General features: G+C 71.5%; 54 protein-coding genes (2 of these 54 only partly in view). 16 read left to right on the plus strand and 38 right to left on the minus strand.

Translation table 11 applies throughout. From position 1 onward, the window contains the following. On the plus strand, positions 1-418 hold the 3' portion of the coding sequence (locus PUW82_RS01180) for a transglutaminase family protein (protein WP_274220515.1). The gene continues 467 nt to the left of window position 1, outside the view; 418 of the gene's 885 nt are visible here — the last part of the coding sequence; its start codon lies off the left edge, out of view; the stop codon is at positions 416-418. A 58-nt stretch (positions 419-476) separates the two neighbouring features. Here the strand turns inward: PUW82_RS01180 and PUW82_RS01185 are convergent, their stop codons facing one another. Next, the gene (locus PUW82_RS01185) at positions 477-3,002 is read right to left on the minus strand and encodes an ATP-dependent Clp protease ATP-binding subunit (RefSeq protein WP_274220516.1); all 2,526 of its coding nucleotides are present in this window, start codon (positions 3,000-3,002) and stop codon (positions 477-479) included. Positions 3,003-3,176: 174 nt separating this feature from the next. Here PUW82_RS01185 and PUW82_RS01190 point away from each other — a divergent pair, with 174 nt between their 5' ends. The 3 genes from PUW82_RS01190 to PUW82_RS01200 are packed head-to-tail and all read left to right on the plus strand — an operon-like array spanning position 3,177 to position 4,871. Then, positions 3,177-3,839, plus strand: a complete 663-nt coding sequence (locus PUW82_RS01190) for a hypothetical protein (RefSeq protein ID WP_274220517.1) — start codon at positions 3,177-3,179, stop codon at positions 3,837-3,839. Beyond that, positions 3,836-4,066, plus strand: coding sequence for a helix-turn-helix domain-containing protein (locus PUW82_RS01195; RefSeq protein ID WP_274220518.1), 231 nt, complete (start codon positions 3,836-3,838; stop codon positions 4,064-4,066). The genes PUW82_RS01190 and PUW82_RS01195 overlap by 4 nt, the downstream gene beginning before the upstream one ends. 13 nt (positions 4,067-4,079) lie before the next feature. Further along, positions 4,080-4,871 (plus strand): hypothetical protein, encoded by a 792-nt coding sequence (locus PUW82_RS01200; RefSeq protein ID WP_274220519.1) that lies wholly within the window; start codon positions 4,080-4,082, stop codon positions 4,869-4,871. Here PUW82_RS01200 and PUW82_RS01205 read toward each other — a convergent pair. Beyond that, positions 4,858-5,727: an SDR family oxidoreductase gene (locus PUW82_RS01205; RefSeq protein WP_274220520.1), complete on the minus strand. Its 870-nt coding sequence runs from the start codon at positions 5,725-5,727 to the stop codon at positions 4,858-4,860. The two genes, PUW82_RS01200 and PUW82_RS01205, sit on opposite strands and share 14 nt — an antisense overlap. Before the next feature lie 109 nt (positions 5,728-5,836). Then, the gene (locus PUW82_RS01210; protein ID WP_274220521.1) at positions 5,837-6,592 is read right to left on the minus strand and encodes a DeoR/GlpR family DNA-binding transcription regulator; all 756 of its coding nucleotides are present in this window, start codon (positions 6,590-6,592) and stop codon (positions 5,837-5,839) included. 46 nt (positions 6,593-6,638) lie between these two features. Here PUW82_RS01210 and PUW82_RS01215 point away from each other — a divergent pair, with 46 nt between their 5' ends. Further along, positions 6,639-7,034 (plus strand): TIR domain-containing protein, encoded by a 396-nt coding sequence (locus PUW82_RS01215; protein ID WP_274220522.1) that lies wholly within the window; start codon positions 6,639-6,641, stop codon positions 7,032-7,034. A gap of 47 nt (positions 7,035-7,081) precedes the next feature. Next, positions 7,082-7,588 (plus strand): septum formation family protein, encoded by a 507-nt coding sequence (locus PUW82_RS01220; RefSeq protein WP_274220523.1) that lies wholly within the window; start codon positions 7,082-7,084, stop codon positions 7,586-7,588. Between the two features lie 70 nt (positions 7,589-7,658). Here the strand turns inward: PUW82_RS01220 and PUW82_RS01225 are convergent, their stop codons facing one another. From PUW82_RS01225 to PUW82_RS01315, 19 genes are all read right to left on the minus strand, one after another. Next, positions 7,659-8,057: a VOC family protein gene (locus PUW82_RS01225; protein WP_274220524.1), complete on the minus strand. Its 399-nt coding sequence runs from the start codon at positions 8,055-8,057 to the stop codon at positions 7,659-7,661. Positions 8,058-8,134: 77 nt separating this feature from the next. After that, positions 8,135-8,581, minus strand: coding sequence for a hypothetical protein (locus PUW82_RS01230; RefSeq protein WP_274220525.1), 447 nt, complete (start codon positions 8,579-8,581; stop codon positions 8,135-8,137). 220 nt (positions 8,582-8,801) lie between these two features. Beyond that, positions 8,802-10,274: an aldehyde dehydrogenase (NADP(+)) gene (locus tag PUW82_RS01235; protein ID WP_274220526.1), complete on the minus strand. Its 1,473-nt coding sequence runs from the start codon at positions 10,272-10,274 to the stop codon at positions 8,802-8,804. After that, positions 10,271-11,824 (minus strand): FAD-dependent oxidoreductase, encoded by a 1,554-nt coding sequence (locus tag PUW82_RS01240; RefSeq protein ID WP_274220527.1) that lies wholly within the window; start codon positions 11,822-11,824, stop codon positions 10,271-10,273. Before PUW82_RS01240 ends, PUW82_RS01235 begins: the two co-directional genes overlap by 4 nt. Further along, positions 11,821-12,132: a (2Fe-2S)-binding protein gene (locus PUW82_RS01245; protein ID WP_274220528.1), complete on the minus strand. Its 312-nt coding sequence runs from the start codon at positions 12,130-12,132 to the stop codon at positions 11,821-11,823. Before PUW82_RS01245 ends, PUW82_RS01240 begins: the two co-directional genes overlap by 4 nt. Beyond that, the gene (locus tag PUW82_RS01250) at positions 12,129-13,295 is read right to left on the minus strand and encodes an NAD(P)/FAD-dependent oxidoreductase (protein ID WP_274220529.1); all 1,167 of its coding nucleotides are present in this window, start codon (positions 13,293-13,295) and stop codon (positions 12,129-12,131) included. The genes PUW82_RS01245 and PUW82_RS01250 overlap by 4 nt, the downstream gene beginning before the upstream one ends. Then, a complete protein-coding gene (locus tag PUW82_RS01255) occupies positions 13,292-13,999 on the minus strand; it encodes a GntR family transcriptional regulator (protein WP_274220530.1) in 708 nt (235 codons plus the stop codon). Before PUW82_RS01255 ends, PUW82_RS01250 begins: the two co-directional genes overlap by 4 nt. After that, positions 13,996-14,964: an ornithine cyclodeaminase family protein gene (locus tag PUW82_RS01260; protein WP_274220531.1), complete on the minus strand. Its 969-nt coding sequence runs from the start codon at positions 14,962-14,964 to the stop codon at positions 13,996-13,998. Before PUW82_RS01260 ends, PUW82_RS01255 begins: the two co-directional genes overlap by 4 nt. Further along, on the minus strand, positions 14,961-15,962 hold the full coding sequence (locus tag PUW82_RS01265; protein ID WP_274220532.1) for a proline racemase family protein: 1,002 nt from the start codon (positions 15,960-15,962) through the stop codon (positions 14,961-14,963). The genes PUW82_RS01260 and PUW82_RS01265 overlap by 4 nt, the downstream gene beginning before the upstream one ends. Before the next feature lie 43 nt (positions 15,963-16,005). Beyond that, entirely contained in the window at positions 16,006-16,908 is a 903-nt protein-coding gene (locus tag PUW82_RS01270; protein ID WP_274220533.1) for a dihydrodipicolinate synthase family protein, read from the minus strand. Further along, positions 16,905-19,658, minus strand: a complete 2,754-nt coding sequence (locus PUW82_RS01275) for a beta-L-arabinofuranosidase domain-containing protein (RefSeq protein WP_274220534.1) — start codon at positions 19,656-19,658, stop codon at positions 16,905-16,907. Before PUW82_RS01275 ends, PUW82_RS01270 begins: the two co-directional genes overlap by 4 nt. Next, positions 19,655-21,097 (minus strand): aminopeptidase P family protein, encoded by a 1,443-nt coding sequence (locus PUW82_RS01280; protein ID WP_274220535.1) that lies wholly within the window; start codon positions 21,095-21,097, stop codon positions 19,655-19,657. Before PUW82_RS01280 ends, PUW82_RS01275 begins: the two co-directional genes overlap by 4 nt. After that, on the minus strand, positions 21,094-22,383 hold the full coding sequence (locus PUW82_RS01285) for an alpha/beta fold hydrolase (RefSeq protein ID WP_274220536.1): 1,290 nt from the start codon (positions 22,381-22,383) through the stop codon (positions 21,094-21,096). Before PUW82_RS01285 ends, PUW82_RS01280 begins: the two co-directional genes overlap by 4 nt. After that, positions 22,380-23,264, minus strand: coding sequence for an ATP-binding cassette domain-containing protein (locus PUW82_RS01290; RefSeq protein WP_274220537.1), 885 nt, complete (start codon positions 23,262-23,264; stop codon positions 22,380-22,382). Before PUW82_RS01290 ends, PUW82_RS01285 begins: the two co-directional genes overlap by 4 nt. Further along, the gene (locus tag PUW82_RS01295; RefSeq protein ID WP_274220538.1) at positions 23,261-24,130 is read right to left on the minus strand and encodes an ABC transporter ATP-binding protein; all 870 of its coding nucleotides are present in this window, start codon (positions 24,128-24,130) and stop codon (positions 23,261-23,263) included. The genes PUW82_RS01290 and PUW82_RS01295 overlap by 4 nt, the downstream gene beginning before the upstream one ends. Positions 24,131-24,147: 17 nt before the next feature. Next, entirely contained in the window at positions 24,148-25,146 is a 999-nt protein-coding gene (locus tag PUW82_RS01300; protein ID WP_274220539.1) for an ABC transporter permease, read from the minus strand. Further along, positions 25,143-26,117, minus strand: coding sequence for an ABC transporter permease (locus PUW82_RS01305; RefSeq protein WP_274220540.1), 975 nt, complete (start codon positions 26,115-26,117; stop codon positions 25,143-25,145). The genes PUW82_RS01300 and PUW82_RS01305 overlap by 4 nt, the downstream gene beginning before the upstream one ends. A 1-nt stretch (position 26,118) precedes the next feature. Further along, the gene (locus tag PUW82_RS01310) at positions 26,119-27,813 is read right to left on the minus strand and encodes an ABC transporter substrate-binding protein (protein ID WP_274220541.1); all 1,695 of its coding nucleotides are present in this window, start codon (positions 27,811-27,813) and stop codon (positions 26,119-26,121) included. A 231-nt stretch (positions 27,814-28,044) separates the two neighbouring features. Then, positions 28,045-29,292, minus strand: coding sequence for a serine hydrolase domain-containing protein (locus PUW82_RS01315; RefSeq protein WP_274220542.1), 1,248 nt, complete (start codon positions 29,290-29,292; stop codon positions 28,045-28,047). A 76-nt stretch (positions 29,293-29,368) separates the two neighbouring features. Between PUW82_RS01315 and PUW82_RS01320 the strand changes: the two genes are divergently transcribed. Continuing rightward, positions 29,369-29,677 carry a DUF2470 domain-containing protein gene (locus PUW82_RS01320; protein ID WP_274220543.1) on the plus strand — a complete coding sequence of 103 codons (309 nt, stop codon included), beginning with the start codon at positions 29,369-29,371 and terminating at the stop codon, positions 29,675-29,677. 68 nt (positions 29,678-29,745) lie between these two features. Next, complete coding sequence (locus PUW82_RS01325) at positions 29,746-30,402, plus strand: biliverdin-producing heme oxygenase (protein ID WP_274220544.1); 657 nt, start codon at positions 29,746-29,748, stop codon at positions 30,400-30,402. A gap of 47 nt (positions 30,403-30,449) precedes the next feature. Here the strand turns inward: PUW82_RS01325 and PUW82_RS01330 are convergent, their stop codons facing one another. Continuing rightward, positions 30,450-31,832, minus strand: a complete 1,383-nt coding sequence (locus PUW82_RS01330) for an ATP-dependent DNA helicase (RefSeq protein ID WP_274220545.1) — start codon at positions 31,830-31,832, stop codon at positions 30,450-30,452. Positions 31,833-31,874: 42 nt separating this feature from the next. On the opposite strand from PUW82_RS01330, the gene PUW82_RS01335 reads away from it, so the two are divergent. Then, positions 31,875-33,011 (plus strand): hypothetical protein, encoded by a 1,137-nt coding sequence (locus PUW82_RS01335; protein WP_274220546.1) that lies wholly within the window; start codon positions 31,875-31,877, stop codon positions 33,009-33,011. A gap of 14 nt (positions 33,012-33,025) precedes the next feature. On the opposite strand, the gene PUW82_RS01340 is transcribed toward PUW82_RS01335, so the two are convergent. From PUW82_RS01340 to PUW82_RS01360, 5 genes are all read right to left on the minus strand, one after another. Then, positions 33,026-34,999: a bifunctional copper resistance protein CopD/cytochrome c oxidase assembly protein gene (locus tag PUW82_RS01340; RefSeq protein WP_274220547.1), complete on the minus strand. Its 1,974-nt coding sequence runs from the start codon at positions 34,997-34,999 to the stop codon at positions 33,026-33,028. A 114-nt stretch (positions 35,000-35,113) separates the two neighbouring features. Then, positions 35,114-35,401 (minus strand): HU family DNA-binding protein, encoded by a 288-nt coding sequence (locus PUW82_RS01345; RefSeq protein ID WP_036304753.1) that lies wholly within the window; start codon positions 35,399-35,401, stop codon positions 35,114-35,116. A 210-nt stretch (positions 35,402-35,611) separates the two neighbouring features. Next, positions 35,612-36,721, minus strand: a complete 1,110-nt coding sequence (locus tag PUW82_RS01350; RefSeq protein WP_274220548.1) for an alpha/beta hydrolase — start codon at positions 36,719-36,721, stop codon at positions 35,612-35,614. A gap of 96 nt (positions 36,722-36,817) precedes the next feature. Then, positions 36,818-38,146, minus strand: a complete 1,329-nt coding sequence (locus PUW82_RS01355) for an SLC13 family permease (protein ID WP_274220549.1) — start codon at positions 38,144-38,146, stop codon at positions 36,818-36,820. 89 nt (positions 38,147-38,235) lie between these two features. Next, a complete protein-coding gene (locus PUW82_RS01360; protein WP_274220550.1) occupies positions 38,236-39,597 on the minus strand; it encodes a homoserine dehydrogenase in 1,362 nt (453 codons plus the stop codon). Between the two features lie 186 nt (positions 39,598-39,783). Between PUW82_RS01360 and otnK the strand changes: the two genes are divergently transcribed. The 3 genes from otnK to PUW82_RS01375 are packed head-to-tail and all read left to right on the plus strand — an operon-like array spanning position 39,784 to position 42,465. Beyond that, positions 39,784-41,016, plus strand: coding sequence for a 3-oxo-tetronate kinase (gene otnK, locus PUW82_RS01365; protein WP_274220551.1), 1,233 nt, complete (start codon positions 39,784-39,786; stop codon positions 41,014-41,016). Continuing rightward, entirely contained in the window at positions 41,013-41,660 is a 648-nt protein-coding gene (locus PUW82_RS01370) for a class II aldolase/adducin family protein (RefSeq protein ID WP_274220552.1), read from the plus strand. The genes otnK and PUW82_RS01370 overlap by 4 nt, the downstream gene beginning before the upstream one ends. A 25-nt stretch (positions 41,661-41,685) precedes the next feature. Then, positions 41,686-42,465, plus strand: coding sequence for a DeoR/GlpR family DNA-binding transcription regulator (locus tag PUW82_RS01375; RefSeq protein WP_274220553.1), 780 nt, complete (start codon positions 41,686-41,688; stop codon positions 42,463-42,465). Between the two features lie 103 nt (positions 42,466-42,568). On the opposite strand, the gene rpsN is transcribed toward PUW82_RS01375, so the two are convergent. The 3 genes from rpsN to rpmB are packed head-to-tail and all read right to left on the minus strand — an operon-like array spanning position 42,569 to position 43,285. Then, the gene (rpsN, locus tag PUW82_RS01380) at positions 42,569-42,874 is read right to left on the minus strand and encodes a 30S ribosomal protein S14 (protein WP_023953697.1); all 306 of its coding nucleotides are present in this window, start codon (positions 42,872-42,874) and stop codon (positions 42,569-42,571) included. Positions 42,875-42,878: 4 nt separating this feature from the next. Next, positions 42,879-43,049, minus strand: coding sequence for a 50S ribosomal protein L33 (gene rpmG, locus PUW82_RS01385; protein ID WP_195692547.1), 171 nt, complete (start codon positions 43,047-43,049; stop codon positions 42,879-42,881). Then, a complete protein-coding gene (gene rpmB, locus PUW82_RS01390; protein WP_005051771.1) occupies positions 43,049-43,285 on the minus strand; it encodes a 50S ribosomal protein L28 in 237 nt (78 codons plus the stop codon). Before rpmB ends, rpmG begins: the two co-directional genes overlap by 1 nt. 202 nt (positions 43,286-43,487) lie before the next feature. Here rpmB and PUW82_RS01395 point away from each other — a divergent pair, with 202 nt between their 5' ends. Then, positions 43,488-46,460 (plus strand): DEAD/DEAH box helicase family protein, encoded by a 2,973-nt coding sequence (locus tag PUW82_RS01395; RefSeq protein ID WP_274220554.1) that lies wholly within the window; start codon positions 43,488-43,490, stop codon positions 46,458-46,460. A gap of 74 nt (positions 46,461-46,534) precedes the next feature. Beyond that, positions 46,535-48,019 (plus strand): HNH endonuclease signature motif containing protein, encoded by a 1,485-nt coding sequence (locus PUW82_RS01400; protein ID WP_274220555.1) that lies wholly within the window; start codon positions 46,535-46,537, stop codon positions 48,017-48,019. A gap of 161 nt (positions 48,020-48,180) precedes the next feature. Here PUW82_RS01400 and PUW82_RS01405 read toward each other — a convergent pair whose 3' ends face one another. The 7 genes from PUW82_RS01405 to PUW82_RS01435 are packed head-to-tail and all read right to left on the minus strand — an operon-like array spanning position 48,181 to position 54,284. Further along, positions 48,181-48,912 (minus strand): DNA-3-methyladenine glycosylase, encoded by a 732-nt coding sequence (locus PUW82_RS01405; RefSeq protein WP_274220556.1) that lies wholly within the window; start codon positions 48,910-48,912, stop codon positions 48,181-48,183. Then, positions 48,888-50,318 (minus strand): hypothetical protein, encoded by a 1,431-nt coding sequence (locus PUW82_RS01410; RefSeq protein WP_274220557.1) that lies wholly within the window; start codon positions 50,316-50,318, stop codon positions 48,888-48,890. The genes PUW82_RS01405 and PUW82_RS01410 overlap by 25 nt, the downstream gene beginning before the upstream one ends. Then, complete coding sequence (locus PUW82_RS01415; protein ID WP_274220558.1) at positions 50,308-51,135, minus strand: TIGR03943 family putative permease subunit; 828 nt, start codon at positions 51,133-51,135, stop codon at positions 50,308-50,310. The genes PUW82_RS01410 and PUW82_RS01415 overlap by 11 nt, the downstream gene beginning before the upstream one ends. Next, entirely contained in the window at positions 51,128-52,138 is a 1,011-nt protein-coding gene (locus PUW82_RS01420) for a permease (protein WP_274220559.1), read from the minus strand. Before PUW82_RS01420 ends, PUW82_RS01415 begins: the two co-directional genes overlap by 8 nt. Further along, positions 52,125-52,541 carry a Fur family transcriptional regulator gene (locus PUW82_RS01425; RefSeq protein WP_274220560.1) on the minus strand — a complete coding sequence of 139 codons (417 nt, stop codon included), beginning with the start codon at positions 52,539-52,541 and terminating at the stop codon, positions 52,125-52,127. The genes PUW82_RS01420 and PUW82_RS01425 overlap by 14 nt, the downstream gene beginning before the upstream one ends. 10 nt (positions 52,542-52,551) lie before the next feature. Continuing rightward, the gene (locus PUW82_RS01430; RefSeq protein WP_210006471.1) at positions 52,552-53,433 is read right to left on the minus strand and encodes a metal ABC transporter permease; all 882 of its coding nucleotides are present in this window, start codon (positions 53,431-53,433) and stop codon (positions 52,552-52,554) included. Further along, complete coding sequence (locus PUW82_RS01435) at positions 53,430-54,284, minus strand: metal ABC transporter ATP-binding protein (RefSeq protein WP_420792703.1); 855 nt, start codon at positions 54,282-54,284, stop codon at positions 53,430-53,432. The genes PUW82_RS01430 and PUW82_RS01435 overlap by 4 nt, the downstream gene beginning before the upstream one ends. 73 nt (positions 54,285-54,357) lie before the next feature. On the opposite strand from PUW82_RS01435, the gene PUW82_RS01440 reads away from it, so the two are divergent. Both PUW82_RS01440 and PUW82_RS01445 read left to right on the plus strand, forming a co-directional pair. Next, complete coding sequence (locus PUW82_RS01440; RefSeq protein WP_274220562.1) at positions 54,358-55,203, plus strand: flagellin N-terminal helical domain-containing protein; 846 nt, start codon at positions 54,358-54,360, stop codon at positions 55,201-55,203. A 100-nt stretch (positions 55,204-55,303) separates the two neighbouring features. Beyond that, positions 55,304-56,299: the 5' portion of a sugar-transfer associated ATP-grasp domain-containing protein gene (locus tag PUW82_RS01445; protein ID WP_274220563.1), read on the plus strand. The gene runs 84 nt beyond the window's last position; only the first 996 of its 1,080 coding nucleotides appear in the window; it begins with the start codon at positions 55,304-55,306; its stop codon lies beyond the right edge, outside the window.

The raw sequence follows: 56,299 nt of genomic DNA on the forward strand, positions 1-56,299 counted from the left end.
CCACGCCGACTTCGACTACGACAGCACCGCCACGACGGTCACGAGCACGGTCGGCGACGCGCTCGAGAAGCGCGCGGGCGTGTGCCAGGACTTCGCGCACGTGGCCCTCGCGTGCCTGCGATCGCACGGCGTCGCGGCCCGCTACGTCTCGGGATACCTCGCGACGCAGCCGCCGCCCGGCAAGGAGCGCGTGTTCGGCGCCGACGCCTCGCACGCGTGGCTCGCCGTGTGGCTGCCGGGCACCGACCAGTGGCTCGCGATCGACCCGACCAACGACCACTGGGCCGACGACCGCTACGTCACCGTCGCGTGGGGTCGCGACTACGGCGACGTCTCACCCGTGAAGGGCATCATCTTCACCGAGGCGAAGACCTCGACCCTGCGCGTCTCGGTCGACGTCGCCCCGCTCGGGGTCTGACCCACGAACGACGAAGGGGCGGATGCCGCAGCATCCGCCCCTTCGGGATCGATCGGTGTCAGCTTCCGCTGGCGGCGATGTCTGGGGTCGCGGCGATCTCGCCCGCGGCTCCGACGCCGATCGCGACCTTGTCCTCGCGCGGCGCGGTCTCGAAGACGAACCGGCCGCCCTCGACGTCGACCTTCACGTGGTCGCCGCTGTTGAGCTCGCCGTGCAGGATCCGCTCGCTGAGCTGGTCCTCGACCTCGCGCTGCATGGCGCGGCGCAGCGGACGGGCACCGAGGGTCGGGTCGAAACCGATCTCGATGAGGCGGTCCTTGGCGGCGTCCGACAGCTCCACCGTCATGTCGCGGTCGAGCAGACGGTCGCTCAGGCGCTTCGTGAACAGGCCCACGATCTGGCGCAGCTCGTCCTTGTTCAGCTGCGGGAAGACGATGACGTCGTCCACACGGTTGAGGAACTCGGGCTTGAAGTGGCGCTTGAGCTCCTCGTCGACCTTGCCCTTCATCCGCTCGTAGCTGGTCTGCGAGTTGCCCTCGACCTGGAAGCCGACCGGACCACCGGCGATCGCCGACGAACCGAGGTTGGTCGTCATGATGATCACGGTGTTCTTGAAGTCGACCACGCGGCCCTGACCATCGGTCAGACGACCCTCTTCGAGGATCTGCAGCAGCGAGTTGAAGATGTCGGGGTGCGCCTTCTCGATCTCGTCGAAGAGCACGACCGAGAACGGCTTGCGACGCACCTTCTCGGTGAGCTGGCCGCCCTCTTCGAATCCGACGAACCCGGGAGGGGCACCGAACAGACGCGAGACGGTGTGCTTCTCACCGAACTCCGACATGTCGAGGGAGATCAGTGCGCCCTCGTCGTCGAACAGGAACTCGGCGAGCGCCTTGGCCAGCTCGGTCTTACCGACACCGGTGGGGCCGGCGAAGATGAACGAGCCCGAGGGGCGCTTGGGGTCCTTGAGGCCCGCACGCTGGCGACGGATCGTGCGCGAGAGCGCCGCGATCGCCTCTTCCTGACCGATGACCCGCTGGTGCAGCGCCTTCTCCATGAAGACGAGACGGCTGGTCTCCTCTTCGGTGAGCTTGAACACCGGGATGCCGGTGGCCTGCGCGAGCACTTCGGCGATCAGGCCCTCGTCGACGACGGCGTGGCTGGCCACGTCGCCCGAGCGCCACTGCTTCTCGAGGCGCAGACGCTCGGCGAGCAGCGACTTCTCCTCGTCGCGCAGGGCGGCGGCCTTCTCGAAGTCCTGCTCCTCGCTCGCGCGCTCCTTGTCCTCGCGGACCTTGGCGATCTTCTCGTCGAACTCGCGCAGCTCGGGCGGCGACGACAGGATCGACAGACGCAGGCGGGCGCCGGCCTCGTCGATCAGGTCGATGGCCTTGTCGGGCAGGAAGCGGTCGCTGATGTAGCGGTCGGCCAGGTTGGTCGCCGCGACGATCGCCCCGTCGGTGATCTGCACCTTGTGGTGCGCCTCGTACCGGTCGCGCAGGCCCTTGAGGATGTTGATCGAGTGGGGGATGCTCGGCTCGCCGACCTGGATCGGCTGGAACCGGCGCTCGAGCGCGGCGTCCTTCTCGAAGTGCTTGCGGTACTCGTCGAGGGTCGTGGCACCGATCGTCTGGAGCTCACCGCGAGCGAGCAGGGGCTTGAGGATCGATGCGGCGTCGATCGCGCCCTCGGCCGCACCGGCGCCCACGAGCGAGTGGATCTCGTCGATGAAGACGATGATGTCGCCGCGGGTGCGGATCTCCTTCGTGACCTTCTTCAGGCGCTCCTCGAAGTCACCGCGGTAGCGGGAACCGGCGATGAGCGAGCCGAGGTCGAGCGAGTAGACCTGCTTGTCCTTGAGCGTCTCGGGCACCTCGCCCTTGACGATCGCCTGCGCGAGTCCTTCGACGACGGCGGTCTTGCCGACGCCGGGCTCGCCGATCAGCACGGGGTTGTTCTTCGAGCGGCGCGAGAGGATCTGCATGACCCGCTCGATCTCCTTCTCGCGACCGATCACGGGGTCGAGCTTGTTGTCGCGCGCCGCCTGCGTGAGGTTGCGGCCGAACTGGTCGAGCACCGCCGAACCGCCCTGGGGCGCCTGGGTCTGCTCACCCGCACCGACGGTCGCGCCGGCGGGCTCTTTGCCCTGGTAGCCGCTGAGCAGCTGGATGACCTGCTGGCGCACCTTGTTCAGGTCGGCGCCGAGCTTGACGAGCACCTGAGCGGCGACACCCTCGCCCTCGCGGATGAGGCCGAGGAGGATGTGCTCGGTGCCGATGTAGTTGTGGCCGAGCTGCAGTGCTTCGCGCAGCGACAGCTCGAGCACCTTCTTCGCGCGCGGCGTGAAGGGGATGTGACCGGTCGGCTGCTGCTGCCCCTGACCGATGATGTCCTGCACCTGCTCGCGCACGGCGTCGAGCGAGATGCCCAGGCTCTCGAGGGCCTTGGCCGCGACGCCTTCACCCTCGTGGATCAGACCCAGGAGGATGTGCTCGGTCCCGATGTAGTTGTGGTTGAGCATCTTCGCCTCTTCTTGGGCGAGCACGACCACGCGACGGGCACGATCCGTGAATCTCTCGAACATCGTCAGCCTCCTTTGAGCGCCGGGACTCCGGGCGCTTACGAAAGAGATTAACCAGGCACGGATACGGGTATGCCCGTGTTCGCCGTCGGCATAGCGCATGCGGGGCTTGCGCCGACGACATCCGCGCCATATCGTTTCTCGATAACAACGAAAATCGATATGAGGAGAATGCAGATGTCGAACACGCGGGCGATCGGGCGGGCGACCCAGGTTCTCGCTGTCGTGCTCGGTGCGCTCGTCATCGCCGGCGGCATCCTCTTCACGACACTGCGGGCGACCGAGTCCCTCATGTTCACCGTGAACATCGCGCCGCCGCGGGATCGCGTTCCCCGCATCGGCGGAGACGCCGATCTCGAGGCCTTCTACCGCACGGTCACCATCATCGACGAGGACGCATCGGGGTGGGTGCGCCTGCTCGCCTGGATCCCGAACGCCGCGATGGGGTTGCTCATCCTCGCGGGGTGCGTGTTCGTCTTCGTCCAGACTCGACGGATGCTGCACGGCACGATGTTCGGCCGCTTCACCACCGTCGGACTCGCGGTCCTGGGGGTCCTGGCCGTCGCCGTCGCGGTGCTCGCGCCCATCGTCGATGCGCAGGCCACCGTCGTCGCCCTCGCCGACCTCGGCGTCAACGTGCTCGATCCGCGGTCGGGGCTGTACGACTCCCCCGACCTCGCCGGCGCCGACTACGTCGTCCCCGCCCCCGTCGGGTCGCCGCGGCAGCTGCTGGCACAGACGAACTGGCTCCTGGCCGGCGTGGGCGGCATCCTGGTGCTGCTGGCCGTCGCGGCCGGTCGTGGCGAACGGATGCAGCGCGACAGCGAGGGGCTCGTATGACCCCGGCCGACGACGCCGGGCCCACCGGGGTCCATTGCCGCCTCGACGAGCTGCTCGCCGAGCGCGAGATGACGCTCACTCACCTGTCGGAGCTCGTCGGCGTGTCGGTGGTCAACCTGTCGATCCTCAAGAACGACCGCGCCCGCGCCATCCGCTATTCGACCCTCGCGGCCATCTGCCGAGCGCTCGACTGCGAGATCGGCGACCTGCTGGTACGCACCGATTGACCCGGAGGCATTCATGCTCGGACCTCTGCCCGCCGCGCCCGCGACACCGCCCGACATGCAGGACCGGTTCTCGAACGGCCCCGATCCCGACCTGTGGGTCGACGGCTACCTTCCGCAGTGGACGACCCCCGACCGCGCGCAGGCCCGCTACGGGCGGCACTCCGACGGCCTGCTTCTCCGCATCGACGAGGACCAGCCCGACTGGCGTCCGGCCGATGCCCCGTTGCGGGTCTCCAACCTGCAGACCGGGTCGTTCAGCGGTCCCCTCGGGTCGACGCGTGGGACGCACCGCCACCGGCCGGACGGGCTGCGTGTCGAGACCGAGGTGCCGCTGCGCCTGCTCTGGGCCCCGGCCGCCGGCCGCGTCGACATCGAGGTCAGCGCGAGCCGCGACCTCGACTGCATGCTCGCGGCATGGTTGGTGGGGACTGAGCACCGCAGCGCCCGCGACTGCGGCGAGGTCTGCATCTTCGAGATCGACGCACGCGCGGCCGGCGAGACCTGGACGGCTCGCACCGGTGTGAAGGCGCATCACGACGACAGGCTCGCGACGCAGATGATCGAGACCGCCCTGCCGTTCGACGCTGGCACACCGCACGTGTGGACCGCGATCTGGGGCGACGGCGAGACGATCATCGGATGCGACGGCGAGATCGTCCAGCGCCTTCCGCAAGCGCCCGACTATCCCCTGTTCCTGATGATCGACCTCTTCGAGATCGGGCCGCCGCGCGGCACGTACCCGAAGACCGCGATGGTTCACTCCGTGCGCGGCTGGGGCCGGTCGGCGCGGGTCAGCCGAGGCTGAAGCCGCCGTCGCTCGTCAGGACCTGCCCCACCATCCACGCGCCCGCCGGGCTGCAGAGCCAGGCGATGAGCTCGGCGGGGTCGTCCGGCCGCCCGACACGGCCGAACGGCGTGGTCGCGAGGTACCGGTCGAGGTCGTCGAGCGAGCGATCGGTGGTCTCGGGGTCGAGGTAGCCCGTGTTGACCGGGCCCGGGTTGACGGTGTTGAGGATGACCCCGAGCTCGAGCAGCTCAGCCGCGACGGTTGGTGTGATGCCGGCGAGCGCCGCCTTGCTCGTCGCGTAGGCGACCTCGCCGACCATCGGCCCGTGGATCTGGCCCGACGTCATCCAGACGACGTGGCCCCGGGGCCCGACGTACGGCTTGTCGCCGGCGATCCGGTCACCCGGGCGGCGGGGCGTCTCGGTGGCGGGCGCGAAGCGCCGCGCGAACTCCGCCGTCAGCAGCAGCGTCGAGCGGGCGTTGACGTCCCAGAACGCGTCGAGGCGCTCGGGCGTCATATCGAGGATGCTGCCGTCGTCGCCGCTCTTCGCGTGGTTGCAGATGAGGATGTCGAGGTCGCCGGTCAGCGCCGCCGCCCGCGCGACGAGGTCGGGGATGACCGACGCGTCCGCGAGGTCGGCGCCGATGTCGTCGAGTCGCGCCTCGTCCACGAGGCTCTCGCGAATGCTGCTGCGCACGGCGGCGAGGTCGTCGCCGCCCCACGGCAGGTCGAGGTCGTGCGGTCGGTGGTGATGGATGACGATGTTCGCGCCGAGGCCGGCGAGCCGGGTGGCGACGGCGAAGCCGATCCCCCGCCGGCGCGAGACACCGGTGACGAGGGCGGTCCGGCCGCGGAGAGGGAGGGAGGAGTGCATGCGTGAGCCTTTCGATGACGTCGACGTCGACGTCGACGTGCGGGAGGGGATCGAGAAGGAGCTCACCGGCATTGCATGACGCCATGCTATCGGCGCGGCCGGCGGCGCGTCAGGTCGCCCGCAGCAGCGGGACGCCCCGCTTCTCGAGCGCCGCAAGCCCCGCCGGCGTCGCATCGGGATCGACGACGACGCCCGTGACGTCCTCGAGCGGGAGCACGGCGAAGCGCGAGACCGCGCCGATCTTCTCCGCGCTGCCGAGGACGAACGTCTCGGCGGCCTGGGCCGCGAGCGCGCGCTTCATCGCCGCTTCGTCGGGGTCGCCCGTCGTCAGCCCCGCCTCGTCGTGGATGCCCGTCACCCCGAGCAGGAACCGGTCGGCCCTGAGGCCTCGCGCGGCCTCGACCGCCGCAGCTCCGCTCGCGACGGCGGAATGCTTGAACAGACGCCCGCCGATGATGATGACATCGGCCGCGTGCTCCAGCAGCGCAGCGGCGACGGTCGGGCTGTGGGTGATGATCGTGCAGGCCAGCGCGCGATCGAGCGCCTGGACCGTGGCGAGCGCGGTCGTGCCGCCGTCGATGATGACGGTGCTGCCCGGTTCGATCAACGACGCGGCGAAGCGGGCGACGCGACGCTTGCTGTCGGTGGCGACCGACTGGCGCGCCCCGTAGTCGACGACAGCCGGCGAGGCCGGCACAGCCCCGCCGTAGACGCGCACGGCGAGGCCCGCGGCGTCCAGCTCGCGCAGGTCCCGACGGATGCTGTCTTCCGACACTCCGAGCTCGGCGGCGAGGTCTTTTGCGACGATGCGCCCATCGGCCCGAAGCCGGGTCAACAGCAGATCCTTGCGTGATGCAGCGAGCATTCCTGTTCCTTCACGATTATGCACGTTCATGCATACTATCGGAACCATGACCGAATCACTCATGATCCTCATCGCCGGCCCGTACGCATCCGGGACCAACGGCGACCCGGAGTTGATGCGCCGCAACCTCGACCGGCTCGAAGAAGCGGCGTGGCCGCTGTTCGCCGCCGGACACATCCCCATGATCGGCGAATGGGTCGCCCTGCCCGTCCTCAGCAGCGCCGGCGCTTCCGGGCCGACCGACCCGCTGGCGAAGGACGTCACGTACCCGGTCGCCCACCGACTGCTGCAACGGTGCGACGCGGTCCTGCGCCTGCCCGGCGAATCGCGCGGCGCCGACCAGGACGTCGCGATCGCTCGCGAGCGCGGCATCCCGGTGTACACCGCTCTCGACGAGGTGCCGGGCGTGGACACGGTGGGCCGGGTCGCGGCATCCAGCTGAGTCATAAATAGCTCTCAGGATTCTCGAGGAATCGATAGCATTTCGCCGTGATCACGATTCGTCGACTCTCCGTCCTGCCTCTCGCCGCCCTGACCGTCGTCCTCGTGGCGACCGGATGCTCCGGCTCGCCGTTCTCGACCGCACAGGCGCCGGTGCGCGACGAGTCGGGTTCCATCACCGAGACCAACGAGAGCACCGACGTGTTCGCGATCCGGGTCGGCGACTGCCTGCTCGACGCGGGCACGATGGAGACCGAGGTCACCGAGGCACCGACGGTTCCCTGCGGCGAGCCGCACGACTTCGAGGCGTACCACGCGCAGAACATCGAGGGCGACGAGTACCCGGGCTCGGAGGGCGTGCAGACGCAGGCCGAGCAGGTCTGCTACGACGCCTTCACCGCGTTCGTCGGGATGTCGTACGAGGAGTCGGTGCTCGACTTCAACTACTACGTCCCGACCACGGGCAGCTGGGATGCCGGCGACCGCGAGATCCTCTGCATGATCGGCGACCCGCAGGGTCAGGTCACGGGCAGCCTCGCCGGCGTCGCCCGCTGACCCATCCGCAACGTCTGGTCGACCCGGCGGCGTGATATCGCGTCGCCGGGTCAGCCCTGCGAGAAGCCGATCAGCCTTCCGAGAAGCCGACGAGCCAGGTGATGCCCCACGCGTCACGCACCTGACCGTCGTGGTCGCCCCACGCACGTCGCTGCAGCGTGTCGACGACGGTCCCCGACTCGGCGAGCGCATCGAACCATCGCCGCGAGGTATCGGCATCCGCGGCTCCCAGCAGCGCGAGCATCAGGCCGCTGACGGCGACGGGCTCGTCCGTCGCGGTCGCATCAGCACCGAAGACGTCGACGGGTCCGCGCAGCTCGCCGTGCGCGATCAGCGTCGGCGCGCCGTCTTCGCGACCGAAGTCGGCGAAGGTGTGCAGCTGCAGCTCACCCCCGAACACCGCCCGGTAGAACGTCAGCGCCTCGGCGGCGTGTCCGGCGAAATGGATGTACGGCACAGGAGCGGGCATGCCCGCACGCTACGCCGCCCCCGCGCTCGGCGCCACCGGTGCGACACGGCCCCACGGCCCCGACACGGCGGCATCCGTCAGGGCTGCGAGTCCTCGGCTTCGACAGCGGGCGTCCAGGCGTAGAACGTTCCGTCCTGTTGCGCGACAGCCCACGTGCCGCAGGCCAGCACGTCGGAGATCTTGTACACGTCAGGCGCGTCATCCACCTCCATCGTGGGAGCCGACAGGCGCGGAACCTCTTCGCAGCCGGCGAGTCCCTCGGCGCTGGTGAAGACGAGCGATTCCGAGGTCTCGTCGCGCGTGGACGAGACCCGCTGGATCGACCGAGCGTCGCTCGGCAGCCACTCCGGCACGTCGCCGCGTGCTTGAGCGAGGCTGCGGGCGTCGTCGTAGGTGGCCTCGGCGCGCCCATAGGCCAGGTTGTCCACGGCGGAGCATCCCGCCACCGTCGTCATCACGGCGATGAGGCCGAGCAGCGCCGCCCCCGGCGGGACCTCGCGAGGGAGGCGTCGTGTCTTCGTCATGTCTTCGACGCTACGGAGCGCCGCCCGCGCCGTCGTCGCCCGCTCGGATGACCGGCATCCCTCCCGAGAATGACCTGGCGCCGGTCTGCGCGTCGACTCACCTGTCAGCCCAGCTAACCCGCCGCTCCGCATCGCACGGCGCCCGACGCTGGCGGATCGCGAGAGGTTGCCACCCTCGAGCACGCCCGCGCCGAGAGCGCGCCTGAACCGCGAGCACGGCCTAGAGCGCGAGCACGCCGTCCACGCGGCGCGGGATGCCGAGCGGGTTCGCGTCGCGCAGGGCGTCGGGCAGCAGGGCGTCGGGCACGTTCTGGTAGGCGACGGGCCGCAGGAACCGCGTCATCGCCGCGGTTCCGACCGAGGTCGTGCCGACGGCGGTCGTCGCCGGGTACGGGCCACCGTGCTGCTGCGCCCACGTGACCGAGACGCCGGTCGGCCACTGGTTCCACAGCACGCGGCCGGCCTTCGTCGCCAGGACGGGCAGCAGGTCGCGCGCCACCTCGTCGCCGTCGTCGGCCACGAGGGTCGCGGTGAGCTGCCCCTCGAGCAGCTCGGCCGCGGTGACCAGCTGCGCCTCCTCGTCGTACTCGACGACGAGGGCCGCGGGGCCGAACATCTCGGACACGAGCGCCTCGGGGTCGGCGATGACCGCCGCCACATCGGCGCGCAGAAGCGCCGGCGCGGGAACCGGACCATCGGATGCCGGCGACGCGGTGAGCACGGCGACGCCGTCATGGCCCGCGGTGCGCTCGAACGCCCGACGGAACCCCGCGGCGATGCCCTCGTTCAGCAGCGGCGCGGGCTCGGGCAGCGCGGCTGCGGCGAGCGCGTCGACGACGGCCGATCCGCGCGGGACGAAGAGCACGCCGGGCTTCGTGCACAGCTGGCCGGCACTGCCGGTCACCGACGCGACGAACTGCTCCGCGATCTCGGCGCCCCGAGAGGCGGCGGCGCTGCGGGTGACGAACGCGGGATTGACGCTGCCGAGCTCGCCGTAGAACGGGATCGGCTCGGGGCGCGACATCGCGATGTCGAACAGGGCGCGTCCGCCGGCGATCGAGCCGGTGAAGGCGGCCGCCCGGATCTGCGGTGCGCGGAGCGCGTGCACACCGGCATCCGTTCCGTGGATGACCGCGAACAGTCCCGCGGGCGCGCCGGCCGCCGAGAGCGCCGCGACGACGATCTGGCCGGTCAGCGCCGAGAGCTGCGGGTGCCCGGGGTGCGCCTTCAGCACGACGGCGTTGCCGGCGGCGAGGGCGCTCGCGGTGTCGCCGCCGGCGACCGAGAACGCGAACGGGAAGTTGCTCGCCGCGAGGACGAGGACCGGCCCGATGCCCTCGAGCTGACGACGGATGTCGGGGCGGGGCGCCCCCATCGGGTAGTCCGGCTCGGCGTGGTCGATGCGCGCGTCGAGCCACGACCCCTCGGCGAGGACCTCGGTGAACAGGCGCAGCTGGAACGTCGTTCGCCGCAGCTCGCCGCGCAGCCGGGCCTCGGCGAGGTGGGTCTCGCGCTGCGCGAGCTCGACGAGGTCGTCCGCTCGGGCGTCGAGCCCGTCGGCCACGGCGCGCAGCGCTTCACTGCGCTCGGTGATGCTCGATGCCCGCCAGACGACGGATGCCGCCGCGGCGCGCTCGACGAACGCGTCCACCTCGGCGATGGGGGTGTCGGCGATGGGGGTGGGAGCGTTCATGAGCTTTCCTTTCCGGAGGCTGCGAGGTCGGCGGGGGCGACACCGGCGGGGGCGATCGCGTCGTCGGGGGCGGCCGGCGCCACGGGGGCGGCGACGGGCGCGAGGGCGGCGAGGTCGGCGACGCGGATCGGGGTGCCGACCGGACGGCGCACGAGCGGTTCGAGGTCGGCGGCGGCGGTGAACCGGCCGGTCTGCTCCGACACGAGGCACGACAGCGCGAAGCCGCACACCCGGCCCTGACACATGCCCATGCCGGGGCGCGCGGTCACGCGCACGTCGCGCGCATCGTCGGCCGCGAGGTCGCCGATGGTGCGGCGCACGGCCGAGACCGGCACCTCTTCGCAGCGGCAGACGAGCGTGTCGTCCTCGAGCCACGTCGACCACGCCGCCGGCACGGGGCTCGCCCGATGCATGCCCACGGCGAAGCGGCGGCCGCGCGCGATGCGGCGACGCAGGGCCCGGGCCCGCGCCGACGGCACCCCGAACCCGGCGTCGACGGCGGCGGCGAGCGCGGCGAGCTCGCCTTCGGCGCACGATTGCACCGCTCCCCCGATCCCGGTCGCCTCGCCGGCGGCGTAGATTCCCGGCACGCTGGTGCGCTGGTCGGCGTCGACGACGGCCACGAGCGACCCGTCGACGTCCACCCGCGTGCGCGCCCCGGCGCCGACGACGAGCTCGAGCTGAGGTGTGAAGCCCCACCCCAGCGCGACCAGGTCGGCCTCGATCGTGCGCTCGCTGCCGGGGCGCACGCGCCCCGCGGCATCCACGCGTCCGATCGTGACGTGCGAGACCCGCCCCTCGCCCGCGATGCGGGTGACGACGGTGCGGGTGCGCAGCGGGATGCGGCCGCGCACGAACGTCGCAGCGTAGCCCACGCCCTCGAGCAGCTTTCCCGGCTCCTGCAGGGCGCGCACGGGCGTCGCCGCCCAGCGCGACAGGGCGTTCGCCTCGCATACGGCGACGACCTCGACGCCCGCTCGGGCCAGGCCCGCGGCGACCGAGAGCAGGAACGGACCCGTGCCGGCCACGACCGCCCGGCGTCCGGCGCGCACCTGGTTCGCCTTCAGCATGGCCTGCACCCCGCCCGCCGCCATGACGCCGGGCAGCGTCCATCCGGGCACCGGCAACTGGCGGTCGTATGCGCCGGGGGCGAGCACGACGCGACGTGCGCGCACCGCGCGATCGTCCGGGCTCGCGCCATCGCGTCCCGCGACCGCGGTGGTGCGCAGCACGAAGTCTGCCGCATCGCCCGGCCGGTCGGTGCGCCACACCTGGCGCCCGCCGCGGTGGTCCACGCGTCCCGTGGCGATCTGTCGGCGCAGCCGGTCGCGCAGGTCGCGGTAGTGGCCCCAGTGGTGGTGGCCCGTGTCCTCGGGCTGCGGGAAGGTATCGAGGTGGTCCTCGTCCGGGTGGCGCCAGTACTGTCCGCCGGTCTGGGATCCCGCGTCGATCAGCGCGACGCGCAGGCCCGTCTCGGCGGCGACGACCGCGGCCGACAGCCCGGCCGGCCCCGCGCCGACGACGGCCAGGTCGAACACGGTCCCGGTCATCGTCCCTCGTCTCCGTCGGTGGCCGTCGGAGCCGCCAGCGGCGCCCCGGGGTCGTCGCTGCGGACGTCCTGCCCCGCGCCGGCCGGCGTCACGCAGGCGCGCTGCGACCGCAGCCCGTCGACCGTCAGCAGGCAGTCGTAGCAGACGCCGATGCCGCAGAACAGGCCGCGCGGCTCGGCGGCACCCCGCGTCGTGCGCCAGGCGGTGATACCGGATGCCGCGAGCGCGGCGCCCACGCTCTGCCCGGGGCGGAATGGCACCGGCGCGCCGTCGAACGTGAACGCCTCGCCGGCGGCATCCCCGCTCATGCGGCCACCGCGTCGGCGAAGCGCTCGGGCCGGAAGGCATCGAGCGGTAGATCGGTCGGCTCGCCGCGGAGGGCCTGCACGATCAGCTGCGCCGTGCCGACCGACAGCCCGATTCCGGCGCCTTCGTGCCCGGCGGCGTGCCACATGCCGGGCAGGCGCGCGTCGGGACCGATGACGGGGAGGTGGTCGGGGCAATAGGGGCGGAAGCCCGAGTAGGTCCGCAGGATCTGCACGTCGGCGAGCACGGGGAACAGCTCGGCGCCGCCGCGGGCCACCCGGCCCACCGCCTCGGCCGAGAAGGTCGCGTCGAAGCCGACGCGCTCGCGGCTCGCGCCCATGAGGATCGTGCCGCTCGGGGTGCCTTCGACGACCGACGACACCTGCAGGCCGGCATCCGACGACGCGACGTTCTGGACGTACTCGGCCGCGTAGACCTTGTGGTGCACGGTGATCGGCACCGGCTCGGTGACGAGGACGAAGCCGCGTCGGGGAAGCACCGGCAGGTCGAGTCCGGCGAGGGCGGCGATCTCGCCCGCCCAGGGCCCGGCGCAGTTGATGACGGCGCCCGCGTCCAGCGCTCCTGCGCTCGAGTCGACGCCGACCACGCGTCCGGCCCGGGTGCGGATGCCGGTCACGGTGACGCCCGTGAGCAGGCGCGCCCCGCGGTCGCGCGCGAGCCGCAGCAGGTGGTGGGCAGCGAGCACGGGCTGCACCTGCGCATCGTCGGGGTAGAAGACGCCGCCGACCATCGCGGGGTTCAGGTGCGGCTCGATCTCGTGCAGCGCGGCGACATCGGGCACGTCCTCGGCCCGGATCCCGAGCCCGCGCTGGTGCTCGGCCAGCACGTCGAGCGCGCTCTTGCCCGCGGTGCTCGCCGCCACGACGAGCCCGCCCTTGGACTCGAACTCCCAGCGGGCGGCGTGCTCGGCCAGCTCGCCACGCCAGATGCGCTGCGAATGCAGTGCGAGCTCGAGCTCGGGCCCCACCTCTTTGTCGCTGACGAGCAGGTTCCCCTCGCAGCGGCTCGTCGTGCCCGCGGCGATCGATCCGCGTTCGACGACCGTGACCGAGAACCCGGCGGCCGCGGCGAAGTGCGCGACGGCGGCGCCGACGATGCCCGCGCCGATCACGAGGATGTCGGGGCGGGCGGTGCTCCGCGTCATGTGCCGACGCTCTCGTCGGCGGCATCCGGCGCGGGCGCCTCGCCCGACCAGTCGGTGAGTACGTGCTCGATGTGACGGTGGACGAGGTCGCGGGCGCCGGCGGCGTCGGCGGCCTCGATCGCATCGAGCATCAGATCGTGCTCGTGGGCCGAGGCGACCAGGCGCCCCTGCTCGTGCAGGCCCGCGAGGCCGAACAGCCGCGTCTGCGAGCGCAGCCCGGCGACGAGCTCGACGAGGCGGGCGTTGCCGGCGTAGTGCAGCAGCGCGAGGTGGAAGTCGCTGTCGGCGGCGAGGTATTCGACGAGGTCGCCCGACTGCGCCCCGGCGACGATGTCGGCTGCCTTGCGTCGCAGCTCGGGCAGCGCCGACGGCGGGATGAGGGGCGTCGCCCGCTCGACGGCGGGCGGCTCGAGCATCAGTCGCAGCTCGGTGACCTCGCGCAGGTCGCGCTCGGACACCTCGGTGATCTGGAAGCCGCGGTTGGGGATCGTGACGACCAGCCCTTCGCGCGCGAGGTCGAGCATCGCCTCGCGGATGGGCGTGGCCGAGACCCCGAACTGCTCGCCGAGGCTCGGCGCCGAGTACACCCGGCCCGGCTGCAGCTCGCCGCTGATGACCGCGGCGCGCAGCGCCCGGGTGACGGTCGATCGGATGCTGGGCTGCTTGTTCAGTCGCACCACATTGCGGAACTCGGGCGTGCTCATGTCGTCTCCTCCGGCGCGGCCCCCCGCCGCATGACTCCCATGATCCCCTGCACGACCGCGAGGTCCTCCCAGGCCATGCCGACGCCGCTGTACACGGCGGGCGCGCCGGGGCGGCGCACGACCGCGCCCCGCACGAGCTCGGCGAGGTTTGCGGGGGCGGCGAGCTTCGTACCGTCGGATGCCGCGCCGGCGAGGTTGCCGCTCTCGCGCGCGGCCGACGCGCGCGCCTCGACGACGACATCCCCGGCGCGGACCAGGTCGGCCGCCAGCTCGCGGTGGGCGACGCCGTGGGCTCCGATCGCCGCGACGACCGCATCGGGGCGGACGTCGCCGAGCCCGAGCACGGGAGTGCTCGACGACGTCGCCGTCACGACGACGTCGGCACGGCGGAGGTCGTCGTGCGTGCCGGTGCGCGCATCCAGGCCGCGCTCGCGCAGCGACGCGACGGCCGCCGCGACCCGGTCGGGCGTGCGGCCGATCAGCGCGACGCGATCGACGGGCAGGACGGCGGCGAGCGTCGTCGCGTGCTCGATCGCCTGCGGTCCCGAGCCGAGCACGACGAGCTCCGCGATCTCGGCGCGCGCGCCGCGGGGGTCGGCCGACAGCAGGCCGCGGACGGCGACGGCGGTCACGGCGGGTGTGCGCAGCGTCGTCAGCCGGGTCCCGTCGACGATCGCCGTCGGCTGCAGCGTGGCGGCATCGAAGACGAGGTACCAGGCGCTGATCTTCGGCAGTCCGACACGGGTGTTGCCGGGCGCGATGGTGGCGACCTTGATGCCCACGGCATCCGGCGTCTCGGTCGGCATCAGCAGGAACTCCCCGGCGCTCAGCGGCGCGAAGATGCGCTCGTGGTCGGTCTCGACGTCGAGGCCCGAGCGCAGCGCCGCGGTCACGGCGGCGACAGCGTCGGCGGGGCCGAAGGTCCGCTCGATGTCGGCGGCCGAGACGAGGGGGATGCCGGTCACAGCACGAACCCCCGCGGGAACGGGTCGCTCGGGTCGAGCATGTACTGCGCCGTGCCGGTGACCCACGCGCGACCGGTGATGGTCGGGACGACGGCCGGGATGCCGGCGACCTCGGTCTCTTCGACGAGCCGCCCCGTGAACGCGGTGCCGATGTACGACTCGTTGACGAAGTCGGTGTGCAGCGGCAGCTCGCCGCGGGCGTGGAGCTGCGCCATGCGCGCGCTCGTGCCGGTGCCGCAGGGCGACCGGTCGAACCATCCGGGGTGGATGGCCATCGCATGGCGCGAGTGCCGCGCGGTCGACCCGGGCGCCTCGAGGTACACGTGGTGGCAGCCGCGGATCGTCGTGTCGACCGGGTGCACCGGCGCGTCGGCGGCATCCACCGCGGCCATGATCGCGAGACCCGCGGCGAGCAGGTCGTCCTTGCGGGCGCGCTCGAACGGCAGCCCGAGGTCGTCGAGGCGGACGATGGCGTAGAAGTTGCCGCCGAAGGCGAGGTCGTAGCCGACCTCGCCGAATCCCGGCACCTCGACGGTGCGCCCGAGAGCGACCGCGAACGAGGGGACGTTGCGGATCGTGACGCGGTCGGCGTGCCCGTCCGAGACCGCCACGTCGGCGATCACGAGGCCGGCGGGGGTGTCGAGCCGGATGGTCGTGACGGGCTCGACGACGGGCACCATCCCGGTCTCGACGAGGACGGTCGCGACGCCGATGGTGCCGTGTCCGCACATCGGCAGGCAGCCCGAGACCTCGATGTAGAGCACGCCGAAATCGGCGTCCGGCCGGGTCGGCGGCTGCAGGATCGCCCCGCTCATCGCGCTGTGTCCGCGCGGCTCGTTCATGAGCAGCTGGCGCAGACCGTCGTTCTCGGCCATGAAGCGCTGGCGGCGCTCCTCCATCGTGGCGCCGGGCAGGGTGCCGACACCGCCGACGATCACGCGCGTGGGCATCCCCTCGGTGTGGGAGTCCACGGCGTGGAAGACACGCGTCGTGCGCATGCGAGGCCTTTCGATCGTCGGCGGTATCGGCGCGGGGGTCGGCTCAGCGGTAGCCCTTGCTGAGCACGGCCTCGGTGTCGGCGATGATACGCGCGGCGACCTCGTCGGGCAGGCGCAGGCGGGGCGGACGCGTCGTGATGTTGCTCAGCACGCCGGCGACCTGCTGCGAGAGCTTGATGGCCTGGACGAACCAGGTCTTCGAGTCCCAGCGCAGCAGCGGGTGCAGGTCGCGGTAGATCTCGCGCGCACGCACCCAGTCCTGCGGGTCGTCCGAGGTCGACAGCGTGTAGAGCTCGACCGTCGCGGCCGGGATCGCGTTGGGGTAGCCCGCGACCCAGCCGACGGCGCCGTTGAGACCGAGCTCGAACACGACGTCGTCCGACCCGATCGAGATGTCGAGGCCCGGGGCGAGCTCGCGGATCTCGTACGCGTGGCGCACGTCGCCCGAGAACTCCTTGACCGAGACGATGAGCCCCTCGTCGAACAGTCGCGCGAGCAGATCGGGCCGCAGGTCGATCTTGGTGTCGATCGGGTTGTTGTAGGCGAGGATCGGCAGGCCGACGGCGGCGACGCGGCGGTAGTGGTCGACGACCTCGTCGTCGCTCGCCCGGTACGCGTTCGGCGGCAGCAGCATGACCGCCGGGGCACCGTTCTCGGCGGCGTGCTCGGCGAACCGCACGCTCTCGAGCGCGCCGTAGGCGCCGACGCCCGGGATGACCGCCGCGCCGCCCGCGGCCTCGACGGCGGTGAGGAACACGCGCTTGCGCTCGTCCTCGGTGAGGGTCTGGTATTCGCCGAGCGATCCGTTGGGGATGATGCCGGTGACCCCGTTGCTCGTCGTGTAGCGGACGAGCTCGGCGTACGCGTCGTAGTCGACGGACAGGTCGTCGTGGAACGGCAGGGTGGTCGCGAGGTTGACGCCGTGCCAGGGCTTGCGGTCGGTCATGAGTCGTTCTCCGATCTGGCGGCGTGAGACGCCGCTGTCAGTGCAATTGCAATGGTATCTGGTTTGGGGGCGGGGGGAAGGGTGAGTCGGTTGCGGGGCTCTTCGTTGCCCGCCCGGTCGACGGCGGCGAATTCGATGACCTGCTCGCGGTCGGTGAGCGCGCGGACGAAGGCCTCCTGGAACGTCGCCCAGAAGGTGCCCTCGCCCTCCCAGCGGATGCTCTCGATACCCGAGACGTCGTCGGCGGCCTCGAGGGTGATCTCGACGGCGGCTCCGAGGTCCTTCACCCGCGCGGTGCTCCGCGGCGGTGACGTGTCGATCGAGAGCTCGCGCGCGGCCGTGCTGGTGCGCCCCTCCCGGTCGGTCGCGCGCGCTTCGATCCGCACGACGCCCTCGCGATCGAGGACGAGGGACCCGTGGGCGGCACGCCATGCTCCCCCATCGACGCGGACCTCCGCGCGCGCGTCCGTCGAGACGCGCACCTCGATCGTCGGGGGCTGCGTGAACCACCCGGATGCCGCGGGCGCGGGGCTCACCGCGATCTCGAGCGTCGGGGGCATGGCGGCATCCGGCACCGCCGCCGTCTCGGCGATGAAGGCCCGGGCACGGTCGGCCGCGGCGTCGACGGCCGGGGAGGATGCGAGGGCTTCGACGCCCGCCGTCACGATGGCACGGGCCTCGGACCCGTTCACGAGGGCGTCCGCCACCGCGAGGCGGCAGACGGCGACGATCCGGTCGAGCAGGTCGGCGTCGTCGCGCGGGGCCGGCTCGGCCCACAGGTCATCCAGCAGCGAGGTGCCGTCGTCGCGTCGGCGCGTCGGAACGCCCGTGTCGACGCCGGCAAAGCCGATCGTCGGGTCGACCGCGCGGCTGTACAGGTGGTATCGCTCGTCCGAGCCGGTCCACACCGGCTCGAACCGCAGCCCCGCCACCGCAACGACGCGGGCCTCGGCGAGCGCGGTCGCGACATCGTCGACATCGGCGCGGATCGCGCCCGCCGGCATCCGGTGTCCGTCCCACGGCCGCTCGATCACCGTCGTGCCGCCATCGCGCGCCACGAGGACGTGCGGGCCGAACGCGAGGCTGCGCAGCGCGGTGTCGTCGATCGTCGGTTCGGCACGCAGCGCGGCGGGAAGTGTCAGCTCGACCGTGTCGCCGTCGCGCCAGTCGCTTTCGACGGTCGCGAACCCGCCGGGCGCGGGGTTGAGGGCAGCGTCGTCGACGACGACACGGGCGGGACCGGCGACCCACGCGGGGATGCGCAGGTGCAGCCGTAGCCGCACCGGCTCGGCGCCGTCGACGCGCACCCGCAGCGTCACCCGGTCGGCGAAGGGGTGCGCCTGATCGATCTCGACGTGCAGCCCGCGCTCGGCCCAGTGCAGCTCGGCCGGTGTGTAGCGGGCCACCCACAGCTCGGCATGATCGCCCGCCCCGTGGAAGAAGATGCCGTCGTGATGGCCCACGTGGTTCTCGAGCCCGGTGCCGCCGCAGCAGGTGCCGACGTTGTCGTACTCGGGAAGCGCCCCCGCGTGCACGGGGAACATGTAGGTCACCTCCGGGCTCTCGTCCGAGAGCACGTCGCGGCGTGACCCGAGGATGTGGTTGAGGCGGGCCCGCTCGGCGTAGTCGACGAACCGCGGCTCGAGGGTGTGCGCGAACAGCAGCTCGGCGAGCTTGACGAGGTTGTAGGTCGCGCAGGTCTCGGCGTTGCGCCGGCCGATGTCGCCGGCGACGGTGCGCGCCGGCCCCCACAGCTCGCTCTCGCCCGTGCCGCCGTGGGCGTACATCCGCCCCGGCACGACCTGGTCGAAGATGCCGATGGCCGCATCCAGGTAGCGGCGCTCGCCGGTGCGCTCGAACGCGTGGACGTATCCGACGAGCTGCGGCAGGTGCTGGTTGGCGTGCATCCCGTCGAGGATGTCGCGTCCCCCGGCGCCCGCGTCGAGGAGGTCGTGCTGATCGAAACAGCGGGCGGCGGCGAGGAATCGCGGCTCGTCGGCCACGACGCTCAGGCGCGTCAGCGTCTCGTTCATGCCGCCGAACTCGCCCGCGATGTAGAGCGACCACATCCGCTGGCGTCGCTCGTCGTCGAGCTTCTCGAGCCTGCCCGACACCCAATGGCCCATCCGCGTGACGACCTCGAGCGCTTGCGCGTTGCCCGTCAGCTCGAACGCGTCGAGCAGCCCCGCCATGATCTTGTGGCACGTGTAGTAGGGCGCCCAGATCTCGCCGTAGGGCGCGAAGTCCTCGAGGCGCGAGAACTGCCACTCGCCCGAGGCGCTGAGGAATCCCGGGTGGGAGTACCGGCCGGTGGCGGCGAGGGTCGCCTGCACGTCGGCCAAGCCGGCGACCATCTCGTCGACCTTCGCCCGCAGCAGCGGATCGTCCTCGGTCGCCGCGGCGATCGCGAGCATCGAGAGGAAGTGCCCGGCGTAATGCCCGCGCAGCAGGTTGGCCGTCTGCGCGGCTTCGCGTCCCGGGTAGTCGTGCGGACCCCAGGCCTCTTCGGCGGGGTGTCCGAAACCTTCCCACGCTCCCGGCGGCTGCGCGCCGCGGGTGTCGAGACCGGCGTTGGCGCGGAAGACCGCGAGCAGCCGGTCGACGGGGTACACCCGGGCGAGGTGCAGCATCTGGGCGCGGGCCCGCGCGAAGGGACTGTGCGGGCTCAGCCGCACGCTGCCCGCCGGGAACCGGAGCGCACGCGGCGCGACCCCGGGCGCGGCCCCGGGCGCCGTCACGGGCGCCGTCATCCGCGCTGCCCCAGCCGCGCCTGCGTCCACGCCTCGACCTCGTCCGCCGCGATCGGCAGCGCGGCGGACAGCACCTCCGAGCCGGTGCCGGTGACGAGGACATCGTCCTCGAGGCGCACGCCGATGCCGCGCAGCTCCGGCGGCAGCGTCAGGTCGTGGGCGTGGAAGTACAGGCCCGGCTCGACCGTCATGACGACTCCCGGCTCGAGCGCCGCCGCCATGTAGTCCTCGTAGGGCGCCTGGCTGCAATCGTGCACGTCGAGCCCGAGGTGATGGCCGATGCCGCACGCGAGGTAGCGGCGGTGCTGCTGGCCCGCGGGCGAGAGCGCCTCGTCGACCGAGACCGGGAGCAGCCCCCAGTCGTGCAGGCCCTCGGCGACGACCTCCATCGCCGCGAAGTGGAAGTCGAGGTACTCCACTCCCGGGCGGATGCGGTCGAGCCCCGCGCGATGCGCCTTCTCGACGAGGTCGTGCACCTCGCGCTGCGCGGCCGAGAAGCGTCCGCTTGCCGGCACGGTGCGGGTGACGTCGGCGGTGTACAGCGACCGCGCTTCGACGCCCATGTCGAGCAGCAGGGCCGCGTCGGGATCGATGTCGCCGTCGCAGCGCACCCAGTGCAGGATCGGGGCGTGCGCGCCCGAGCCGACGATCGTGGAGTATCCCGGGCCGTTGCCGAACGTGCGGGCGTGCCGATCGAACGTGCCCTGCAGCCAACGCTCGCCGAGCCCGTCGGCGATGGCGCGCGGCACCTCGGCCACGACCGCCGCGAACCCGGCGACGGTCGCATCGATCGCCTCGCGCAGCTGCCCGATCTCCCACGTGTCCTTGACCATCCGCAGGCGCGACAGCGTGCTCTCGAGCTCGGCCGACACCTCGGCGCCGACGGTCGCCGCGAGGGCCGAGGCCGATCGCGCCGCCGAGGCGCCGCGCAGGTCGGTCTGCCGTGCGGTGAGTGCGTCGAGCGGTTCGACGACGACACCGAGCGCCTCCGCCCACTCGGGCAGCCCCGCGGAGGGACCGACCCAGAGCTCGCCGTGGTTGGCGTCGGCGAAGAAGCCGGTGTCACCGGGACGGAAGGGCGGCGGCAGGTAGAGCACCGGGTCGTGCCCGCCCGGCACGGCCCACATCACCAGGACGGCGCCCTCGACCTGGCATCCCGTGAGCCAGACGAAGCTGCTGTCGGCCCGGAAGCCGTAGTGGGCGTCGTCGTTGCGAACCGGCGCGTGACCGGCAGCCGCCACGAGAGTCCGCCCCGGCAGGGCCGCACTCACCCGGTCGCGATGACCGGATGCCGCCGCCGCGGCGCCCGGCGGCAGGTCGGGGGCCGTCCGCACATCCGCCCAATCGCGGGCGATGAAGGCGGTGAAGGCGGGAACCTGCCCGAGCCGCGGGTATCGCGTTCCGGCGTAGGGCGGGCGGGGGGTGTCGGTACCGGTCATCGCTTCTCTCCTCCGCGGTCGCGCACGAGCTCGCGCAGGTGGGTGAACGTCCGCCCCGAGCCGATGCCGTCGTGCTCGAACTCGTTGGTCACCCACGACTGCGCGTTGCCGATCCGGGTGAGGGTGTCGAGCTGCAGCCCCGCGTCGACGTACATGTCGTCGAAGTACACGGCGGCCGCGAGCGGCACGTCGTTGGCGGCGAGGCGCTCGGTGTCGTACAGCGGCGTCCAGTCGGTGCGCTCGGCGAGCGCGTGGACGGCGTCGCGGAAGCCGCGGAGCAGGCGCACCTCGTCGAACATCCACGGGAAGGCCATCTCGCCCGTGAACAGCAGCGGCCGCCGGTCCTCGCCGAACTCCGGACGACGGTCGCGTTCGGCCTGCGCGGCCCACGCCGTCGCGCCGCTCGCGGGATCGCCGTAGATCGACTCCTGCAGGGTCCAGAACAACGGGTTGCCGGCGCTCGCGCTGAGGGCGTGCACGTCGTGCAGGAACGCGGCGGAGAACCGGCCCGGTCGCGCGAACGCTTTCTCGACGAGCCAGTGCAGCCGCTCGTGACCGGGCTTCATTCCCAGGTCGATGCCGAGCGACTGGAAGCGACGGACCGTGAGGACATCGCCGTCGGGCAGCAGCACGTCGCCCTCCGCGATGCGGTCGGCGATGCGCGCGATCGCGTCGGCGTCGCCGGGGAAGCGCCGGTACAGCTCGCCGGTCTTCGCCGCGACGCGGTCGAAGGTGCGGGCGTAGACCTCGGCGGCGCGCGGGGGCGTGCCCGGGATGCCGCCGCAGACGTAGCAGGCGGTCAGGGCGTGCGGCGCCTGCGAGAGGTACGTCAGCGTCAGGAAGCCGCCGTAGCTCTGCCCGAGCGTCGCCCAGCGGCGACCGCCGTACAACGTCTCGCGGACGTGCTCGAGGTCGCGCACGATCGAGTCGGCGCGGTGCAGCGCGAGCAGATCGGCGCCGGCCGCGGCGTCGAGTCCGGCGACGTCGACGGCCTCGAGCGGCGTGCTGCCACCCGTGCCGCGCTGGTCGATGAGCACCACGCGGTAGTCGCGCAGCGCTTCGTCGATCCAGCCGTCGCGGCGCAGGGGCCGCGGGTTCGCGCCGCCCGGTCCGCCCTGCAGGTACACCAGCAGGGGCAGATCATCGCGCGCACGGTCGGGGTCGACGAGCTCGCGCACGAGCAGCTCGATCGTGCCCCCGGCATCCGTTCCGGCACGCCAGTCGAGCGGCACCTCGGTGCGGCGCTCGGCGACGCGGATGCCGGGCAGGTGGTACTCGGCGGTCATGATGCCTCCGTGCGGGTCTCGGGGGCGCGCGCGGCTCGGCGCCGGGCGTTCTCGGCGGCGCGGCGACGGCGATCCCATTCGGGGTTGATACGCGGCACGGCAGCGAGGAGCGTGCGGGTGTACTCGTGCTGCGGGTTCTCGAACAGGCGGTCGCGCTCGCCCGTCTCGACGATCGAGCCACGGCTCATCACCGCGATCCGGGTCGCGATTTGGCGGACGACAGCCAGATCGTGCGCGATGAACAGGTAGGCGAACCCCTCGTCGCGCTGCAGCGTTGTGAGCAGGTTCACCACCTGCGCCTGCACGGAGACGTCGAGAGCCGACACCGCCTCGTCGCAGATGACGAGCTTCGGGCCGACGGCGAGGGCCCGCGCGATGCCGATGCGCTGCGCCTGCCCGCCCGAGAACTGCGCCGGATAGCGGTCGGAGTGATCGGGGTTCAGACCCACGCGCTCCATGAGCGAGCGGGTGAAGGCCCGCGCCCCGCCGGGCACCGCGCGGTTCTGGTAGCGCAGCGGCGCCGTCACGAGGCGCTCGACGGTGTGCTTCGGATTGAGCGACGAGTACGGGTCCTGGAAGATCACCTGCACATCGCTGCGGAAGGCGTGCAGGTCGCGCCCCCGCAGGTGCGTCACGTCGCGCCCCTCGAACTCGATCGTCCCGGCGGTGGTGTCCATGAGGCGGGCCACGAGCCGCGCGACGGTGGACTTGCCCGACCCGGACTCGCCGACGAGGGCGAGGGTCTCGCCCCGGCGGATGTCGAGGTTGACCTCGTCTACCGCCCGGAAGCGGGTGCTGCGCGCGAACGGCGACCCGCCCGCGCCGGTGAACTCCTTCACCAGGCCCGTGGCCCGGCACAGCGGTGCGGACTGCTCGGTCATGCGATCTCCTCCTCGGCGAGGATCGGGATGTCGGTCGTGCGCAGCTGGCCGATCGCATCGTCGATGCGCGGCACGGCGTCGAGCAGGCGCCGGGTGTACTCCTCCTGCGGATCGCTGAAGACGTCCTCGACGGATCCGCTCTCGACCATGCGCCCCGCGCGCATGACCACGATCTGCTCGGTGACCTCGCTCACGACGGCCAGGTCGTGGGTGATGAGGATGAGCCCCGCGCCGGTGTCGCGACGGATCTCGGCGAGCAGGTCGAGGATCTGCGCCTGCACCGTCACGTCGAGGGCCGTCGTCGGCTCGTCCGCGATGATGAGCTCGGGCTCCATGCTCAGGGCCATCGCGATCATGATCCGCTGGCGCATACCGCCCGAGAACTGGTGCGGGTAGTGGTCGACGCGCTTCGCGGCATCCCGGATGTGCACCCGTTCCATCGCCTCGATCGCGACTCGCCGCGCCGCGCGCCGCGAGACCCCCGAACGGTGCGAACGGTACGCCTCCGCGATCTGCGTACCCACTGTGTAGTAGGGGTTCAGCGACGACAGCGGGTCCTGGAAGATCATCGCGATGCGGTCGCCGCGCACGTGACGCATCTCGCGCGCGGGCAGCGTCAGTAGATCGCGACCGTCGAACGCGACCCGTCCCGTGGCAGCACCGCCCTTCGGCAGAAGCCCCATGACGGCGAGGCTCGTCATCGACTTGCCCGATCCCGATTCGCCGACGATGCCGAGCGCACCCCCGCGGGGCACCGCGAAGCTCAGCCCGTCGACCACGCGGGCGACGCCGCCGGCGGTGCGGAACTGCACCGTCAGGTCGTCGACGCGCAGCAGGGCGTCGGATGCAGCGGGGGTGGTCGTCATCGGCATCCCTTCACCGGTCATGCGCGCGCCGCCGTCCGGACGCGCGGGTCGATCGCGGCGTAGAGCAGGTCGACCACGAGGTTGCCGACGATCACGAAGAAGGCCGACAGCAGCGTCACCGCCATGATGACCGGCTGATCGTTCGACGAGATCGAGTCGGCCGTCAGCTTGCCGACGCCGTTGAGACCGAAGACGGTCTCGGTGATGACGGCGCCGCCGAGCAGCCCCGCGACATCCATGCCGAAGATCGTCACGATCGGCGTCAGGGCGGGCCGCAGCGCGTGGCGGCGCCACACGAGGCTCGGACGCAGGCCCTTCGCGTGCGCCGTGCGGACGAAGTTCTCCTGCAGGGTGTCGATGACGTTGGCGCGGGTCAGCCGCGTGTACACCGCCGCGTAGCCCACCGCCAGCACGATCCACGGCATGAGGAAGTTCAGGAACCAGCGCACCGGGTCGTCGCCAAAGGGCACCGCCTGCGGGAAGGGCAGCCACCCGAGCGAGACCACGAGCACGAACTGCAGTGCGAGGGCGAGGACGTAGTTGGGGATCGACATCGAGCCGAGCGTGAGGCCCGCGATGAACCGATCGGCGAAGCGGCCCTCGCGGACCGCGCTGAGCACGCCGCCGACGACGCCGCCGACGAGCCAGAGCACCGCCGCGCCGATCGCGATGGTCGCCGAGATCGGCAGGCGCTGCACGATCATGTCGCTGACGAGCTGACCGGTCTGGAACGAGTAGCCCAGGCACGGGGCCCCGCACACGACCGTGGCGCCGGCCACCTCGTACTCGCGGCCGACGAACAGTCCCGACACATAGGTGAAGAACTGCGTGAGGAACGGCTGGTCGAGTCCGAGATTCGTGCGGATCTGGTCGATGCGCTCGGGCGTGCAGTTCTTGCCGCAGATCTGCACGGCCGGATCCGGCGACAGCACGAAGAAGATCACGAAGGTGAACAGCGTCACGAGGAACAGCACGACCGCCATGCCGGCGACGCGGGAGAGCACGAAGCGGGTCACGCGCGCACCTCCGTGCTGCCCACGAGCGCGCGGATGCGGTCGCCGAGAGTCGTGAACGAGAGCACCAGCAGGAACAGGAACGCACCCGGGATGAGGAAGTACATCGGGTCGACGGCGTACCAGGGCGCCGCGGACGCGATCATCTGACCCCAGCTGGGGGTCGGCGGCACCACGCCCACGCCGAGGAACGACAGCCCCGCCTCGGTGCCCACGTATCCGGGAACGGCGAGCGTGGCCATCACGATGATCGTCGAGGAGAGGTTCGGCAGGATCTCGCGGAAGATGATCTGGATGCTGGAGGCTCCCGAGGCCCGAGCGGACTCGACGAACTCGCGCTCCTTGAGCGAGAGTGTCTGCGAGCGCACGATGCGGGCGAGGTAGGGCCAACCGAACAGCGAGATGACGACGACGAGCAGCAGCACGCGGTTGTCGGCGGGGAGCGCCGAGAGGATCGCGATCATGAAGATGAGCGCGGGGAAGGCCATGAGGAACTCCATGACCCGCGAGATGACCGTGTCGACCCAGCCGCCGAGGTAACCCGCCAGCATCCCGAGCACGACGCCCAGCACGGTCGTGAGCAGGGTCGCCGACAGCGCCACCGTCATCGACACCTGCGCGCCGTAGACGATGCGCGCGAAGATGTCGCGGCCGTTGCCCGGCTCGACGCCGAACCAGTGCTCGGCGCTGATGCCGCCGAGCGGGCCGATCGGGATCGCGCCCATGTTGGGGTCGATCGCGCTCTGGTCGAACTCGTAGGGCGACCAGCCGCTGAGGCGGACGATGAGCGGCGCGAAGACGGCCATGAGCAGGACGAGCACGATGTACCCGAGCGAGAGCATCGCGGGGACGTCGGTGAGGAAGCCTCGGAGGAGTTTCCGGCCGGACGCCGGGCGGGATTCCACGGAGTTCTCGAGTGTGGAATCACCGCCCGGAGTGGCCTCGACCTCGAGGGGGGCCGAGCTGAAGGTCATGTCAGCCCTTCGACGGGTCCTTCAGACCGACGATGGTGAGGTCGGTCATGTTGGTGTTGGGGATGTAGCCGGCGATGTTCTCGCCCGGCAGGAAGATGCCGTTCTCGAACACCATCGGTGCGATGGGCGCGAGCTCCATGATCTGCTGGTCGAGTTCGCCCCACGCCTCATTGGCGGCGTCGACGTCGGTCATCGCCCGGATCTCGCCGATGCGCTCGTTGACGGCCGGGTCGTCGAGCTGGGCGAGGTTCTGGTTGCCCTTCTCGGCGATGGCTGCACCGTCGAACAGCGGCGGGATGAACGTGCTCGCGCTCGATGCCCAGTCGGGGCACCAGCCGGTGATCGCGGCGTTGTTCTGCTGCGACGGCGTCGCGATGGTCTCGTAGTAGATCGAGGTGTCGATGACGTTGAGCTTCACGTTCGCGCCGATGCGCTCGAGGCCCTGCTGCACCGCCTCGGCCTGCGCCTGTGCGACGGGGTTCGTACGGATGTCGAGGGTGAACTCGAACCCGTCGCCCAGCCCGGCCTCCTCGAGGAGCGCCATGGCCTCGTCCACATCGCCGGTGCTGCCGTCGGAGGGGTAGAGGTCGTAGTCGAGGTGGCCGCTGACGGCCGGCGGGATGATCGTCGTCGCGACATCCGCCAGCTGGTTGCCGCCCGAGGCGTTCTGGATGCTGGCACGGTCGAGCGCCCAGTTCACCGCCTGACGCACGCGGACGTCGTCGAAGGGCGGCTTCGTCGTGTTCAGCGACATGTAGGTCGTGCAGTACGCCGGAGCGGTGATCGCACGCTCCTTGAGCTGCGGCGTCTGGATGCGGGGCAGCGTGGCGCCCGCGATCTTGCCCGCGATGGCGTTCTGGTCGGCACCCTGTCCAGCGATCATGCGCTCGTCGATCGTCGCGCCGTCGATACCGATATCGAACTGCCACTGGTCGGGGTAGGCCTTGCGGACCTCGTCGGTCTCGGGCTCCCAGTGCTCGTTGCGCACGAGGGTGATGGTGCTGCCGGGCGTGTACGCGTCGAGCGTGTACGGGCCCGACGCGATGACGTCGTTGATGAACTCGTCGCCGCCGCCGGAGCCGACCGGGAAGGGCACGGCGTTGGGCTGGGCGAGGACGTTGTCGAACTCGGGGAAGGGAGCCGTGAGGTGGAAGACGATCGTCTTCTCGTCGGGAGTCTCGATGGTCGGCAGATCGCCCGAGACATAGGGACCCTGATAGTCCTCGGGGGCGTCGATGACGCTCTTGAGGTACGGCGAGCCGATGCCGATCTGCGGGTCCCACGCCCGCGAGATGCCGAACTCCATCTCGGCCGAGGTGATGGGCGCACCGTCGTCGAAGAAGATGTCGTCCTTAAGGGTGTAGGTCCAGGTGAGTCCGCCGTCGGACACCTCGCCCAGGCCCGTCGCGAGGTCGGGCACGATCGCGTTCGGGTCGTCGGAGTCGCCGGCGGCCTGCATCGTGAGGCCCCGGTAGAGCAGCCGGTAGAACGCGTTCACGCCGCCGTCCCACCCGCGGGCGGGATCGAGGTACGAGAAGTCGGCGTTCTGGAGCATGTGAACGGTTCCGCCGGTCTGCGGTTCACCGGCCGCGCCGCTCTGCTGCGGTGAGCCGCCGCCCGCGCCGCACGCCGTGAGGGCCAGTGACACGGCTGCGCCCGCGGCGAGGATGCCGGCGAGTCTCCTAGTGGTGGTCATCGGTGGACCTTCCCTTTCTCTGCTCCATTGCGTCGAGTGTTGTCCATGAAACAACATCACGGTGCAATGTGCAATTGCACGATCACGCTGAGACAGTTCTACGCAATCGGGCGGGCGCAGACGAGCGACGTGACACGATCGTCACGCCGGACCGCGTTTTCTTCACATCCGTGTAACACGCGGCGGGGTTCGACCTCGGTGTTCGCTCCCGAGCTTCCGGGTGTCGCGCGGTTACGGGATGGGGCAGGTGGCGACGGCGGCGAGGTCGCCGTCGAGCTGCTCCGGCGTCCACGGCAGGCCCGACGGCGGCGCCGTCTCGCCCTCGGCGGCGGGCACCTTCGACGCGATGGCGGCAAGCTGCCAGCCCAGCACCCGGATCGCCTCGGCCGATGCGCGCGAGTTGTTCAGCACGGCCACGACCGTGAGGCCGGTGTCGCGGTCGGCGAACGCGACCGTCTGGTAGCCCGGCACCGATCCGTACTGTCCGACGAGGGTTCCCGCCTGGTAGGCGCCGCCATCGACGGTGTACCAGGTCGGTGCCCCACCATCGACGGGCAGCGGCGCGGCGAACCGCTCCTCGCCATCGAAGGAGCGCAGGCCCGTCGCGAGCGCGCGGGCGTACCGGCCGAGGTCGTCCGCCGTGGTGACCGCGCCGGACGCGGTGAAGCCGGCAGAGGGCGAAAGCGACGTCAGGTCGACGGCGTTCGCGCAGTCAACCGCGCCCTCGGGCGTGATGACGGACTGCGTGCCGTGCAGGCCGAGCTCGGCGGTGGCACCCGGCAGCGACGACGCCGTCATCCCGAGCGGTCCGAAGACGTAGCGCTCGAACAGCTCGGCGGCGGTGCTTCCCGACGCGCGCTCGAGGGCGATGCCGAGCATCACGTAGCCGGCATCCGAGTTCGCGTACGTTCCGTCGCCGGTCGGCGCACCCGCGGCGAGACCGTAGGCCAGCAGCTCGTGCGGGGCCCACGTACGCGACGGGTTGGTCTCCCACCGACCCTGGAGTTTGGGCTGGTACGAGCCGAGACCGCTCGTGCTGTCGCACAGCTGCTCGAGCGTCACGACGGGTGTCGCGGGGAAGCCGACGATCCAGTTCGTCACCGGGTCGGCGACGTCGACGACCCCGTCCGCGGCGAGGCCGTAGAGGACGTCGCAGGTCATCGCGCGCGTCACGGGTCCCGCCTTGAAGGCGTCATCGGCGGCCACGGCGGAACCGTCAGGGTTCGCTCCGAAACCGCTCACCCACTGCCCTGCCCAGGGAACCCACACGCCGGCGATGGCGCCGCCCGACCCGGTCGCGGCCATGGCGCGCTCGACGGCGGCGGTGAGCTGAGCCTGCGTGTCGTCGCCCAGCTCGGCCTCGACCTGGGGCGGAGCCGCCACGGCATCGACACCGGCGGGAGCGCACGCGGACAGGGTCAGGCCGAGAGCGATCGCTACGACGACACCCGCGCTTCGAAGCCGTCGGCTCGCACGCATTACTCAGCCACCCCCTGATGTGTTCCTCCAGTGAATCACACCGGTGCGGCCGTTCCTGCGAATCTAGGGTGGACGCATGACGCACCGATTCGACGAGGCCGCCCGGTCGGGTGTGCTCGGCCACATGAACGCCGATCACCGCGACGACAATCTGCTGATCGTCCGCGCTTTCGGCGAACCGGGCGCCGTCGCCGCCACCATGACCTCGTTCGACGGCTCGGGCGGGTCCTGGGTGGCGACCCGCGAGGACGGATCGACGCACGACGTGCACGTCACCTGGCCCGGCGGGCCGATCACCGAGCGCCGCGAGGTGCGGCGCGAGATCGTGGCCCTGTACGACGCCGCATGCGAACGGATGAGCATCGAGCCGCGCCCGCACGACTGATCGTCGCGGGCGGATGCTGCCCGCGAAAAACCTTCAGGTTAGCTGGACCTAACTGCTATCGTCGGGCCATGCACGCACCGATCCCGTTCTCGACGGCTCTTCGCGAGCGCTCCAGCTCGGCCCACTCCGGCAGCGAGGGCGCCGGCTTCATGTCGGACCTCATGCGCGGCGCGGGCAGCCGCGACGACTACATCGCGCTCGTCGCGCAGCACTGGTTCATCTACGAGGCACTCGAGGACGCGGCATCCCGCATGGCCGCCGATCCGGTGGCCACGACGTTCATCAGCGACAAGCTCACGCGGCTTCCGGCCCTCGAGGCCGACCTCGCGTTCCTCATCGGGCCCGACTGGCGCGAGCGCATCGCGCCGCTGCCCACCACCCGCCGCTACGTCGCCCGCATCCGCGAGGTCGGAGCCACCTGGCCGGGCGGCTTCGTCGCGCACCACTACACCCGCTACCTCGGCGACCTCTCGGGCGGGCTCTTCATCGGCAAGCTCATGGCGCGACGGTTCGGCTTCGAGACCAACGGCATCGGGTTCTACCTCTTCGCCGAGATCGGCGACCCCGCCGCGTTCAAGGATCACTACCGCGCCCAGCTCGACGCCGCCCCCTGGGACGAGGCCGAGCAGCAGCGCGTCATCGACGAGGTGCTCGTGGCCTACCGGTTCAACACCGACCTGTTCACCGATCTGGCCGCCGCGAAGGCGGCATCCGTCGTCGCCTGATCGGCCTCGCTCGCCTGATCGGCCTCGCTCGCCTGATCGGGGGGGGGTCACATCCCGGCGGCGCGGACGGCGGCCATGAAGCGGCGCACGTCGTGGTCGACGAGGATGTCGCTGGGTCGCAGCGGCCGCGACAGGTAGAGGCCCTCGAGCGAGGTCAGCCGCGACAACGCGACGTAGGTCTGTCCCGGGGCGAACGCCCCGCTGCCGAGGTCGACGATGGCGCGGTCGTAGGTCTTGCCCTGCGACTTGTGGATCGTGACCGCCCACGCGAGCCGCAGCGGGAACTGGGTGAACTCGGCCACCACCTCGCGCGTGAGCTTGCGCGACCCCGGGTCGTACGCGTAGCGGAACCGCTCCCAGACGACGGGTTCGACGTCGTGCTCCTCGCCGTCGAGCTCGACGCGCACCGACGAGCCGGCGATCCGCGTCACCGTGCCGATCGAGCCGTTCACCCAACGCGGCCCGTCGCCGTTGTAGCCGCCCCCGATGTCATTGCGCAGGAACATGACCTGCGCGCCGACCTTCAGCTGCAGCTCCGGATCGGCCGGGTACGAGGCGTCGCCGCGCCCGAAGTCCCCGCTCACATCGGCCTTCGCCGTCTGCACGGGGCCCGTCAGCGCGTCGAGGTGACGCTGGTTGATGCGGTTGACGGCGTCGTTGCGGGTCGCGAGCGTGATGACCGGCGGCTCGTCGCCGGTGGGCGGCGGCGGCGTGCGGGCTCCCGCGGCGTTGAGCGCTGCGGCGATCTCGGCGGTGACGACGCCGTAGCGGACGGCGTTGAGCATCTCCTTGAACGCGACGTCGGACTGGCGATGGATCTCCCCCAGCTCGGCGATGTGCAGCGGCGCCCCCACGCGGCCGAGATCGAGCAGACCGTCGGAGCGGATGGCACCCGCATCCGCCTTCGGCCCGGCCCACACCTGCGCGTCGAAGAACCAGAACGAGCGGTAGTGGTCGCGGATGTAGCGCAGCTCGTCGCCGCGAGGCGGCACCGGCGACAGCTGGTACGGGTCGCCGAACATCACGACCTGCACCCCGCCGAACGGCTCGGAGCGTCGCCGACGGGCCTGCCGCAGCGAGCGGTCGATCGCGTCCATGACGTCGGCGTTGACCATCGAGATCTCGTCGATGATCAGGGTGTCGATCGCGTTGAGGATCCGGCGGGTCGGCTCGGACTGCTCGAGGTCGCTGTCGGCGACGAGACCGATCGGCAGCCGGAACAGCGAGTGGATCGTCTGGCCCTCGACGTTGAGGGCCGCCACGCCGGTCGGGGCGCAGATCGCGATCTGCTTGTCGGTGTTCCAGGCCAGGTGCTGCAGCAGCGTCGACTTGCCCGTCCCCGCCCGCCCCGTGACGAAAACGTGGTCGCGCGTGCTCTCGATGCGACGGAACAGGGCCTCCTGCTCGGCGGAAAGAGGCGGCAAGGTCACTGATTCATGGTAGCCACAGGCATGCCTTCCTAGACTTGACCCGTGCACGAGGCGCAGACGACGGTGGATGCCGCGGGCGACGAGGCGACGGAGACCGATCCGTCCTCGCCGGCGCGCGGTCGCCGACGCGCGCCCGGGCGGGAACGACGCCGCCGGAGCCTCGCCGTCGATCTCACGGCGATCGGCGTGCTCGGCGTGCTGCTGCTGGGCGGCCTCGTCGCCGGCGGCGTCGTCGTCTACCGCGAGCTCTACAGCCCGTCGGCCTTCGTCGAGCGCTACCTGTCGCTGCTGAGCACCGGCAGCGCCGCCGACGCCCTGCAGATCCCCGGCGTCGCGCTGGACTCCGCCGACCTCGCCGCGGCCGAGCTGCCCTCGACGGCGTCGGAGGTGCTGCTGCGACGCGCGGCCCTCGCCCCGCTGTCGGAGGTCTCGGTCATCGGCGAGCGCCCGCGCGGCGATGTCACCGAGGTGACCGTGACGTACCTGGCGAACGGCCACCGGGGCCGGACGCAGTTCGACATCGAGCAGGAGGGTTGGATCGGGGTCGCGCCGGCGTGGCGCTTCGCGAACAGTCCGCTGGCCGCGATCGACCTGACGGTGCGGGGCGCGACGCGCTTCACCGTGAACGGCTTCGAGCTCGATACCCGCCAGGTCGCGCCCGAGGGGCTGGAGGCCGACCCGCTCGTACCGGTGTCGATGCTCGTGTTCTCACCCGGCGCCTATTCGATCGCGGTCGACACGGCCACCGCCGCGACGCCGGGCGTCGCCGTGCTCTCGGACGCGCCGATGAAGTCGGTCCCCGTCGATCTGCAGGCCGAGCCGACGCCGGCGTTCGTCGACGTCGTGCAGGAACGCGTCGACGAGTTCCTCGCGTCGTGCGCCACGCAGCAGGTGCTGCAGCCCACCGGATGCCCCTTCGGCTACTTCGTGCGCAACCGGGTCGAGGGCGCCCCGCAGTGGTCGATCGCGGAGAACCCGCAGATCGAGGTCGTGCCCGACGGCGCTCAGTGGGCGATCCCCCGCACCCGCGCCGTCGCCCACATCGACGTCGACATCCGCTCGCTCTACGACGGTCGCCTGAACACGGTGTCGGAGGACGTGGAGTTCTTCCTCACCGGCCAGATCACGATCCTGCCCGACGGCACGGCGTCGATCCAGGTCTCGGCCGATCAGGGCTGACCACCGACGGGCGGTCAGCTCCGTGCGGTGTCGCGACGGGCGAGCTCCGCGAGCCGCTCGTTGTACTGCTCGAGCTCGGCGTCGCCCGCGCGGTCGACCTGCCGGTCGCGGCGGCGCTGCGCGCGGTCGTCGGAGCGGCTCCATTGGATGGCGACCGTGATCGCGAGGATGAGCGTCGGGATCTCGCCGACCGACCAGGCGACGCCGCCGCCGATGTACTGATCCTCGAGCGGGGTCGGCCCCCACGTGCGTCCCATCGCGCCGAACCACTCCGCCGCGAACAGCCCCGACGACATCATGATCGCCATGCCGAAGAACGCGTGCATGGCCATGATGGCGATGAGCGTCAGCAGGCGGAACGGGTACGGCAGCCGGTACGGCACCGGGTCGATGCCGATGAGCGAGAGGACGAACAGGTAACCCGAGAGCAGGAAGTGGACGACCATCCACTCGTGCCCGAGGTGGTCGTACAGCGTCCAGCGGAACAGGTCGGTGTAGTAGAACACCCATAGCGACCCGATGAACATCGCCGACGCGAAGGCCGGGTGCGTCACGACTCGTGAGAACGGCGTGTGCACCGCCCACAGGATCCACTCGCGGCCGCCGCGGGTACCGTCGTCGCGCTTGCGGATGGCGCGGGCGGCGAGCGTGACCGGTGCGCCGGCGACGAGGCAGAGGGGGATCGCCATCGACAGCAGCATGTGCCCGACCATGTGCAGGCTGAACAGGTAGTCCTGGTACGCGTTGATCGGGCCGCACGTCACCCACAGCAGCAGCAGCATGCCGAAGGACCAGAGCAGGGTGCGGTACAGCGGCCAGCGGTCGCCGCGCTGCCGCATCCGCCGGACGCCGGCGAGGTAGAAGAACAGGCCGAAGCCGACGACGAAGACCCACAGCAGGTCGATGTCCCACATCGTGAACCAGCGGTCGATCGTCAGTTCGGGGGGCAGCGCGGCACCCGTGAGCACCTGCGCCGGCGTCGCCTCTTCGGGCAGGGCGGTGTCGACGGGCGGGGGCGTACGGGCGAGCGCCGCGGCGGCGCCGCTGGCGATGCCCATGAACGCGATCTCGACGGTGACGAGCAGCCAGAAGATCCGCGCGGCTCCCGCCGACGCGAGCTTGTCGATCAGGCGACGCCGATACGACGCACCGAGCACGCCCATCGCGATGAGCGCGACGACCTTCACCCCCAGCAGTGCGCCGTAGGGCGAGAGCAGGTTCTCGGGCGAGACCAGACCGACGGCGGCGCGGACGGTGCCCGAGACGGCCACGACGATGAAGGCGGCGAGGGCGATGCTCGAGTAGCGAGACACGACGCTGACCATCTCGGCACGATCGACGACGGGGCGGATCACCACGAGCAGGATCAGGCCGCCGAGCCATACCGCCGCCGCGACGATGTGCAGCGCCAAGGCGACGACCGCGGTGTTGTGGTTGGCCTCTTCGCCGGAATGGCCCTGCGTGGCCATCGGGACGAGGGATGCCGCCGCCAGCACGGCCACGAGCAGCGTGCTGGTCCAGCCGCGGACCGCGAACGTCAGCACCGTCAGCACGGCACCGGCGATGGTCGTCAGCAGCCAGGCCCGCCCGGCCTCGGTCTCGACGAGGAAGCGGCCGAGCTGCTGGCCGAACTCGGCGCCGGCGCTGGGCGCGGAGCCGAAGAGGTTGAGGAACGTGAAGAACGCGGTCGCGGCGCTGGCCACGGTGAAGATCGCCGCCGACACCGACGCCGTGTCGAGCGCGACCTCGAACGGCCGCTGACCCGCCCGCAGCGCGAAGAGCGCGACGACGAGCGAACCGACCATGCCGGCGGCCGTGAGGTTGACGACGAGCTTGAGCACCGGCAGACCCCAGCGCACCACGGGGCCGGGGTCGAGCAGCTGCAGCGGTGCGGCCCCGCCACCGACGGCGAGGCCGATGAGGACGACGATGAGGGCCGACGCGGCGAGGATCGCCGGTCCGGCGATGCGCTGCGCTCGGGATTCCACCCGACAAGCCTAGGCGCTCGCGCATGAACCGAGCCGGGTCGCGGGGACGGCGACGGGCCGGGGACGACGGAGGGGGATGCCGCGTGGCATCCCCCTCCGGTGAATCGTCGTCGATTACTTGACGGCAGCCTTCAGCTTCGAGCCGGCGGTCACCTTGACGCGCTTGCCCGCGGCGATCTTGATCTCTTCGCCGGTCTGCGGGTTGCGGCCGGTGCGAGCGGCGGTGTCGACCTGCTCGAAGGCGATCCAGCCCGGGATCGAGACCTTGCTGCCCTTGGCGACGGCCTCGGAGACGGTCGTGAAGAGCGAGTCGAGCACGCCCGAGACGGCGGCCTGGCTCTGACCGGTGGCGCTGGCGATGCTCGCGACGAGCTCGGTCTTGGTGATGGACTTGTCAGCCATAGGGTTGTCCTCCAGACGGCGGACGACGGACGCGCCGCCGACAGCGTGGGTGGTTCCCGGGGACTCGCGTCCCGCGGTTGGTCGTTCGACCGGTCCCGAATATACGCGGATTCCGCGGAATTTCGCGGATCTAGCGGCCTCTACGGCCCGTTTGACCCGGCGTGTCGCCCGTTTCCGGGGCTCGTGGGGCGGATGTGACGGCGAAATCGATCAGATTCGACGCAGCGCGGCGACCACCTCGGCCTCCCACCGCCGCGCCGCGGGAAGCGCGCCCACGAAGATCGGGGTGTCGTGGGTCACGCCGAGGTAGCGGGTCGCGCTCGCCTCGACGCCCGACCGGCGCAGCGCCGCTGCGTAGGCCGCGCCGTCGCGCCGCAGCGGATCATACTCGGCGGTGAGGACCACCGCGGGGGGCAGGTCGGCGTGCGACACGGCGCGCATCGGCGACGCGTAGGACTCGCGGGCGCGACGGCGGTCGCCGAGGTAGGTGCGGGCGACCGAGACGAGCTCGCGCACGGCGATGAACGCGGGGACGCCGAGGGCGTACGTCGCGCGCAGGTCGATCCAGCGCCCGGTGAGGTCGGTCACCGGCACCTCGAGGATCTGCACGGTGATCGGGTGACGCGAACGATCGCGGTTCATGAGCGTCAGCGCGGCGGCGATGTTGCCGCCCGCCGAGGCTCCCGACACCCCGAGCCGGTGCGGGTCGATGCCGAGCGCCTCGGCTTCGTCGTGCACCCATTCCCACGCGGCGTGGGCCTGCTCGATCTGGGTCGGGTAGCGGTGCTCGGGAGCCAGCGCGTAGTCCACCGCGATCAGCACGACACCGGATGCCTCCGCGCGGCGCCGGCAGGCGGCATCCGCCGTCGGGTAGTCGATGCCGCCGATGCGGAACGCGCCGCCCCCGAAGACGATGCACGCGGGCGCCGGTTCGTCCGCGGCGAGCGTGCTGGGCCGGTACACGCGCACCCGCACGTCGGGGTAGCCGACCACCGGCACGCGGTGCTCGGTCGTGGCGATGGGTGGGCCCGGGGTGCCGACGGTGCGCAGCTCCTGTCGATCCCACGACAGCGCGGCCTTGCGGTGCCGCTCACGCGGGGTGAGCGCCCGCTTCGCGGCGGGCTTCGCCGCGGCATCCGCGGTTCGGGCGGCCTCGGCCGGCGGGGCCGACGCGGCGCCCGGGACGCCGTCCGCGGCGGGAGGGCGCCCCACGCGCGGGCGGACCGCCGTGAGACGTGAGGTGAGCGAACGCCACGCCTGCCGCAGCAGGTACACCCGGTGGGTGCGCAGACGCTCGGCGAAGAACGGATCCAGCGGCATGGTGCTCCTCCCGGTCTGTCGAGGATATCGGGGGCGCGTACGACGATGGCCCGGTCTCGGTCGAGATCCGGGCCATCGTCATGTACGAAAGGGGTGTCAGGCCCCGAGGAAGGGCACAACGAACAGCAGGATGGTGATCACCGGCCCGATGATGACCATCGACAGTCCCCAGATCATGAGGTGCCGGTACAGCCGCGGGCGGTCCTCCTCGGGTCCCGAGGCGACGATCGTCGCGCCGGTCGTCCCGAACGGGGCGCAGTCGACGAGCGACGCCGAGATCGCGAGCGCGTAGATGAAGCCGGTCATCTCGAGGCCACCGCCGGGAACCAGCAGCGGCACGGCGAGCGGGACGAGCGCGCCGATGATGCCGATGGTCGAGGCGAACGCCGATACGAGGGCCGCGATGACGCACAGGACGATGGCGGCGATGATCGGCACGCTCACCGAGCGGGCCGCCTCGCCGAGCTGATCGATCGCGCCCAGGCGCGTCAGGACGCCGACGTAGGTGATGATGCCGCCGAGCAGCAGGATGGTGCCCCAGTCGACCTTGCCGAGCGCCTCGCGCCCGACCGTCGGGTTGATGAACGCGAGCAGGACGGCGATCGCGAGCGCGACGGCGCCGAGGTTGAGGTCGACGTCGTTGATGGTCAGCGTGAAGAAGGCGATGACGAGCACGGGGATCGAGATCAGCGTCAGCAGCTGGTATCCGGTGAGCTTCTGCGTCGCCGTCTGGGGAAGGACGCCGGTCACGCCGCTGGCTCCGCCGGCCCCGCCGAACGAGGCGTCGCCGCCCGAGGTACGCGCCGCCTTGGCCGCACGACCGCGGGCGATCAGCTCGCGTCCGCCGAACATGAAGAACGCGACGAGCACCACGAGGGCGTTGACGCCGATCGACAGGGCGAACATGAGGCCGGCGTTGTAGGGGATCTCGGCGGCGTTCGCGACCGTCATGACCGTGATGCCGACGATGCTCGTCGGGGCGAGGGCGCCGCCCACGATCGCCGAGCTCATGACGATGCCCATCATCGTCGTATGGATGCGGTGCTTGTGCGCCAGGCTCATCGCGATCGGCACGATGGTGAAGGCTGCGTGCGAGGTGCCCAGGCACGCGACGAGCGTGCCGACGACGAGCATCGCCCACGGGATCAGGGCGACGCGGTCGCCGATGAGTCGAACCGAGCGGTCGACGAGCCAGTCCACGGCGCCGACCGTCCGCGCGATGCCGAACAGGTAGGTGATGCCGAGCAGGATCAGCAGCGCGTCGACGGGGAAGCCTCCGAGGACGTCGTCGAGGGGCTCGCCCACGAGCAGGACACCCACGAGAACGGCGGCCACGAGCGCGAGTGCGCCCATATGGACGTTGCGGATCGCCGAGATGGCGAACACGGCGACGAGGACGATCAGGGCGATGATCTCCACGGTCATGCGGAAACCCCTCCCCCGGTCGGAAGGGCGGTCAGGTCACGGTGCATCAACGTTGATCTCCAGGTCGTCGGAATCGGTTTTCGGGTGGATCAGCGGCCGAGCGCGAGGCCCGCGCGGTAGGCGGCGAGGGCAGCCGCGGGGACACCGTCGAGGTCGGCGAGGGTGACGAGCGAGCCGGCCGCCACCGCGCGGCGCAGACGCGCTCCCGACAGCAGGTAGTACGGCGCGATCTCGCCCGCGTCGGGCGCGACGATCACGGGCGCGACGCCGGCGATCTCGTGGTGGTGGCCCTCGACGCGGAACACGGTGTCGGCGGCGAGGTCGGCGGTCGTGCGCGCGGCGAGCACGGTGTGCTGACGGGGCTCCGGCGTCGCAGCCGTCCCGTCGACGGCGGCCGCGATGGTGAGCGGGGTCTCGACACCCATGAAGTGGTACGGCCAGTAGATGCAGGCGTAGCGGCCGTTGCGGCTCACGACGTGCCCCTTGCCGCGCAGGATCTCCCACGTGACGTCGTCGCCCGTGCGCACGATCGCGAACACGCCGCCGGCGAAGCTCGCCTCGCCGGGCAGACGCAGCATCGAGAACACGTCGATCACGCCGGTGGCGTCCAGGATGCCGCCGTCTGCGCGCGCGGCGTAGATGTCGGCCAGCTCGTCGGGGCGGGCGACCGGATAGTGCATCGCCTCGACGTCGGCCACCGCACCCGTGTACAGCGACACGACGTTCATCTCGCACGCGTCGGCGGCCGCGGCGCGCTTGAGGTCGGCGACCACCGCCGCGCGGGCGGAGAGCGTCGCGGGCAGGTCGTCGCCGAGGGCGAGCAGGTCGCCCAGCGCCGGAGCGGACACGACGACGCCGTTCTGGTCCACGATCCCCGTCTCGGGATCGAACACGAGGTCGTACTCGCCGGACTTGCCGAGAGCGACGATGTCGAACCCGACGCCGAGCACCCAGGCGGCGAGACGGATGAGGTTGGCGGGTTGATCGCCGTCGCCGGGAAGGTAGCGCAGACCCCGCTCGCGAGCCCGGGCGCTGAGCGCGACGCCGGCCACCGACTCGATCTCCTTGCTCACCATCACCACGTGGGTGCCCGAGTCCAGGGCCGTCTCGGCGTACGTGTAGCCCGCTTCGATGCGCCCGGTCGCCTCGACCAGCACGTCCGTGTGCGTCCAGGCGAGGTGGGCCCCGTCGGCGATGACGGCGATCTTGCCCGCATCGACGGCTGCAGCAGCCTCGGCGACGGACGCCGCGCGCACGAAGCCGTCCTCGCTCACGCCGAGCGCGGTCAGCATGCGCACGACGCCCTCGACGTCCGGGTCGATGAGCTGGGCCGCGGTCATGTCGGAAAGACGTCGCAGCTGGTCGAGAAGGGTGCGTCCGTACCCGCCGTTCGCGCCGGTGAGCGCGATGCGGATGACGGCCGTACGGCGGGGCGCCGGGCTCTGGATCACCGTTGTTCCTGGTTTCGTCGTCGAGAGTTGTCGAGGATCCGACACGGACCTCGGGGAGCGCCTGCAACTGTAACGGGTTCTCACAGATTGTCAAAAATAGTCCCAAATAATCACATAGACTGATCTCGTTGCCTCCGAGCGGCACCACGAACTCCCTCCCGGCAGAACCGAACGAAGAGGTTTCCCATGGACATCGGCGCCGTCGCCGACGACTTCACCGGCGCGACCGACCTGGCCACCACGCTCCGCGAACGCGGGAGGCGCGTCGTCGTCGTGATCGAGGACCGCCCCGTCGATCCCGCGCTGCTCGCGGACGCCGACGCCGTCGTCGTCGCGCTCAAGACCCGCACGGCGCCCGTCGCGGACGCCGTCGCCGCCTCGCTGCGGGCCGTCGACAATCTCGTGGCGGCAGGGGCCGACCGCCTGTACGTGAAGTACTGCTCGACGTTCGACTCGACCGACGAGGGCAACATCGGCCCGGTCCTCGACGCCGTCCTGGCGCGCGCCGAGGTCGATCGCACCGTCGTCGTCCCTTCCTTCCCCGCGAACGGCCGCACCGTGCGCGATGGCCTGCTCTACGTCGGCGAGGACCTGCTCGAGGACTCGTCCATGCGGCAGCATCCGTTGACGCCCATGACGAAATCACGGGTGCGCGACATCCTGGCTCCGCAGACCCGCGCGGCGATCACCGAGATCCCGCTCGCCGTGGTGCACGAGGGAGTCGCGGCGCTGCGGGGCGCCATCGACGAGGCGCAGCCCGGCTACCTGGTCGTGGATGCCGTCACCGAGGGCGATCTCGCGGTGATCGCCGCTGCGTCGTCGCACCTGCGCGTGCTGTCGGGCGGAGCGGCCCTGGCCGCGGGCATCGATGCCCCCGCCACGGCGGCCGCCGACGCCCTCGCCCCGGTCGGCCCCGGCCGCCTCGTCGTGTGCGGCTCCGCGTCGCGGCAGACCCGAGCGCAGCTGGCTCATGCCGCCGCGGCCGGGGCGGCGATGCGCCGCATCGACCTGGACCGCGCCGTCGACCATCCGCAAGACGAGGCGGCCGCCGTCGCCGCGTGGGTCCGCGGACTGCCGACGGATGCCGTCCCCGTCGTGTACTCGGTCGGGGAGCTGGCGGACGTGCGCGTCGGCTCCGCCCGGGTGTCGGCCGCGGTCGAGACCGTGCTCGCCTCGGTCGTGGCGCAGCTCGTCGCGAGCGAGGACGTGCACCGCATCCTCGTCGCGGGTGGAGAGACGAGCGGCGCGGTCGTCCAGCGCCTCGGCATCTCGTTCCTCGAGATCGGGCCGCAGCTCGCGCCGGGCGTCTGCTGGAGCAACGCCGAGACCGACGACGGCCGGCGCGTCGCCCTGGCGCTCAAGAGCGGGAACTTCGGCGCCGACGATCTCTTCACCACGGCATGGGAGGTTCTCGCATGAACGCCGCCGACGCACTGATCCGGGCCGGACGCGCGCTCGTCGAGGCCGGGCTCAGCCCGGGCAGCTCGGGCAACGTCAGCGTCCGCACGGGCGACCGGGTGCTCATGTCGGGCACCGGCACGCGCCTGGGCGCGCTCGAGCCGGCCGACCTCGCCGAGCTCGCGCTCGACGGGACGCATCTCGGTGGCGCGCGCCCCTCGAAAGAGGTGTCGCTGCACCTCGCCCTGTACGCCAAGAACCCGACCCACACCGCCGTCGTGCACGTGCACTCCCCCTCGGCCGTCGCCCTGTCGTGCCTCGAGCCCTGGTCCGAGCACAGTGCCGTCCCACCCCTCACGCCGTACGCGTTGATGCGGGTCGGCCAGGTACCGCTGCTCGATTTCGTGGCCCCGGGCGACCCCGCCATGGGCGAGCTCATCACCGGCAGCCGGCATCCGTTCCGCGCGGCGCTGCTGGCGAACCACGGCGCCGTCGTCAGCGGCGAGGACGCCGCCACCGCGGTCGACAGCACGATCGAGCTCGAAGAGGCGTGCCGCATCGCTCTGATGACGCTCGGCGCACCCCGACGCCTCATCGCCGCCGAGCAGGTGGTCGCGATCACCCAGCGCTGGAACATGCCCTGGACGGGCAACGCGCATCAGTAGGCTGATGCCGACGGAAGGGATGTCGATGACGGATGCTGCACCGATGATCCCCGACCAGCGACGGGCGACCATCGTCCAGCACCTGCACCGCGAACGCGTGCTGAGCTTCCGTCAGCTCAGCGACCTGCTGGGCGTGAGCCAGATGACGGTGCGACGGGATGTCGCGGCGCTCGAGGAGCAGGGCCTGGCCCACTCCACGACCGGCGGCGTCAAGCTCGCTCCCCGCCTGCTGTCCGAGCCGCCCCGGGCCGAGAAGGCCGCGACGGATGTCGCCGAGAAGTCGGCGATCGCGCGGAGCGCCGCGGCCCTCGTCCGCGACACCATGACCGTGTACCTCGACGCCGGGACGACCGTGCAGGCGATGCGCCCGCACCTCGACCACGTCGTCGACCTGACCGTCGTCTCGAACGACCTCGCCACCGTGCAGGCGTTCATCGACCACCCGAGCGTCGACCTCATCTGCGTCGGCGGTCGCGTCGACAAGACCAACCTCTCGACGATCGGCCGGCTCACCCGGCTCTCGCTCGCAGAGCTCTCGCTCGACCTCGCGTTCATCTCGTCGAGCTCGTGGGACCTCAGCCACGGCATCACGACGCCCGTCGAAGCCAAGATCGAGGCCAAGCGCGCCGCCGTCGAGTCCGCGGAACGCTCGGTGCTCATGGCCGACAGCTCGAAATACGGCCGCTTCGCCAAGTACCGCGCGCTGCGCCTCGACGAGGTCGGCACCGTCATCACCGACGCCGGCCTGCCCGATGCCGCCGCGACGGACCTCGGGGCCGCGGGCGTGGAGCTCGTCCGCGCCTGACGGGCTGCACCGGTCGGGCTGGGACCCGGCATCCGGGGGAACGGCGAAACCCCCGCCCCGAGCGAACTCGGAACGGGGGTTTCGGTGCTGTGATGCAGGCTGCTTACCAGCTCGACTTGGTCACACCGGGCAGCTCGCCCTTGTGCGCCATGTCGCGGAAGCGGACGCGCGAGATGCCGAACTTCGACAGGTGGCCGCGGGGGCGTCCGTCGATGGCGTCACGCTTGCGGACGCGCACCGGCGACGCGTTGCGCGGAAGCTTCTGCAGGCCGACGCGGGCGGCCTCGCGGGCCTCGTCGGTCGCGTTCGGGTCGACGAGCGTCTTCTTCAGCTCGGCACGCTTCTCGGCGTAGCGGGCGACGACCTCTTCACGCTGGTTGTTGCGCGCGATCTTGCTCTTCTTAGCCATGAGATCAGCGCTCCTCTCGGAATTCGACGTGCTTGCGGATCACCGGGTCGTACTTCTTCAGCACGATGCGGTCGGGGTTGTTGCGACGGTTCTTACGCGTCACGTAGGTGTACCCCGTGCCGGCGGTCGAACGAAGCTTGATGATCGGACGGACGTCCTGCGACTTCTTCGCCATTAGAGCTTCACACCCTTCGCGATGAGGTCCTTCACGACCGACTCGATGCCGCGGGCGTCGATGACTTTGATGCCCTTAGCCGAGACGTTCAGCGTGATCTTGCGACCAAGCGAAGGAACGTAGTAGGTCTTCTTCTGCACGTTCGGGTCGAAGCGGCGCTTCGTCCGGCGGTGCGAGTGCGAGATGTTGTGACCGAAGCCGGGAACTGCTCCAGTCACCTGGCACACTGCTGCCATAGTGATTCTCCTTAGTACCGTGACACCGGACGGTGCCACCCAAGATCCCTTGTCTGCACCCACGCCTCATCCGGCCGTTTCGGGCCTGGTGATGGGGAGTGAGTACGTACTGCGTGCTGGAGTGCGCGCAGACAAACAGTCAGTCTAGCACGGCGCGTCCCTGCCGCCGGGCGGGCGACGAGGCATCTGACATACTGCCGCTATGTCGCCGCAGGTCCCCCTCCGGCGATGGCGATTCGACGGGCAGTTGCGCCACTACCAGGCGGATGTGCTCGACGGCGTCGACGTCACCGGCACCGAGCCGCTTCACATCGTGGCTCCCCCGGGATCGGGCAAGACCCTGCTGGGGCTGCTCCTCGCGATGCGCCGCGGCACCCGCGCGCTCGTCCTCGCGCCGACCGTCACGATCCGCGACCAATGGGCCGAGACCGCGCGAACGCTCGCCGCCGGGCCCGACGAGGTCTCGATCGACGGCGATGCGCTGCGTGATCTGTCGGCCCTGACCTACCAGGCCGTGAGCGTCCTCGACGGCGACAACCCGCTCGCGGCGCTCGCGCACGACCGCTGGCTGCGCGAGCTTGAGGCGGACGGGCGCTCCGAGCGCGCGGCATCCGAATGGCTCGACGACCTGCGCTCGGGCAACAGCCGGGCCTATGCATCGGGCATCGCGCGTCGCTCGCGCACGCTGCGGCGGCGCATCGCGCAGGAGGATCCCGACGCGCTCATGCGCGCCCTGCATCCCCGGGCGCGAGCGCTGATCGAGCGCCTCGTCGCGCACCGCGTCGACACGATCGTGCTCGACGAGTGCCATCATCTGCTCGACCATTGGGCGCTCGTCGTCGCGGCGCTCGTCGCACAGCTGCGTGCCGCCGGCCGATCGCCTCTCGTGATCGGACTGACCGCGACGCTGCCGTCGCCCGATGACGGCACCGCCTACGACAACTACACCGCGCTCCTCGGCGACGTCGACCACGAGGTCCCGGTGCCGGCGGTCGTGCGCGAGGGCAACCTCGCCCCGTACCGCGAGTACGTGCGATTCGTCGAACCGACGGCGGACGAGGTGGCCTTCCTCTCGGGGGCGGCCACGGCTCTCGCGGTGCTGATCCGCGCGACCTTCGCTCGCGGCGCGGGCGCCGACCACCTCGTCGACGTGCTGCAGCCGCCGCTCCCGCACCCCGAGCCCGTCGATGAACCGGATGCCGAGACGTCCCCGCCGCCGGCTCTGCGGCCTCCTCCGGCGCGACCAGAGGAGGCCAGCACGTCCGACACCGCCGACATCCGGCTGTCCCGAGCGTTCGCCGACGATTTCGCCGGCGCCGAGGCCGCCGCCGCGATGCTGAGCACCGTCCACCCCGACCACCCGCTCGTGGCGCGTCTGCCCGCGCTCGCCCGCCGCCCGCCGACGACCGACGAGGCGCTGCGCCTTCTCGGTCGCTTCGCTCTCGACCGGGTGCTGCCCGACGCATCGGCGCGCGAACAGTGGGATCGGATCCGTGCGACGCTCGCCGATTTCGGGTTCTCGCTCACCGATCGCGGCCTTCGACGCACGCGCGATCCGATCGACACCATGCTCGCGTCGTCGCTGGCGAAGGACCGGGCCGCGTGCGACATCCTGCGACTCGAGCGCGACCACCTCGGGCCGCGGCTGCGCGCGCTGATCGTGACCGACTTCAGCGAGCACGGCAACCGCCACGGCGGGCTGATCGGACCCGCCGGCGCCGTGCGCACCTTCGGCGTGCTGACGACGGATGCCGCGACCGCCGACCTGCGCGGCGCCCTCATCACGGGTTCGACGACCCGCGTCGCAACCCGCCATGCCGACGCACTCGCGGGAGCCTTCTCGGCAGCGCTGGACGCGGCCGTCATGACGGCGCCGGTCGCCGACGACCCCGGTGTCACCGAGATCGCCGCGCCGGGCGTCGGCGCCGCGACGTTCGTGCGCGCAGCGGCGGCACTGCTGACGCGAGGCGAGCTCGACGTGGTGGTCGGAACGCGGGGCCTGTTCGGCGAGGGGTGGGACTGTCCCGCGGTCAACACGCTCATCGACCTGACGTCGGTCGCGACGCCCGCCGCCACGCAGCAGCTGCGCGGGCGCACGCTGCGCCTCGACCCGGCGTGGCCGGACAAGGTGGCCCACAACTGGACGGTCACGGCGCTCCTCCCGCCCGCCGCGCCCCTCCACGCCGTCCCCGACCTCGAGCGTCTGCGCCGCAAGCACGCCCGGCTGTGGGGGCTGCACCGCGACGATCCCGGCCGCATCGTGCGCGGGCTCTCGTCCGCGCTCACCGGGGAGCAGCAACGCCGACTCGACGCGCTCGATCGACCGGCCGCGGCGGACCTGGATGCGCTGACCGTCCTCATCCCGCGCGAACACACGCACGCGATGTGGCGGGTCGGCGAGCCTTACGACGATCGCGAAGAGGTGGGAGCGCTGGTCGCCCGTCGCGCCGCCGAGCCCGCGTTCCGCACCCGACGCCGAGCGGATGCCGCTCTCGCGCGCGCGACCGCAGCGCTGGGCGTCGTCGCGGTCGGCGCGCTCGCGCTCATGATCTCGGGCCCGGTCGGACTCGCCATCGGGTCGGCGCTGCTGCTGAGCGCCACGGGCGTGGGCGTCCCCGTGGCCGTGGCTTGGCTGTCCGCTCGCCGCGCCCACGCATCGGCGCCCGAGCTCTACCGTCGCGTCGGGCTCGTCGTCGTCGCGGCGCTGCAGCGGGCGGGCCGCGTCGGAAGCGACGTCCGGCCGAAGGTCATCATCCCGGCGACCGACGGCGGCGGCGGGATGTCGCCGCCCACCGGCATCCAGCGCTTCGAGGTGGTCGTGACCGGCGCCTCACTCGCGGAGCAACGCCTGTTCGCGTCGGCGATGTCGGAACTGTTCGCGGCGGTGCGCACCCCGCGCCGTCTGCTCCAGGTCGATGCGGGCGGCCGATCACCGGTCGTGCGCTGGCTGCTCGCGCGGGCGAACCGCTCGGACCCGTCGCAGTTCCTCGCTGTGCCCACGGCGATCGGCGGCCGGGCGGCGAACCTGACGGCCTTCGTCGACGACTGGCAGCGCCACGTCGGGCCGTGCGTGCTGCATGTCATCGACGGTCCGGAATCCCTTGCGATCCTCGCCGAGGCGCGGCGCACGGGAGCCGTCGACGGCGACCTCGCGGTGGCGGAACGCTGGCACTGAGCCGCGCGACCGGCGCGGAAGCGACATAGCGGGCGGCCGGGGGCGATGTCGGAGGTCCGTGGCATTATTCGAACATGTCTTCGAATGGCGGGATTGGTAGCGGGGTCGGGAGCGATGCGGATGTCGCCGCGCTCGCGCAACTCGTCGCCGACGCCGAGCGGGTGACGGATGCCGCGCGCGCCGCGCAGATCCACGAGGTGCGCGTGCTCGCCGCGGCGGGACGGCTGGCGGAGCAGCAGACGGCCGGGGCGGACGAGCGGATCAAAGCCCGCGAGATGGCGCTGCGGAGCATCGCCGCGGAACTCGCGGGGGTGTTCGTCACGACGGACCGGACGCTGCAACGACGCATCGACGACGCGCGAGACCTCGTCGAGCACTACCCCGCGACGATGGACGCCTGGGAAGCGGGACGCATCACCCGGGGGCACGTGCGAGTCATCCAAGACACCGGATGCGTCGTGCCCGCCGAGGTGCGAGGCGAGTTCGAGCGGGTCGCGATCGAACGGTGTGAGGGCGAGACGCCGAACCGGGTGCGAGGCGCCCTGGAGCATCTCGCGGAACGGCTACACCCGCGCCCGTTCACCGAGCGGCACGAGCAGGCGGCCGCAGGGCGGTGCGTGCGCGTGCAGGCGGGGGCGGACGGGATGTCGGACCTGATCGCGACGCTCCCGACCGTGATCGCCGAAGGCGTGGTCGACCGGCTCACGCGACAGGCACGCGAGATCATCGACGCCCACCCGCAGGCCGACGCGGCCGGGAGTGACGATGGTGCGGCGGAGACGGTCGAAGGGGCGAGGCCTGACGCGACTGCGGCCGCGGCTGCGGCTGCGGCTGCGGCTGAAGCAGCTGCGGCGGGCGGTTCGTCGTTCTCGGGCGACACGCGCACGATCGACCAGATCCGCGCCGACGTGTTCGCGGACCTCCTGCTCGCCGGAACGCCCGCGCTCGACCCCACCGCTGACGGGGACGGAAACGGTGCGCTCGGAGCGATCCGCGCGAAGGTACAGGTCGTCGTGTCCGCACTCACCCTCACCGGCGAGGACGACGGGCCCGCCGACCTCGTCGGCCGCTCCCCCATCGACGCAGCCACCGCCCGGCAACTCGCCGGCGACAACACCGCCTGGGACCGGCTCCTCACCCACCCCGTCACCGGAACCGTGCTCGAGTGCGACACCTACCAACCCACCGCCGCCATGCGGCGGCTGCTGCGAGCACGGGACCGGCACTGCCGGTTCCCCGGATGCCGGCAACCCGCCATCCGCTGCGAGATCGACCACACCCACGCGGCATCCGACGGCGGACCCACCTGCGTCGGCAACCTCGCCCACCTCTGCAAACGCCACCACGACGTCAAACACCACACCCGCTGGCGCGTCAGACAGCTGGCAGGAGGACTGCTCGTGTGGACCTCCCCCACGGGGCGGGTCTACCGCGAAGACGCGCCGCCACCCGTCGTGGCCTTCGCTCCGGCGATCGATCCGCCACCGCGGACATCACCACCGCGGACATCACCACCGTTCGGTGACCCACCACCGTTCGGTGACCCACCGCCGTTCTGACCCGCGGACCGGGTGCCCACGGCTGCGCCGAGACTGCGCGGATGCGCTCGGCGACATCGCATCTTCTCCCGGCACAACATGCCGCGGCCAGATCCGAAGGCCACGCCCACCTGGCGGCGACGGCGATCACTCCCCCTCGGCGCTCGCGGCGGCCTCGGCGATCACTCCGCCTCGGCGCTCGCGGCGGCTTCGGCGCTCGCGGCGGCTTCCGCGGCGCCACGGCCCCAGCGGAAGGCCGACACGGTCGGGTCATCCGCGATCCAGAAGCGCCACGGAAACGCCGCCGTGCCTGCCACGCCCGCGACGCCGACGCGCGGACCCGTCGCCACCGCAGCCTCGGCGTCGTCGCGCAGCAGCAGTCGCGCGACGGCACCGGCCCGCTCGACGCCGCTCACCGCGTCGATACCGTCGTGCACCGGATACCGCAGCCCCACCGCGTCGCCGAGCCGCCCGGGTCCCCGCGCCAGATCTCGCGCCACCCGCGCCGCGGGACGCCTCGCGTGCGCGGCATCCGTCCCCTCGACGATCTCCGCGGCGCGCAGCAGCACTCCCCCGGCCACGCCGGCTGGCCCGCAGACGACGTTCACACACGAGTGGATGCCGTGACTGAGGTACACGTACAGGTGGCCCGGCTCGCCCCACATCGTCGCGTTGCGCGCGGTCGGGCCCATCCGGGCGTGCGACCCCGGGTCGGGCCGGTCGCCGGTGTCGCGGCCGTGATACGCCTCGACCTCGGTCAGCCTCGCCGTCACGGCGACTCCGTCGACCGACACCCGCAGCAACCCGCCGAGCAGCAGCGGTGCGACATCGAGGGGCAGCGCCGACAGCTCCTCGCGCGTCGCGGAGTGGAAGCCGGCCGGAACGGCGGTCACGGCCGCGGCGCGCTCTGGCACCACGAGATGTCGAAGCCGCTGAGGGCCCGGACCTCCTCGCCGGTGCCGATGTCGACGATGTGCGTCTGCAGCCGCTCCGGCAGCGGCAGCAGATACGCGTCGTACGGGTTCGAGACGGCGTCCGGCGCCACGAGGAACGCCGCGTACCGGCTGCTCGGCGACACGCAGGTGTGCAGCAGCAGGTCGTCCGAGTCGACCGAGAAGACCTCGCGCGCCGAACCGTCGGCGCCGACCAGCGCGACCGACGTCGACAGCACGCTGAAGCCCTCGACCTGCGAGAGGACTCGTAGCGTCTCGTCGGCGGTGCCGGGCAGCGCCGTCACCGCCTGCGTCTCGCCGAGCGCGGGGTCGGTGGGCGTGAGCGCGCGCTCCTCGGCCGTCGCCAGGTCGATCGCGACGAGACCGCTCGCGCGCTGCACGATCGCCTCGGTCGACCCGCGTGCGATCCCGTCGATCGTGATCGCGTTGCCGAGCGCGACCGGCGGGCCGCCCGCGGTCGAGACGAGAGTCAGCGCGCTGTCGAACGTCAGCAGCAGCACGGCGTCAGTGCCGGGCACGAAGCGCCAGTCGTCGGTCCGCGAATCGGCGCCCTGGATCTCGAGCTGCGTCGGCTCGTCGTCGGCTCGCGCGTCCGCGAGCGACGCGGTGAACAGCGCGCTCTCGAGCCCGCCGCCCGCACCGATGTCGGCGTCGGTGAAGGTGTAGCCGATGAGGTCGCCGCGGTCGGCGGTCTGCAGGTTCGTCACGGTGCCGCGCCCGGGCAGCGGCAGCTCGCGCGCCCGCTGACCGTCACGGTCGGTGACGAGGAGGGTGGAGGTGCCGTCCTCGCCCGTCGAAACGATCGCCAGATGAGTCGACGTCGCCCGGAAGTCCTCGATGCGCGGGTGCGTGAACACCGGCACCGCGTTCTCGCCGTCGAGCCCCGTGCGGAAGATCGTGTCTTCATCGCCGCCGCGCTGCAGCAGGAAGGTCTCGAGCGGAGGTGTCGTGAACGTCTGCTCGACCATCCCCGCGGGACCGCCGCCGAGCCCCCGCAGCCCGTCGATGCGGACGGAGTACTCGGTGTCGTCGCGCAGCGGCAGTGTGAACCGGATGCCGATCTGCCGACCCGACGTGTCGACCGTGAAGTCCGCGGCCGGCTCGATCTGCACCTGGGCGGGATCGATCTCGACGAGCGACTGCGTCGTCGTGACAATCATCCGCGACCCCGCCGACTCGATCGCGGCCTGCGGGTCGATGCTCATCGACGTCGCCCGCGGTCCCTGGATGGTGGTCAGGATACCGCTGGCCCCGCCGACCAGCGCGAGCGCGCCGATCACGACGGCCATCGCGACGACGAACCGCCGCGAACGGCGGTCGCGCGAACGCGCGCGGCGCGACCCGGTGGGCGCAGCCTCAGTACTCATACGGGTCCTCGGGCTCATCGATGGCCTGCACCCCGGTGGCCTCGACGACGAGCGCACCATCGCGGTCACGGATGACGCCGGTGACGGTGACCCAGTCTCCGGTCGACGGCACCGCCTCGACAGCGCCGCCGATGGGGATGCTCGCGGGCTGCGCATCGATGACGCAGTGGGTGATCACGAGCCGGGTCAGCCCGAAGCCGCCGCCGTCGGACGGCGTGACGAAGCCGGTGAGGGTGATCTCGTTGCCCTCGAACGCCTCAGGGTTCGTGGCCGTCGCGAACACGCTCGCCCACTCGCCGACACCGAACGCGGCGGTGTCGCCCGTCGTGGCCAGCGCGACGGTACCGGCGCCCTGGAACAACGGCGGCGCGCCGGTGTCGCGCGACATCGCGAGCTCCGCCGAGAGGGTGGCCGGCGGGGTCACCAGCGCCACCGCGACGAGACCCGTCGCGACGATGCCGCCGCTCGCCGTGACCAGGAACCGCCACGGCGTACCCGCCTCGAGGTCGGCGTGCTCGTGACCGGCGTGCGTGTGACCGGCGGGGGCCGAGGTACCGGCGTGCGCGTCTCCGGCAGCCGGGGCGTGCTGCTCGCCGTGGTCGTGACCGTGCTCGGCCTCGGCGCCCAGCGGCAGCGCGAAGCTGACGACGGCACCGATCAGCCCGAGCACCGACATCCCGACGGCGAACCAGGCGGACTCGGGGTTGATGTACAGGCCGATGCGTCCGGTCAGCGCGAGGGTCACGGTGATCGCCGCGAGCGCGGCGGCCAGCCCCACGCCGAACAGGCGGGTCAGCACGGCGGACGACTTAGGCAAGGAGGTTCACCACCCCACCGAGCGCGATGGCGAACAGCACGACGATGACGACCAGCCCCACCAGCACTCGCGAGCGGAGCGTCGTGCGCATGAGCGCGAGCATCTTCACGTCCACGAGCGGGCCGACCAGCAGGAACGCGACGATCGATCCGGGCGTGAAGGTCGACGCAAACGACAGCGCGAAGAACGAGTCGACGTTCGAGCAGATCGACACGATCATCGCCAGCGCGATCATCGCGAGGATCGACAGCGCGGGATTCGACCCGATCGCCAGCAGCGCGTCGCGCGGCACGAGCACCTGCACGGCGCCGGCGATCGCCGAGCCCAGCACGAGCGCCGGCATGACGGCCCGCAGCTCGACGACGAACTGCGCGAGGCTGCGCCGCCCGCGTCCGCCCGGGTCTTCGGCCGCCAGCTCGCATGTCGCCAGGAAGCGGTCGGTGAGCAGCGCGTCGGGATCGGGATGCCGCGAGTACAGCCACCCGATGAGGTTGGCCACGATGTAGCCGCCGACGAGACGGGCGACGAGGATGCCGTCGTCGAACCCGAACGCCTGATGCGTCGTGATGATCACGATGGGGTTCACGATGGGTGCGGCGATGAGGAACGTCATCGTCTCGGGCACCGAGAACCCGCGGATCATGAGACCTCGGGCGAAGGGCAGGTTGCCGCACTCGCAGACCGGGATCAGCATGCCCAGCAGCGACAGCACCGCCCGGCGGGCCCAGGCGCGACGCGGCATCCATCGCTCGATGACCCCCGGCGGCACCCACACCTGCACGACGATCGAGAGCGCGACGCCCAGCAGCACGAAGGGCAGCGACTCGATGAGCACGCTCAGCCCGAGCGTGACACCGTCCTGCGCGCGCAGCGGCAGCGCCGGCCCGGGCGTCAGGACGGCGACACCCAGCAGCGCGGCGATCACGACCGCACCGGTCCCGAGCAGGACGACGGTGCGCGTCGCCGGCGAGGGTGCGAGCCGTGCGGTCTTAGGAGCCGTCACGCTCGTCGTCGCGCCGCAGTGCCGAGCACGCGGCGCAGAGACCGAAGATGTCGACGACGTGCTCCGCGCGGGTGAACCCGTTCGCGGCGGCGGTGCGGTGCGCCCACTCCTCGACGTCGGATGCCTGGATCTCGACGGTGAGACCGCACGAACGGCAGATCAGGTGGTGGTGGTGCCCTGCGCTCGAGCAGGCACGGTAGATGGCCTCGCCCTCGGGGCTCTGCAGCTGGTCGGCCTCACCCGACGCCGCGAGCGTCGCGAGCGCACGGTAGACGGTGGCCAGCCCGATGCCGGTGTTGTCGTCGCGAAGCGACGCGTGCAGGTCCTGAGCCGAGACGAAACCCCGCGCGTCCGAGAGCGCGGTGCGCACGCGCTCGCGCTGCCATGTGTTCCGCTGGGCCATGGCGGCGAGTCTACTCGGCCGTCCTCGGCATCGGCTGGGTGCGCAGCACGCGGCCGCGGCGCGATCCGACGATGCGGCACACCAGGTAGATCGCGAACGAGATGGTCGTGATGTACGGGCTCACGGGCAGTGTTCCGGCGACTGCCAGCAGGATGCCGCCGACGGCCGACACGACGCCGAACAGGGCAGCCAGCAGCGGCACCGCGAGCGGACCGGTGGCGACCCGCACCGCGGCGGCGGCGGGCGTGACCAGCAGCGCCATGACGAGCAGCGCCCCGATGATGTGCACCGCGACGGCGACGATCAGGCCCAGCAGCAGCATGAACCCGAGCGAGACGGCGACCGTCGGCACGCCGCGCGCCGCCGCCGACTGCGGGTCGAGCGAGTCGAACCGCAGCGGCCGCCAGATGAGCAGCAGCGCGATGAGCACGAACGCGCCGATCGCGATGAGCCAGCCCAGCTGACCCGACTGCACCGAGACGATCTGGCCGGTCAGCAGGCTGAACCGGTTGGCGCTGCGACCGTCGTAGAGCGACAGGAACAGGATGCCGAGCCCGAGGCCGAACGGCATGAGCACGCCGATGATCGAGTTGCGGTCGCGCGCTCGCGACCCCAGCCACCCGATGAGCGCCGCGGCGATGAGCGACCCCACGATCGACCCCGTGACCACGTCGACGCCGATGAGCAGCGCCGCCGCTGCGCCCGCGAACGACAGCTCGCTGATGCCGTGGACGGCGAAAGCCATGTCGCGCTGCAGCACGAAGACGCCGATGAGGCCGCCGACGAGGCCCAGCACCGCACCGGCCCACACCGAGTTCTGCACGAGGGCGAGGATGTCGCCGTACACCGGCAACCCGCCGAACATCGCGTCCCAGACGTCCGCCCAGCTCATGCGTGCTCTCCGTGGTCGTGATGGTGGTGCGACGCGTCGGCGTCGGGGGCGCCGACGACGACGAGCCGGTCGCCCGCGCTCAGCACGAACACCGGAGCCCCGTAGAGGTCGGTGAGCACCGGCGACGTCAGGACCTCGGACGGGGTGCCGAGCGTGAAGCGGCCGTTCGCGATGTAGAGGATGCGGTCGACCTTGTCGAGCACCGGATTGATGTCGTGGGTGACGAGCAGAACGGCGGCGCCCGTGCGGCGGTGCGCGTCGATGAGACCCACGACGGCCTGCTGATTGGCCAGGTCGAGGCTCGTCAGCGGCTCATCGCAGAGCAGCAGCTTCGGGTCGTCGGCGAGCGCCTGACCCACGCGCAGCCGCTGCTGCTCGCCGCCCGAGAGCACGCCCACCGGTCGGTCGGCGAACGACTCCGCCCCGACATCGGTGATGAGGCGGTCGATGCGCTCGCGGTCGCGGCGGCGCGGCAGCGGCAGCCCGAAGCGGTGGCCGTCGACGCCGAGCGCGACGAGGTCGCGGGCGCGCAGGGCCGTGTCGCGGGGCAGCGGACGCGCCTGCGGCAGGTAGCCGATCGCCCGGTTGCCGGGCCGGCGCACGGGACGGCCGAGCGCGGTGATCGACCCCTCGCTCAACGGCTCGAGGCCGAGGATGGCGCGCAGCAGTGTCGTCTTGCCCGAACCACTGGGCCCGAGCACGGCGATGAGCTCGCCGGGTGCGACGTCGAGGTCGAGTCCGCTCCACAGTTCCCGTCCGGAACGGCGCAGCGCGGCACCACGGATCTCGAGCAGGCTCACCGGGTCAGCGTACCCGCCTAACGGATCGCGACGAGCGGCCGATAGAGGCATCCAGGAGTCCACGGACGGACTCCGGGAGCCCAGGACGGGCTTCCGCTCATCCCAATCCACGGAGGAATGAATCATGGGAATGCAGATCGCCACCAACGTGGGCGCACTCAACGCCTACCGCAACCTGTCCAGCACGCAGAACGACGTGTCGAAGTCGCTCGAGAAGCTCTCGAGCGGTCTGCGCATCAACCGCGCTGCGGACGACGCCGCCGGCCTCGCCATCTCGGAGGGCCTGAAGTCGCAGGTCAACGGGCTGAACGTGGCTGCGCGCAACGCCCAGGACGGCATCTCGGTCATCCAGACCGCGGAAGGCGCCCTGACGGAGGTCCACTCGATCCTCCAGCGCATGCGCGACCTGGCCGTCCAGGCGGGCAACGACTCGAACAACGCCGACTCGCGCACCGCGATCACCACGGAGGCCACGCAGCTGACCGCCGAGCTGACCCGCATCAGCACGTCGACGAACTTCAACGGCATCAAGCTGCTCGACGGCTCCGCAGGCGCCGACGGCGACGGCGTGCTGTCGTTCCAGATCGGTGCGGACGGCTCGGCGGACAACCGCCTGACCGTCGACCTCGGCGCCGCGAACGTCACCGATGTCGTCACCGGTCTGGGCACGCTCGACTTCAGCTCGGCGGAAGGGGCCGCAGCCGCGGTCACCGCGATCAACACGCAGATCACCGCTGTGTCGACGGGTCGCTCCGAGCTCGGTGCGGCGCAGAACCGCTTCGAGTCGGCCATCAACAGCCTGAACGTGTCGGCGGAGAACCTGTCGGCTGCCAACAGCCGCATCCGCGACACCGACATGGCCGCCGAGATGGTCAAGTACACGGCCGCGAACATCCTGTCGCAGGCCGGCACGGCCATGCTCGCACAGGCGAACCAGGCCAACCAGGGCGTGCTGCAGCTGCTGCGGTAAGTCTCGCGACGGTGGGTCCCGTGTCGCCTCGACGCGGGACCCATCGCCGTCACGGGCGGCCCTGAGGAATCCGATCCCGAACCAGACCACGAGGACCTCGATGACATCCCCCCAGCCCCTCTCGCCCGGCCTCGCGTTCCTCTGGGAGCGCGCCCGCCGGGTCGACGTCGCCGCCCTCGTCGGACGCGCGCGCCAGGCCGCCGCCCGCCACGGGCGCAGCACCCCGGCGGTCGTGCTCGACATGCTGTGGCAGGCGGGCTTCCGCGGGGTGGGGTTCCAGGACTACGTCGACTACGACTTCGCGATGCTCACGTCGGCCGAGCGCTCGACGTACATGACGAGCCCGGTGTCGCACCGGCTCGCGCTGCAGTTCGACGACCCCGCGTACCGCCACCTGTTCCACGACAAGGTCGCGTTCAACCGCACCTTCGACGAGCACCTGCAGCGGGACTGGATGGTCGTCGCCCCGGGCAACGCGACCGAGCTGCGGCGCTTCGCCGAGCGGCACGGCACGATCGTGACGAAGGAGCCGCTCGGGCGCGCGGGACTCGGTGTCCATCGCTACCACGCGACCGAGGTGACCGACTGGAGCCGCTTCCACCGCGGGCTGCTCGAGCGGGGCGAGACGCTCGTCGAAGAGGTCATCCGTCAGCACGACGACCTCGCCGCGCTGTGCGCGGGAACGGTCAACACCACGCGCGTGACGACCTACTTCGACGGTCAGCGCACCCACGTCCTGGCCATGGCGCAGAAGTTCGGCCGCGGCGCCGTCAGCGACCAGAACGCCTTCGGCGGCTTCTACGCCATGCTCGACGAGAGTGGCCGTGCCACGGGCGACGGCTACGACTCGAACGACCGCGTCTACGAGGCGCACCCCGACAGCGGCATCCGCATCGCCGACTTCCGCCTGCCGATGCTCGACGATGTCGTCGCGTTCGTCGACCGCCTGGCCCGCGTCGTGCCGCAGGTGCGGTACGTCGGGTGGGACATCGCCGTCTCGCCGACCGGCCCCGTGCTCGTCGAGGGCAACTGGGCGGCAGGCGTGTACGAGAACAAGCCGAGCGCGACGGGCATCCGCACCGGTCACAAGCCGCGT

The organism is Microbacterium thalli (assembly GCF_028737325.1).
Lineage (GTDB): Bacteria > Actinomycetota > Actinomycetes > Actinomycetales > Microbacteriaceae > Microbacterium > Microbacterium thalli.

Bases quoted from the DNA above. Each gene is read 5' to 3' on its own strand.
- PUW82_RS01225 (WP_274220524.1), bottom strand. From the start codon at position 8,057: ATGCCCGCTCCTGTGCCGTACATCCATTTCGCCGGACACGCCGCCGAG.
- PUW82_RS01310 (WP_274220541.1), bottom strand. From the start codon at position 27,813: ATGACCACCACTAGGAGACTCGCCGGCATCCTCGCCGCGGGCGCAGCC.
- PUW82_RS01440 (WP_274220562.1), top strand. From the start codon at position 54,358: ATGGGAATGCAGATCGCCACCAACGTGGGCGCACTCAACGCCTACCGC.
- PUW82_RS01245 (WP_274220528.1), bottom strand. From the start codon at position 12,132: ATGAGCGGGGATGCCGCCGGCGAGGCGTTCACGTTCGACGGCGCGCCG.
- PUW82_RS01190 (WP_274220517.1), top strand. From the start codon at position 3,177: ATGTCGAACACGCGGGCGATCGGGCGGGCGACCCAGGTTCTCGCTGTC.
- PUW82_RS01345 (WP_036304753.1), bottom strand. From the start codon at position 35,401: ATGGCTGACAAGTCCATCACCAAGACCGAGCTCGTCGCGAGCATCGCC.
- PUW82_RS01195 (WP_274220518.1), top strand. From the start codon at position 3,836: ATGACCCCGGCCGACGACGCCGGGCCCACCGGGGTCCATTGCCGCCTC.
- PUW82_RS01325 (WP_274220544.1), top strand. From the start codon at position 29,746: ATGCACGCACCGATCCCGTTCTCGACGGCTCTTCGCGAGCGCTCCAGC.
- PUW82_RS01255 (WP_274220530.1), bottom strand. From the start codon at position 13,999: ATGAGCACGCCCGAGTTCCGCAATGTGGTGCGACTGAACAAGCAGCCC.
- PUW82_RS01200 (WP_274220519.1), top strand. From the start codon at position 4,080: ATGCTCGGACCTCTGCCCGCCGCGCCCGCGACACCGCCCGACATGCAG.
- PUW82_RS01305 (WP_274220540.1), bottom strand. From the start codon at position 26,117: ATGACCTTCAGCTCGGCCCCCCTCGAGGTCGAGGCCACTCCGGGCGGT.
- PUW82_RS01215 (WP_274220522.1), top strand. From the start codon at position 6,639: ATGACCGAATCACTCATGATCCTCATCGCCGGCCCGTACGCATCCGGG.
- PUW82_RS01370 (WP_274220552.1), top strand. From the start codon at position 41,013: ATGAACGCCGCCGACGCACTGATCCGGGCCGGACGCGCGCTCGTCGAG.
- otnK (WP_274220551.1), top strand. From the start codon at position 39,784: ATGGACATCGGCGCCGTCGCCGACGACTTCACCGGCGCGACCGACCTG.
- PUW82_RS01185 (WP_274220516.1), bottom strand. From the start codon at position 3,002: ATGTTCGAGAGATTCACGGATCGTGCCCGTCGCGTGGTCGTGCTCGCC.
- PUW82_RS01275 (WP_274220534.1), bottom strand. From the start codon at position 19,658: ATGACGGCGCCCGTGACGGCGCCCGGGGCCGCGCCCGGGGTCGCGCCG.
- PUW82_RS01315 (WP_274220542.1), bottom strand. From the start codon at position 29,292: ATGCGTGCGAGCCGACGGCTTCGAAGCGCGGGTGTCGTCGTAGCGATC.
- PUW82_RS01280 (WP_274220535.1), bottom strand. From the start codon at position 21,097: ATGACCGGTACCGACACCCCCCGCCCGCCCTACGCCGGAACGCGATAC.
- PUW82_RS01400 (WP_274220555.1), top strand. From the start codon at position 46,535: ATGTCTTCGAATGGCGGGATTGGTAGCGGGGTCGGGAGCGATGCGGAT.
- PUW82_RS01235 (WP_274220526.1), bottom strand. From the start codon at position 10,274: ATGAACGCTCCCACCCCCATCGCCGACACCCCCATCGCCGAGGTGGAC.
- PUW82_RS01410 (WP_274220557.1), bottom strand. From the start codon at position 50,318: ATGAGTACTGAGGCTGCGCCCACCGGGTCGCGCCGCGCGCGTTCGCGC.
- PUW82_RS01425 (WP_274220560.1), bottom strand. From the start codon at position 52,541: ATGGCCCAGCGGAACACATGGCAGCGCGAGCGCGTGCGCACCGCGCTC.
- rpmB (WP_005051771.1), bottom strand. From the start codon at position 43,285: ATGGCAGCAGTGTGCCAGGTGACTGGAGCAGTTCCCGGCTTCGGTCAC.
- PUW82_RS01210 (WP_274220521.1), bottom strand. From the start codon at position 6,592: ATGCTCGCTGCATCACGCAAGGATCTGCTGTTGACCCGGCTTCGGGCC.
- PUW82_RS01285 (WP_274220536.1), bottom strand. From the start codon at position 22,383: ATGACCGCCGAGTACCACCTGCCCGGCATCCGCGTCGCCGAGCGCCGC.
- PUW82_RS01395 (WP_274220554.1), top strand. From the start codon at position 43,488: ATGTCGCCGCAGGTCCCCCTCCGGCGATGGCGATTCGACGGGCAGTTG.
- PUW82_RS01435 (WP_420792703.1), bottom strand. From the start codon at position 54,284: ATGCCTCTATCGGCCGCTCGTCGCGATCCGTTAGGCGGGTACGCTGAC.
- rpsN (WP_023953697.1), bottom strand. From the start codon at position 42,874: ATGGCTAAGAAGAGCAAGATCGCGCGCAACAACCAGCGTGAAGAGGTC.
- PUW82_RS01290 (WP_274220537.1), bottom strand. From the start codon at position 23,264: ATGACCGAGCAGTCCGCACCGCTGTGCCGGGCCACGGGCCTGGTGAAG.
- rpmG (WP_195692547.1), bottom strand. From the start codon at position 43,049: ATGGCGAAGAAGTCGCAGGACGTCCGTCCGATCATCAAGCTTCGTTCG.
- PUW82_RS01355 (WP_274220549.1), bottom strand. From the start codon at position 38,146: ATGACCGTGGAGATCATCGCCCTGATCGTCCTCGTCGCCGTGTTCGCC.
- PUW82_RS01295 (WP_274220538.1), bottom strand. From the start codon at position 24,130: ATGACGACCACCCCCGCTGCATCCGACGCCCTGCTGCGCGTCGACGAC.
- PUW82_RS01205 (WP_274220520.1), bottom strand. From the start codon at position 5,727: ATGCACTCCTCCCTCCCTCTCCGCGGCCGGACCGCCCTCGTCACCGGT.
- PUW82_RS01230 (WP_274220525.1), bottom strand. From the start codon at position 8,581: ATGACGAAGACACGACGCCTCCCTCGCGAGGTCCCGCCGGGGGCGGCG.
- PUW82_RS01430 (WP_210006471.1), bottom strand. From the start codon at position 53,433: ATGAGCTGGGCGGACGTCTGGGACGCGATGTTCGGCGGGTTGCCGGTG.
- PUW82_RS01240 (WP_274220527.1), bottom strand. From the start codon at position 11,824: ATGACCGGGACCGTGTTCGACCTGGCCGTCGTCGGCGCGGGGCCGGCC.
- PUW82_RS01350 (WP_274220548.1), bottom strand. From the start codon at position 36,721: ATGCCGCTGGATCCGTTCTTCGCCGAGCGTCTGCGCACCCACCGGGTG.
- PUW82_RS01250 (WP_274220529.1), bottom strand. From the start codon at position 13,295: ATGACGCGGAGCACCGCCCGCCCCGACATCCTCGTGATCGGCGCGGGC.
- PUW82_RS01320 (WP_274220543.1), top strand. From the start codon at position 29,369: ATGACGCACCGATTCGACGAGGCCGCCCGGTCGGGTGTGCTCGGCCAC.
- PUW82_RS01265 (WP_274220532.1), bottom strand. From the start codon at position 15,962: ATGCGCACGACGCGTGTCTTCCACGCCGTGGACTCCCACACCGAGGGG.
- PUW82_RS01375 (WP_274220553.1), top strand. From the start codon at position 41,686: ATGACGGATGCTGCACCGATGATCCCCGACCAGCGACGGGCGACCATC.
- PUW82_RS01270 (WP_274220533.1), bottom strand. From the start codon at position 16,908: ATGACCGACCGCAAGCCCTGGCACGGCGTCAACCTCGCGACCACCCTG.